Origin of the sequence: Vibrio sp. bablab_jr001 (genome assembly GCF_016464285.1) — a bacterium.
Classification (GTDB): Bacteria; Pseudomonadota; Gammaproteobacteria; order Enterobacterales; family Vibrionaceae; genus Vibrio; species Vibrio fluvialis.
Genome location: NZ_JACDWZ010000113.1, coordinates 115343 through 173013 on the forward strand (window position 1 = coordinate 115343; position 57671 = coordinate 173013).

A 57671-nucleotide genomic window follows, 5' to 3' on the forward strand; every position below is an offset into this window, starting at 1 on the left:
TGCGGTAAAACCACGTTACTCAAAGCGATTGCCGGCTTGCTACCGCTCTCCTCCGGCATCATGAGCCTTAACGGCATGACCATCGACGATGGCAAGCATTGGCTAGCGCCAGAGCAGCGTAATATCGGCATGATCTTTCAGGACTATGCGCTGTTTCCTCATCTGACGGTGGCGGAAAACATCGCCTTTGGCCTGCGTCAAATGGCGGCGGAGGAACGTCATCTGCAAGTGCAGCAAATGTTGGAACTGGTCCATTTGAGCGGTTTCGGTGACCGTTATCCGCACCAGTTGTCGGGTGGCCAGCAACAGCGTGTCGCTATCGCGCGTTCGCTGGCTTACAAACCGGATTTACTATTGCTGGATGAGCCATTTTCCAATATTGATACTCAGGTGCGTCATGACCTGATTGGCGAAATTCGTAAAATCTTCAAAAAGCAGGGGGTGACAGCGATTTTCGTCACCCACTCACGTGAAGAAGCGTTTGCCTTTGCCGACAAAATGGCGGTGATGAATCACGGGGTGATTGAGCAATACGGCACCGCCTCAGAGCTTTACTATCGTCCGTCGAGCAAATTTGTCGCTGACTTTCTGGGCGGTGGCAGTTACCTGCCTGCTACGCGTTTAGCAGAACATCAGTATCAAACGCCGCTTGGCGTTGTGGACGCGTATGCGCAGCAAAGTATTGCTCAGGGCAGTCAATGTGAGCTGTTGCTGCGTCCGCAGCAGATCAGTATTTATGCGGATGAAGAGAGCAGTGTCACGGTGCTGGAGCAGCAGTTTATGGGCGATCATTGCCGTTACGTGATCGATGCGCATGGCTCTAAGCTGCTGGCAACCTCTTCACAGGGCTTGTCGGTTGGTCAGACCGTGGCCGTCAGTATTGATACTCAAGGCGTTCTGGCCTTTGCCTAATAAGAAAAAGCCCGGTTTAACCGGGCTTTTTTATCGCACTTGCATTACAGAGACAGAAACTGTTTCATCTGGTGTAAAACGCGCTCTGCTGTCTCTTTGTCCTGCATTTCGGCAAAGATACGCAGCAAAGGCTCCGTGCCGGAGAAGCGGGCAATCACCCAGCCACCATTACGAAAATAGACTTTAGCGCCATCCTCATAGCTGACTTTTTCAACTTCAAACTCAAACTCTGGTAACTGTTTCTCTACGTAAATCTTTGCGTAGATCTCCGCTTTCTGGGTCGGCTTGAATTTGCAATCGCCCTCGGCGGTGTAGGCATAACCGTAGCGGCTGTATATTTCGCTCAGCAGCTCAGAAAGCTTTTTACCCGTCACGCTAATCATTTCCACCAGCAAGCTCGACGCGAATACGCCATCCTTGCCTTTGATGTGGCCGCGAATGGTCAGACCGCCCGAGCTTTCACCGCCAATCAGCGAATCGTCGGCTTCCATTTGGGAACTGATGTGCTTAAAGCCTACCGGAACCTCAAAGCTCTTCTCTCCATGAGCGGCGGCCACTTTGTCCAGCAGGTGGGTGGTGGCGATATTGCGCACGACAGAGCCTTTCCAGCCTTTGTATTCAAGCAGATAGTAATACAACAGCAGCAGAACTTCGTTGGGATGAATGAAGTTACCTTTCTCATCAATAATGCCCAGACGGTCAGCGTCCCCATCGGTACCAATGCCAATATCGTAGCCTTGATTTTTGACCAGATGTTGTAGGCGATAGAGCGTTGCTGCGCTGGGTGACGGCATCAAACCACCAAAATCAGGGTTCTTACCATCGTTGATCACGTCGACATCGCAGCGGCCATTGATCAACACGGTTTGCAGCGCGTTTTTTGCCACGCCAAACATCGGATCAATCAGCACGCGCAGATTGGCGCGTTTGATCGCTTCAATATCGATAAAGTCGATGATCGAATCGACGAATTCATTCATCGGGTTGATTACCTGAATTCGGCCTTGGGCGACCGCCAGATCAAAGTCCTCACTGCGCACGTCGGTGGCGCACAGTGTTGAAACTTGTTGCTCGATCTTTTGTGTGATCACTTCGTCGGCGTCGCGTCCGCCTTCAATAAACACTTTGATGCCGTTGTAGTCTGCCGGGTTATGCGATGCCGTGATGCATGCCGAGTAGGCGCAGTTCATCTCTTTGGCCTTAAACATCACCACAGGGGTGGGAACAAACTTATTGATGAAGCTGACGGTGATCTGGTTGCCCGCCAATACTTCGGCAAACCAGCGCCCCGCTTTGTCAGACAAAAAGCGGCGGTCATAGCCGATGACAAAACCGCGCTCAGCCACTTGTTCCTGATTGATAATGTTGGCTACCGCTTGAGCAACCAGGCGAACGTTGTCTTTGGTAAACTCTTCGCCGATAAAGGCGCGCCAACCACCGGTACCAAATTGAATCATGCTGTATCTCCTTATGTGGGCGCCGCCAGCGCGGCACCCTAAAGCGGATTAACCTAAAATCACGGTCACCTGATTTACGCTGCCCGCTGGTTGCGCGTGAACTGCATCCACGGGTTCGCCATTGACCAGAATGGACTGTACGCCTTTGCTCACACCATATGGATTTTGCACTTCAATATGATAAGTCGCACCGCGCCATTCGCGGGTGACGTCAAAGCCCGGCCACGAAGTTGGAATACACGGATCAATTGTTAGCGTGTCAAATCCGGTGCGTACCCCCAAAATGAAGTTGGTGGTTGCGTAGTAAGCCCAGCCGGAAGTCCCCGTCAACCAAGGATGGTTGGCACGGCCATGGTCTTTATGATCGCGGCCCATAATGAACTGCACGTAAGAGTACGGCTCGGCCACGCGGGTTTCGATGATGTCGTTCTGGTTATATGGGTTGAGCGCATCGTAGAATTCCATTGCGCGATCACCGCGGCCGAGTTTGGCTTCGGCGACCCATGCCCACGGGTTAGGATGCGAGAAAATCGCACCGTTCTCTTTTACGCCTTGGTATACGCGGGTGACAAAGCCAATGTCATCATTGGGCGTTGCAAACGACGGTGCGTTGAGGTGCAAACCGTATTTGGAGAACAGGTACTGATACACGGCATCCATCGCTTTTTCGCCGCGCTGTTGTGAGACTGCACCAGACAAAACGGCCAGCGTATTGGACTCAAGGTGAACTTTGCCTTCTTGCTGTTCAAATGTGCCGATTTTATCACCATCTTTGGTCAGGCCGCGAATGTACCAGCCGCCATTGTCATCCCACAAATGAGTTTCACATGCCTCGCGCACGCCGTTGGCCATCGCCTGATACTTGTCGATCGCCGCCGCGTCGTCGCGATGACGTGCCAGTTCCAAAAACGCTTCTAGTGCCCAGAAGTGCAGGAACGACACCATCGCAGACTCGCCGCCGCCAAGGTTGAGACAGTCGTTCCAGTCGGCGCGCAGTCCTTTACAAATGCCGGTTTGACCGACGTATTCCGCTGAGAAATCCAATGCTGCCATCATGTGTTGATACACGGTCGCATCGCCGCTGTCAGCGTAAGGGATCACTTCGTCAATAAAGCTCAGATCGCCCGTCTCTTTGACGAAGTTAAGAATCGTCGGCACGATCCACAGGTGATCATCAGAGCAGGTATCTTTGATGCCGTGGATCTTATCTTCATCCGATGGCGTCGGTACCACCGTTGGTGATTTTGACGGTTTGACATCGGCTTTTTCTGGATCGAACCAGTCAGGATCAAACAAGTGCAGACCATAACCTGCTTTAACTTGGCCGCGTAGCAGATCCACCAGACGTTTGCGGGTCATCGCCGGGTTAGTGTGCGGGACGGAGATCGCATCTTGTGCGGTATCGCGATAACCGAGGCCAGTACGGCCACCGACTTCAATGAACGAGGCAAAGCGTGACCACACCACACAGGTTTCCGCTTGGTATAGAGTCCAAGCGTTGATCATGGTGTTGAGGCCTTCATTCGGTGAACGGACCTGGAATTTCGCGCAGCGTTCGTCCCAGTGTTGTTTGATGCCCGCAAACGCCATATCGACTTGGCTGAGGTCTTGATACTTTGCACGCAGTTTTTCGCCGTTGCCTTTCCCGACACCCAGAATCACCGCAAAACGGACTTTTTCCCCTGGTTGCAGCACAAACTGTTTGTGCAGGGCGCCGCAGTGGTTGTAACAGGTTTGCGCGCTGTTCGAGCAGCGACCGTTGGCAACGGCAATCGGGTTGGCTTCGTCGCGGTACATACCGAGAAACGCATCACGCTGACCATCGTAGCTATCGGCATCAAACGTCGCGGTCAGGTAGTAGAAACCGAGGAAATCATCGGTGTTGTAGTACAGGTCGTATTCCAGCACACCATTGTTGTATTCGGTGCCCGCAGAGTAGAGCGACATCTGGTGGTTCTGGTTGTCTGAGGCGATGTGACTGAAGGAGAACTCAACATAGCTGAATGCACTGATGGTGCGTGGTTTATCCGAGGTGTTTTCAATTTCGACATCCCAAACCTGAGCATCTTCTCCTTTCGGCACGAACAATGTTTTAGTGGCCACAATACCGTTGTAATCACAACGGAATTTTGAGTATGACAAACCGTGGCGTACTTCGTACTTCGCGTCGTCGAGGTTTTTGGCAACGGGCTGCCAAGAGACTGACCAGAAATCACCAGTTTCATCATCGCGCAGATAGATGTAATGCCCTGGACGATCTTGCGTGAAGTTCGGGCGGAACTTGGTCACACGGTTGTACTCAGGAGAATGATAGAAAGAGTAACCACCCGCATTGTGCGAGATGACGGTGCAGAATTTTTCCGTACCCAGATAGTTCGTCCAAGGCGCAGGAACATCGGGACGAGTAATGACGTATTCGCGATTGTCGTTATCGAAATAGCCGTATTTCATGGTAATTTCCTTTTTAAACAGTGGCGCACTGGCGCCACTCAATGTCGATGCTAGAGAAAACGTGTTGGGTTATGCTTTCCATGGCGCCCGGTAACGGATGCCTTGTTGATCAAGCAAAGGTAGATGGCCTTTGAGACGCGCCAGATAATCGTGCCAGTCGCGTTGCGATTTCTGCGTCCAGGCGGCCTCCGCCAATGCGGTTAAGCGCGGATAAATCATGTAGTCCATGCGGTTTTGGTTGTTGACCAGTTCACACCACAGCGCGCACTGAATCCCCAAAATGCGTTTGCGCAGTGGGTCCTGTTCCGGCACTTCGGCGAGCGGCTCGTAGCAATAGGCACGTTCCAGCGGCGTCACGCCTGCCCAGTCCACGCCCGGTTCTTCCGGCGCGTAGTCCTGAGCTATATCGAGGTAAGTAAACTGGCCCGGTTGCAAAATGACATCAAAGCCCTGACGTGCGCAGTTCAGAGCAGCTTGCTCTGACAGCCAGGAATAAATCACGGTATCTTTGCTGACTTTATCGCCATGCTGGGCCTCTTCCCAACCCACCATGCGTTTGCCGAGCGATTTGAGTTTCTTCTCGGCGTAGCGCAGCAGGTGACCTTGCAACTCTTTGGCGTCGGTGTAGCCCTGTTCTGCCATCAATGCCTGACATTTCGGGCTGTTGACCCACACACCATCCGGCACTTCATCGGCGCCGATGTGAATGAAGTTACTCGGAAACAGGGCGGCGACTTCTTCCAGCACGAGATCAAGAAAGCGGTAGGTGCTGGAAAGGGCAGGCGATAACACGTTGTCGTTGTAGTACTGAATGCTGCGATATTGCGATTGGTCGCCTTCATCGAGCAACCATTCCGGTAACGCTTTGATTGCCGCACGGCTATGACCGGGGATATCAATTTCTGGAATGACGGTAATGCCGCGCTCTGCGGCGTAAGCGATCACCTCACGGATGTCATCTTGGGTGTAAAAGCCGCCGTGTTTTTCGGTCAGCAGGCTGTATTGTGGTTCCAGCACCTCATCGACGCCGCGCCAGGCACCAATGTCAGTCAATTGAGGCAGGGCTTTGATTTCAATACGCCAGCCTTCATCGTCGGTCAGATGCCAATGAAAGGTGTTGAACTTGTAATGCGCCAGTTGGTTGATGAGACGTTTAACGCGTTCCAGCGGATGAAAATGACGCGCGCAATCAAGCATCATGCCGCGATATTTAAAGCGCGGTGCGTCTTTGATTGCGATGTGTGGCACACGCAGACTGTCGCCATCCGGGCGAACCAATTGCAGTAACGTCGCACTGGCGTGAACAAAGCCCACGTGGCTGCTGGCTTCTAAACGAACGCCTTTGCGATCAACCGATACCTGATAGGCACCTTCATCCAGGGTTGGGTTGGTGCGTAGCACAATATCAGCACTGCCAATCGGGTGTGGCTGCCAATGGTAGAGACGTGTGAGTTCTTGTTTTAGCCAGGTTGCTGCAGTTTCAGCACAAGACGATTGCAATGAGATCTGGCTGGCGGCAGTGAGAATAAATTGACCATCCAGCAGTTCAGCATGATTGGGTTTGGGCAACAGACTCAGCGGGGCGGCGTTGACCTCAGGGATTTCGCTGCGTTCACGATACGGCGATGCCAGTGCGATTGGCGTGACGATGACATCGTGACGGATGACAGGTTCACGCTGGTTCAGTTGCACAAACGCAGCTTTGATGCCGTCAGTGTAGTAATGAAACGGCGCCGTTTTGATGCTGAATTCACAATAGAAATGGTCGTTAGCTTTAATCACACTTTGAGCGGGAACGAGCGAGCAGAAACTACCTACCTGATTGATCTCGCCATGGCTGATGCTGTCGGGCTGAATGTAGCGATCAATGGTAAAGTGCAGACTCCAGTCCTTTAAGTCCTGATCACTGAGGTTGTGCAGTGTCAGACCAAAACGGCAGAACTGTTTGTGTTCCGACAACACTGCGAAATCTATTCGATAGTTCATGAGCAACCCTTAATACAAATTATGCTCGGTTTTACCGGCAAACATTAATGCGCCCTCCATCGCATCCGCTTGCGGTGCGGCGATCCATTGCTGAACGGGAGGGGATAACCATGCGAGAATACGTTCTGCGATGCTGCCCATCAGGCAGATTCGCTGTGCCCCTTTGCGGTGCAGGGCGTGCAAAAACATTTCAACGTCTGCTGCTGTCTGTTTGAGCAGCGAAATCGCCAGTTCATCTCCTTGGTTCGCAAATGCGAAAATCTGCGGAGAAAACTGACCGTAGTCACGGGGTAAAGCTGATTTAGACCAAGCCACAATGGCATCAACATCGTGTTCAAAATGCTGCATGACAAACTGACTGAGTGGCGTCGCCGCATAGATCCCATCTTCAATCAGCAACACTTGTTGAATCAGGCGTAATCCCATCACTGCGCCGCTGCCCTGATCGGAGATCGGGAATTCACGTCCGCCTACCACATGCTGGTGGCCGTCTTGCAGTAAAATGCCGCATGAACCAGTGCCTGCGATCATGATCGCGCCATCGTTTCCGTTATGTGCGCCAAGACAAGCACCATAGGCATCGGTATTGAGCGTGAGAGAAGCAAACGGATGAGGCAGTTGCATAAATGCTTGCCAAGCGGATTTTTGTTCTGCGCCAGCCAGTGCCAGACCCACGTGCAGTTGGTCAAAGCAACCTTCATCCAGGCCGCCTTGTTGGGCAGCCAGCGTAATGGCACTGATGACGGATTGCAGCGCGCTTTCAATACCGAGCAGTATGTTGGCACTGCCGGTTTTAGCTTCACCAATCAGATGACCTTGTGCATCGCGAATGCGCGCGCGGCAGGAGGTACCACCGCCATCAATACCAGCGTAGTAGAGACTCATGCGCCACCTCGTGGGGTTGAGAAAAAATCAAATTGATGAACGATGGCCAGCAGATACCAGGCTCCGTGTGGAATCCATTGCTCACCCCAGCGCCAGTTTTGCAACATATCCTGATCGTGTGGTTGCGGGTTGAAGGCAATGTCCTGTTCATCCTCGAAACCTGCGGTGATGCCGTTGCACACGCCGCCTTTGGCATTGAAGAACCCTAAATGAGGCAGGTAGTCCGGATTGTTACGGCCATGGCCGTCGAGCATGCACATGTCATATGGGTTGAGGCCGATAATCCAACTGAGTGCATTGTGTGCCAGTGTCAGCATGCCGTGTTTTAGCTCGTCGTCGGTGAGGTAATCCTGAACGGCAAAGGCCATCGCGGCCAGTGAACCGAGGCGCGCATTTTCTCCTTGCCACCAGTAGCCGCTTTCGTTGTCATGAGTAATGAAAAATGCGCTACGTTTGCCGCCGTGAAGGTCTTTCACGTACTGACGTGGATAACCAAACGGATTGTGTACTTCACGCGTAATGCAGAGCTCAAACTCACAAGCCCGATGTAGAATCTCCAGCGCGTTGTGGCGTGCGCTGTGTTCGGTTTCAATCGTCAGATATTGGCACAGAGCGATCACGGGCAGGCCCGCTTCTGCGGCATGGTAATAGGGACGAGAACCGTCACGATTAGCCGACCAGAAATAGTGCTGTTGTTCATCACTGCGTTGACGCGCCAGCAGGCGAGTAGCCCACTCTCGGGCCTGATGCAGGTAGTCAGGCTGCTGAGTCGTAGTAAACAGTTCACAAGTCGCCATCAGCGCGCAGTACTCATCGATGATGTTCTCTTCACCATCATCTAGGTAGCGCTCATTGCACTCTTTCAAATGCCAGTAGCCATGCTCGGCTGCCGCCAGATAATGCTGCGGGGTAAAATCCCCTCCCACGCTTTGGCGAGCCGCTGCTGCCAATGCCGCGATCGCCATGCCTCCCCCCTGGCGAAAGCCAGCCTGGTAGGCATCGGACTTCACACCTTGCTGGGTGGCGTAGGCACAAATCTCCCGTTGCGCCGTATCTTTGCTCCATTGATCAAAGACAGTCATGTAAAAAAATCCCTCGGGATTTTGCATACGAAGCAGAAAATCAGCACCAAACAACGCTTCTTCCTTGAGGCGAGTGCGGGAAAACGGTGCAAAACCCGAGTGATTGTCTAAAAGCGCCAAGCTTTTGAACATGTTCCAGACCACCATAGGTGTTTGCTGTGGGTTCAAATAGTTGGCGTAAGAAAGGTGACTTAAATACTTACTGACGTCACCAGAAGCGTCGTACCAGCCTCCGTGCACATCGGCAGTGGTTGAGGTGCCCAGAAGCGGTACGTGCTTGTCTTGTTGATCGAAAATGCCGCCGCAGCGTTGCGACTTAAAGTAGTGCAGCACATCGGAAAATGTACGCTGCATCAGAACTCCGTTGCCAATCGTAAATGGTTGTGACTGCGCAGTTTCGACACACAGATAGAAGTCGCCTTCACGACGAATATGTGAAAAATCAATACGATGAAAATACCCCTGATGCCAGTTTGCAACCTGGCCACCACATGCAAATGCGATGCGCTCAACCGTCTGGTGAGTGCGGGCGCAGACCAATAAGGCTTCTTCCACTTGCAGATGAGCCACATGCGTTAACAAAACCGCGTGTTTAGGGCCGGAAGCTTCATAGCCGATGTGGTTGATGAGTAACTGCATTCAACGTCTCCGAGTGAATTGGCGCCCGCAGAGCGGGCGCTCAGGCTTAGTTTTCGTACAGGTAACAGCGAACAAAGTGGTTGTCAGACAACTGAGTGATGCCCGGAAGCTGCTCACGGCATTTGTCGGAAGCGTGCAAACAGCGACCGGCAAACGGACAACCGACGGAATCTGGTGTCCAGAGCGGGATTTCACCTTTATTGCCTTTCAGTTTTTCGTGAATCGACTTCTTCGGATCCGGCACCGCAGAAACCAGCAACTGAGTGTATGGATGCTGAGGATCGTGAATGATTGCTTCGGTATCGCCCCATTCAACCATGTGACCGACGTACATCACCGCCAGATCCTCCGCGATATAACGTGCAGTCGCGATGTCGTGCGTGATGTACAGCAACGACATCTGCTTCTCGAATTTCATCTCTTCCATCAGGTTAAGCACGCCGGCACGGATGGAAACATCCAGCATGGAGGTAGGCTCATCTGCCAGTACCACTTCTGCTCCGACGGCGATGTTGCGAGCCAGATTGACACGCTGACGCTGACCACCGGAAAGCTGATGCGGATACTTGGCTGCGGTCTCTTTGGGGGGGATCAGACCAACCTGTTCCAGCAGATCGTAGACGCGTTCTTGAAGCTCCTTTTTGTTGCCGGGCTTCACCTTTTTATGGATCAGTAACGGGCGAGCAATGTGGTGAAAAATGGTATGGGTCGGGTTGAGAGAACCGAACGGATCCTGCCATACCATCTGGACGCCTTCGCGGTAATGCATGAGATCGCTACGAGATTTGATCGTTTGAATATCGCGGCCTTTGTACTCGATCTCACCCGAAGTCGGCGCATACATTTTGGCGATCATTTTCGCGGTGGTGGATTTGCCCGAACCGGATTCTCCCACCACGGACAAACCGCGGCTTTTATACATCTTGAATGACACGTCGTTGATCGCACGCATCATCGGTTGTTTGAGTGCGTTACTGTTGATCGGAAAATCCTTAACCAGATTTTTGCCTTCTACCAGTAGTTCGCCGAATGGTTTACTCATATTAAACTCCAGAAATTCTGTCTCTACCGGACTTACAGTTTCACTTGGGCAATTGGCGCACCATACAGGTGGCAGTTGGATAAACGCCCCGGCTCAATCTGACGCAAGCTGGTCGGGATTTTGGTACACGCTTCGTGTACTCGATCGCATCGCGCCTGAAAGCGACAGCCCTGTGGAATTTCCAGCAAGTTGAGCGGGTTACCCGGAATCCCCGTCAGGCGAGTTTTCGGTCCGGTTAAAGGTGGAAACGAACTGCCAAGGCCTTTGGTATATGGGTGATACGGGCTTTGCAGAATTTCTTTGGACGGCGCTACTTCAATCAGTTCACCAGAGTACATGATGCCGATGCGATCTGAGAACTCGACCATCAGAGATAAGTCGTGTGTAATGAACAGAATTGAGAAACCGAACTCCTCTTTCAGGGCGTAGATCTTTTGCAGGATCTCGCGCTGTACCACCACATCCAACGCCGTGGTTGGCTCATCCATAATGATCATCTTCGGATTCAGTGCCAGTGCGATGGCGATCACCAGACGCTGGCGCATGCCGCCAGAAAACTGGTGCGGATAGTCGTTCAGGCGGCTAGGGTGAATATCCACGATTTCCAGTAAGCCTTCCGCGCGGCGTTTAGCCTGCTGACGATTCATGGTGGTGTGGCGCATGATCACGTCGCAAAATTGCTCTTCCATGGTCAGAACGGGGTTGAGTGCGTTCATTGCACTCTGGAACACCATTGACATCTGGCTCCAGCGGAATGACTGCATACGGTCATCGCTGTATTTAAGAATGTCTTCACCGTTGAAAATTACTTCCCCCCCGGTGATGAACGCGGGCGGCTTATGCAGGCGCATCAACGAAAAGGCGACGGTTGATTTACCACAACCAGATTCGCCTGCCAGGCCAAACACTTCACCTGGTGCGATATCAAAGCTGACGTTGTTGCAGGCGCGCACGTCGCCGGCGTCGGTAATGTAGTCCACACATAAGTTGCGGATCGAGATAAGTGGTGCTGTCATGATTATTTGTCTCCGCTCCAGATGGCTGTTTGTGGTGCAGGCTCTGGTTTACGCGCCTGCTTGTCCTGTGCCGCCAGTTTTTTCCAGCGCTTCATCCCTTTATGAGAGCGCAGTTGCGGGTTGGCAATTTCATCCACGGCAAAGTTCAGCAGTGCCAGACCTGTGACCAGTAATGTCAGAGAAATACATGGTGCCAACAGTTCCCACCAAGCGCCGATGAGCATGGACGATGAGGTCTGTACGTTGTAAAGCATGATGCCCCAGCTGATGGTGTTCGGGTCGCCGAGTCCCAGGAAGGAGATCGTTGCCTCCATCATGATGGCGTACATCACTGAGCCGATGAAACTTGCGCCGACAATCGAAATCAGGTTCGGCAGAATCTCAACGAAGATGATGCGCCAAGAGGATTCACCCAGCACTTCGGCAGCTTTGACAAACTCTTTCTCACGCAGAGCCAGAGTTTGGGCACGAACCACGCGCGCCCCCCAGGCCCAGGATGTGCAGCCGATGATCAGGGCGATGGTTAATGGGCCTGCTTCTCCGATGAAAGCCGCAACCACAAACAACAGAGGGTACTGAGGAATGACCAGCATGATGTTCATCGCTGCTGTTAGAAAGTCATCAACCCGCCCACCAAAGTAACCAGCGGATACCCCAAGTACGGTTGCCAGAAAACAGACCGTAATGCCGGCACCAAAACCAACTGCCAGCGAGACGCGCGCCCCGTAAGCAACTTGTGACCATACATCTCGGCCCATACGGGTGGTGCCTAGCGTGTGGTCGGCATTTTTCGACAACGCCATCGTGCGGCGATCGGTCGCGAGATTCTCTGCCACCCAACCATCAGGATTGGCTTTGGCTGCTTTCACGACAAAAGCTGGATATTCATGTGGGTTGCCCGTACGTTTATCTGGGGCATGTTTAGTAATCAGCGGGGCTGCCAGTGCAATGAACAAGAAGATGCTCAGAATAGTGACACCCACCATGGCAACACGGTTGCCGCGCAGTAGTTTCCAAAGAGCTTTCATGATTATTTACCTCCCTTGCGCAGGCGAGGGTCGAGCACGACGTACAACATGTCCGCCAGTAGGTTAAAGAACAGCATAAACAGCGTCATGATCAGAAGTTGCCCTTGCAGAACTTGGTAGTCACGAGCGGTGATTGCGTTGAATAGCACGGTGCCCAGCCCCGGGTAGTTAAAGATGATTTCAATAATGAGCTGGCCGCCGATAGCCATCCCCAGAGACATAGACAGTGCGGTGACACTTGGCAGCAGGGCATTGCGAGCAGCGTAGTTAAAGACCACACGGTTTTCGCTCAGTCCTTTGCCTTTCGCCATCGTGATGTAATCTTCTGCCAGCAGGTTGATCATGTTGTTTCGCATATTGACCAGAAAACCGCCGATTTGGACAATGGATGCACAGATCAAGGGCAGCACAGCGTGGTAGCCGACATCTTTGATAAATGCCCAACTGGTCCAGTCAGGGGTTGTCCCTGCAGTGTAGGCGTAGCCGGTTGGGAACCAACCAAGGCCTATCGCAAAGGTAAACATGGCCAGCATGGCAATGACCACTTGGGGCACCGCTTGGATGACCAGCATGCCTGGGGTGATGAAGGTGTCGTAGTTGCTCCCCCGTTTCCAGGCGGCGAAAATGCCCAGAATTGAGCCAATCGAAAACGAGATCACTACGGCCGTACCCGCTAAGAACAACGACCAACCAAACGCCCCGCCTAGCAGTTCATTCACACTCAGTGGATAAAATTTGATAGAAGTCCCCAGCTCCCAGCTGAAGATACTTTTCATATAAGTCGCGTATTGCACATACCAAGGACCATCAACGAAACCGAGCAGCTTTTGCATCGCTTCGATACGTTCTGGTGTTACTTGCGTTGTGGCGTTGGCAAACATCATGGTAACCGGGTCACCAGGCATTGCCCGCGGAATAACAAAGTTGAGCGTTGCGGCAACCAGCAACGCGGCAAAGTAGAACGACAAACGTCTTAAAAAATAACCCATAACTCACACACCTTACTCACCCAGTCTGTTCCTGAACTCCGGTTCAGGTCGCTCCTAGCGAAAATTGAGAGCGAGAAATCCCCTGACGACGAGCGCCATATTGACTACTAAGCAAGGGGATTTTAATCAGCGGCGCACAATGGGTGCGCCGCAAAGATAGAACGTTTACTTAACTGGTTTCAGATCCAGTACGTGTAGCAGACGCTCAGGGATACCAGCCCAAACACTTGGACGGCCTTTAGGATTTTCTTCGTTCCACCAACCAGTGAAGCGAGTCGTGTTGTACTGATACATCCAAGCGCCAGACATCACAGGAACCGTAACTTGGTTTTCAGCAATGATCTTCTGAATACCGTGTGCGATTTCCATCTGCTCGTTCTTGTCTGCTGTTTTGTAGAAGCTGTCCAGCAGGCCATCCAGTTTGTTGTTTTTGAAGAAGTGCATTGCGAAGCGAGGCATACCGTCGCCTTTCTGTAGTGCTGAGTTGTAAGCACTGTTCCAGTAAGTGTATGGGTCTGCACCGTGGAAGTAGTTGGTGTACGCTACGTCGTAGGTCCCTTCCAGCATCGCTTGGTTGTAGACTGCAAATTCTGGCGTACGCGCTTTCGCTTTGATGCCCACTTCTTGTAGCTGTTCTACTGCCAGTTGTACGGTGTTGTTGAAATCAGTCCAACCGTTTGGCGATTGAATCAGTAGTTCAAAAGACTTGCCTGATGGTGTTTCAACGAAACCGTCACCGTTAATGTCTTTGAAGCCTGCTTTAGCCAGCAGTGCTTTAGATCCATCGACGTCGTAGGTGTTGAAGCCTTTGTACTTGTTGTGAACCGTTTCATCAGACCAAGACTTGAACGCGTAACCCAAACCAGATGCAAAGTCGTTCACGGTACCGCCGCCATAGAAGGCGATATCGATGATAGTCTGGCGGTCAAGTGCCATTGAGAACGCACGGCGGAAATCTACGTTATCCAGTGCTTCTTTCTTCGCTGGATCTGGGTTTTTGAAGTTAACTACGAATGCCTGTGTGCCCGCCGCTGGGTACCAGTAGTGGTGATTCGGGTTCGCTGCTGCGTAAGTGCGGTCGATATCCGGAACGAATGATGATGTCCAGTCGAGCTCAGAGTTGACAATTTTACCCAGTAGTTGGTCGTTGTTGGCGATTTGAGGAACACGCAGACAGTCGACTTCCAGGTTTGCAGCATCCCAGTAATTCGGGTTGCGGCACTGAATGTAAAGTTGTGGAGTAAAGGTGTCGATTTCTGTAAATGGACCCGTACCTACTGGGTTTTCGTTAGTGAATGTGGTTGGATCTTTCACTTCTTTCCAAACATGTTCAGCAACGATTGGCACCTGAGAAATTTCATAAGGGACGTTAGAGTTGGCTTCTGTCAGGCGGAAACGAACTTTGTAGTCATCGATTTTCTCAACACTGGTTACCCATTTGTTGATACCACGTTGATCAAGCTCTGGTTTGTTCTTCAGGAGATTGAACGAGTAAAGCACATCGTTTGCAGTAAATGCCTGACCATCAGACCATTTCACGCCTTTACGAATGTCGAATGTCACACTCATCAGATCGTCAGACATTTTGTAGCTTTCTGCCAGACGCATTACCGGAGTGTTTCCATGCATTTCGTTAAAAACAACCAGCGGCTCGTAGATGAAGTCAGTGGTGGTACGTAGGTTTGTGGCTAAGTACGGGTTAAAGTTACGTACCATTGTAGGGTAGAAATCTGGCACGATGGTTAGCTCACTACGGGCAAATGCCGGAGCTGAAACGCTGGTTGCTGCAGCAATAACTGCGGCTGCAAGTGCGGTTTTCTTAATATTGGCAAGCATAGCTGTTCCTTACTATTTGCTTTTATTTCACAAATGGAGTCGAGTGCTATCGTTTGATCAACACTCACAAGGACCTACCTCATTGGGTGTTACCAGGTCGGAGGTACCCGATAACATGAGTGGCCTGTAGGCCTTTGACAGAGGTAAGGAAACACCTTGTGGAGGAATTTATCAATTTCATTTCCCGTTAAAAACGTCAAAACATCCAAGCCTGCCGTCACAAACGTCAAAATTGACTAAAAAACTTTCTGTGTGACTGAAAAGTAAGCAGTGGCGTCGGTCACATAAATTGTTCGATTACCTAATGTGTGTGAGTGTTTACTATCGTTATGCTTTTCTTTGTGTATGGATTTTTTGGGTTTATTTAGTTAGTGAGATCTTGCTCACTGTGAGGTTTTTGATGAAATTTTTCCTCAGAAATTAAATCTGGCGAATTGTTGTGATTCGTTTCGCAAAGTTGTGTTATCCGCTTCAGGAAAGGGAATAGAACGACCCATTTGGTGGCTTGATTGACGTGTTTTGTGTTCAGTTTACGTTATTGGATAAGGTTTATTTCGACGTAAAAATGAAGCGCGTCCACCGTTAGTATTGGAGAGGAAATATTTCAGTAGACCGCAACCGTCATGAGAGATCTGTCGTCAGATTTTAGGTAGTAAAAAGCCCACCAGAAGGCGGGCTTTTGCTGGATAGTCTCTTATTCAGAGGTGAGCAGCTTTTGCAGTTTGTCGCGTTGTACTTCAATGTAGGTACGTTCAGGCCCCTGCTCCTGGCAGTGGTCGAGAATGTAATCCAGCGAATTGAGTACCGTGCGCCACCGCGGTGTTTTAGGCAGTGTTTCGATACGCAGATACTTGTCGAGTGTGCGGGTCTGAAGCGTGCTTCGGTCCAGATAGACGCGCCATAACCCACTTTGTTCTGCGAACGTGAATTTGCTTTGCCCGGAGACTTTCTCCCAGTAGTTGAGGGCTGACGTCATCGCATCCACCAAGACGGCGCGCATCAAGTCCTGCTTAGATTGACTGTCTCCTGAGGCTTTGTCCGCTAGGCGGGTAAATTCTCCCCCCAGTTCTTTGAGTTGCTGCAGCTTATCCTTGTCGCCTTCAAAGGCATAGCTCGACAGGGCTTCAACGGCGGTTTCAAGGTTATGAATACGCGCAGCGTTAATGCTACCACCCACATTAAAGATATACATTGCCTGTAATCCGGCGCCTTCTGGCAGGCGGAGAACATCAGCATTGACGTGTTGCCGAATATCATCAACAAAAATATCGACGTTGCCGCAATAATGTTCCTGTTCGACCAGCAGATACTTCGGAGCGATCAACTCATCTGCGTTAGAACGCTTGATTTGCTCCTGACTGCGTTTAAACAGGCGCGAAGCGGCTTCATTGGCAAAGCGGATTTTGTGATCTTCACGAATACAAACAATGGCTTCCGGTGCCGATTCCAGCTGTTCCAACAAACGTCCTTGTGTTTCCAGCAAACTGGCCTCAACCATCGCGCGGTGCTTCAATTCTTTCTGCAACTCGGCGTTTTCAATCCGACGTTGTTCTGCTTTGCTCGCTGTCAGGTGCGCGATAATACGTGCAGCCAGTTCCTGTTTGTTGAAAGGTTTGGACAGGTAGTCGTTGGCACCCGCTTCAAAGCCTCGTACGCGATCGTCGGTTTGATTCAGAGCGGTCAGCATAATTACTGGTAATTGAGCGTGATCATACGTTTTACGCAGCTCTTCACAAACCTGATAACCGCTCATACCGGGCATCATGATGTCGAGTAATAGCAGCTCCGGTTTCTCTTCGGCCACAGCTTTCAACACTTCATTGCCATCCTGTGCGGTGCGTACACGATAGCCTTCTAAACGCAGGAAGCTGTCCAGAACACGTAAGTTAACTGGTTCATCATCCGCGACTAACAGCAGTGGGCCGTTCGGATTTTCCGGAATGCTATGATTCTCTGGCAGATCCAGTTCCGTAAATTCAGGAGCCTGGAAATGGGGTAGCTGCGTCAGTTGTGCGGCAGCAATCTCTTGTTCTGACGCGATTGGCAGGGTGAAACTAAAGGTAGTGCCAACCATAGGTTGGCTGCTGACATACAGCGAGCCATGCATCAACTCAATTAACTGACGGCTGATGGAGAGCCCCAGTCCTGCGCCCTGACGATAGCGGCTGGTGTCATGTCCGGCTTGAATCAGAGGTTCAAAAATGTGTTCCAGCTGTTCGGCCGGAATGCCTTGGCCGGTATCCACGACCTGAACGCGAATATGGTTATCGACTTGATTGGCTGAGATGACAATCTTACCTTCCGAGGTGTATTTGATGGCGTTGCCGATCAGGTTATACAACACCTGTTCCAAACGCTGGGCATCGGCAGATACCCACGCCGGATTTTCGGCGACTTGGTTAATAATGCGGATTGGCTTTTTGCCCAACAGATGATTAGACAGTTCCAGCACCAAACGCGTGGCATTGGACAGATTAACCGCAGTCCTGTTGATGTCGAGATTGCCGTAGCGCATTTTGTGGTAGTCGAGCAAGTCATCCACCAAGGTGGCCAGTCGTTGACCGCTACTGATGATAATGTCGAGCTGATACTTGTGTGCCGCATTAATAGGACCATTGGCGCCGGAAATCAGCGCCTCGGCAATACCGATCATGCCATGTAAAGGCGTTCTGAGTTCATGCGAAGTTGTGGCGAGAAACTCATCTTTCAGTTTGTTGGCCAACTGCAATTCATCGTTCTGTTTACGAATGACCTGAATATTGCTTTCCAACTCTTTATTCTGCGCTTTAATCAGTTGCATCTTCTCGCGAATAGAGCGTTGCATACGTTCAAAACTCACCGCCAACCGACCAATTTCATCACGCCGATCGGTGTTGATCATGGTTTCATCCAAGTCGCCAGCGGAGACACGCTCCGCTGCCCAGGTCAGTTTAAGGAGCGGAGATGTAATGAAGTTAGACAGATAATGTGAGGCGATCACCACCAAAATAATTGCGGTCAGCATGGCAAAGATGAACAGCTTCTCCAACTGACGGACGCGCGCAAAGGCCTCTTTTTCTGGTAGTTCAACCACCAGTGCCCAATGCAAATCTTTGAGGTTGATAGGGGCGTAGGCGGCGATGGTTTTTTCCCCAGCCTGATTAGTATAAGTGCCAACAGAACGACTGCCGTTCAGCGCCCAATCAATCACTTGAGTACTCTTATCGATCTCAGGTTGCTCGTAAGCGAGGGTACGCGAGCGATGATCCTGGCCGACCAACAGAGTGCGCATTGAAGAGGTGCTGTTGGTATCTGCAATCAGCTTGGTAATGCCATTATTGGGCAGGCGGAACATCGCATAACTGTGCAAGTAGCCTTGCTGAATGATTGGTGCACCCATCCACGCATATTGACGGCCATTTTCATCAACAAAATCAGACAGTACGACAGGGGTGTAATCTTCATTGGTTTTACGGTGTTCGCTGACCTGCTGTTCTAGTTGGCGGAAGGTTTGACCCAGATTACTGTCTTTAAATTTGCCCGTCAGCAGGTTGGTGCCGTAGTTGGCATTTTTAAAAATGGAATACACCACGTTTCCGTTGATATCGACCAACAGAATATCGTCAAAATCGGAACGCTTAAGCAGTTCCATATACGCCCAGTGGTAGCGTTTATGCAACAAGCGATAGCGTTCGCTGCCGACGTAACTGCTCGACTCTGGTAACACGGAGGTTTTGATTTGGTCGCCGGAACCCGGCACATAACGTTGCTGCGCATGCTCACGCGCCTGATCGATATCGACTCCCAAGCGCTGAAATGCGTTGACCAATCCATAGAAGCGACCGCCACTGGCATAAGCAAGTTCTGAGCGGACAAAGCCCATCACTTCAGACTCTTTAGCCGTGAGGTAGTCGATTACTTGCTGCTGTTTGGTATCCCGCACTGACAGAAGGTGCGATGTGCTTTGTTCCTGCAAGTCTTTACTGTGAGATTGAAGGAAAAAGATTGCCGTCACCGTCAGAGGGGTGATGCTGAGAACCAGGAACGCCAGCATAAGAGTATTCTGCAGGCGCTTAAACTTTTGCTTCCGATTGTACCTAAACATAGAAAAGGCGTTACTTTGGTGGCACTGACCCGTGCAGAAAGCACGAATGAGTTAAGTGAATGACAAGAAGTACCTGAAATAACGAAATTAACGAGTTTTTTTACTTTGACAAGTAAGTTGGGTTCAAAGCGTGGGCATGGACGCAATTTTCGGTCGGATAGTGGCGAAATTACCGCTAAAAACGGCAATTTCGCGTCGTGGTAATTATTTCTGTGCGTGATAAATCGTGAATTTATTGGTCTTATTTAACGTCTCGCAATTACCAAACGCTTGTTCGATGATCGGCGGATATTTGAGAAAACTGTTGGCGACAACCATCAGTTGTCCACGAGGTTTGAGATACGCCGGAGCTTTGGCCAGCAAGGTCTCTGTGGCGTTATAACTGGTGTCCAGACCTGCGTGGAATGGTGGGTTAGTGACGATAAACTGATAATCAGAGGCGGTATCTGAATAAACGTCTGACGCAAAGACGCGGCCGCTGAGGCCGTTGGCAGCGAGTGTTTCCTGGCTTGAACGAATAGCCAGCGCGCTGATGTCACACATCTCCAGCTCAATTTCCGGATTGAGAGTGGCCATGACGCACCCCAGTACTCCGGCGCCACAGCCGAAATCCAGCACTTTCCCGCGTAGGGCTGGCAGTGTGTCGAGTAGCAAACGACTGCCAATGTCAAACTCACCATGACTAAATACGCCGGGTAGGCTGCGAATAGTGAGGTTGTATTGCTGGTACTGAACTGGGTAGGACTTAAACCAATCGTTGAGGTTGAATGGTTTTACGCTTTGCGTGCATTGGCCCCAGTAAAATGAGCAACGACGTGCAGAGTCATACTTTTGAATCAATCCGTACGGTGCGAACATTTTCTCAATGCTTTTCACTCCGGAACGATTTTCACCGACCACGACGATCTCTGTATTTTCGCCCAGCTTTGCCATCAGCATCGCCAGCAAGTATTCTGCTTCCAACTTGGCTTTTGGCCAATACAGCAGCACCATGTCGGCGTCGATCTCGTCGACCAGTTCGGCTCCAAAGTAACAGTTTAGTGCCGACTTGCCTTGCAACTGGCGATAGTAACCATAGTTGGTGGTAAATACGGACACAGACGTGCAATGATTGGCCAGTTCTAATGGAAACAGGTCTTCGGCTTCTCCGGCAATCAGTACGTGTTTACCTTCAAAGTAGGCCAGCTGGCGCTGCGCGATCTGACTTGGAGCGATGTAATTGGACATAACAGACTCGACACAAAATAGGGGGGCTGATTTTCGCATAATCAGCCCGGTGCTTGAAGTGCTTTATCTGCTTTACGTTGAGGATCAGCTGTTGTCTTGGTTGTTCAAAAAGCCCTGAAACTCTTCTTCGTAAATGTTAAACAGCACGATGGTAATGGCAAAGATCAGTGGGCCATAAATCAAGCCAATCAAGCCAAACAACTGAATCCCTCCGAGCAAAGAGAAGAAAATCATCAGCGTATTCATACCGGCACTACCCTGCATCAGGAACGGACGCAGCAGGTTGTCGATGGATCCGACCACGGCAATACTCCACACGGCGAGGAAAATCGCCCAGGTGGTATCGCCGATAACAAACAGATAAATCGTAGCTGGAATCCAGATTAATGCCGTACCGACCACCGGAATGAAAGAGGCAAAGCCCATCATGGTGCCCCAAAACAGACCCGGAAACCCGGCCATCCACATCCCAAAACCACCCGCTGCACCCTGAGCGATGGCGGTTAAAAATGACCCCATCACTGCCGATTTCGACACTTGTTCGATCTCAGACAGCAGTTTGTCTTCCTGGCTGCGTGACAGCGGCAGAATATGGCGAATAGCAGAGATGATTTTGTCGTGATCGCGCAGCAGGAAGAACAGCACAAACAGCATCAACAGAAAATCCATCAGGAAGTTGGTGGCGTCACCGAGAATTTTTGCGCTGATACCAACCAGATTAGTGCCAAATGAAGTCGCAAATTGTCCGATTCTTTGTGCGATTTGTTGCGGCGTTATTTCATCAAACGGTAAGTAATGGTTGGCCAGCGACAACCCTTTGACCACCCAAGGATGGTTAAATACCGTTTGAATACCGCCGTGCGTTACCCATTGATAGACGTTTTGTGAAAATTTTGACCCTTGCTGAACAATCGCTCCGAAGACAAACAGTAGTGGAATGACGATAATGAAGGTCAGAATGATGCACGACAGCAGCGAAACCAAGTTTTTGTGTGAAGGCAGCTTGGATTCCAGTTTCTCATGGATAGGGAACATCAGAAGTGAGATGATGAACGCCATCACAATTGAGTTCACGTAAGGCTTGACCAGTAGGTAACAGGTGAACGCCGCTGCCAATAAAGCAACGATCAAAACCCAGTGACTGGAGGATATTTTCAGTTTTTCAGGCACGGTAGCGGTCCCATGTGATAATCAATTGGGTTTATAATGGCTGCATTTCAGGCAGTTAGCAATGAGGAGCAGGAAATGGGATGTTGCGATAACGATAAAGGTTGTGAAAGCAAGCTGGCGAAATGTCGCCGTCTGCCTTGGCTTGGTATTGTCATTGGCGTGCTGGTTGTGTTGGTTGTCATCAATTGGCAGTAAACGACCAGATACTACGTTTGAGATATAAAAAAGGCTGCGTGTGCAGCCTTTAGTCTTTTCGCGAGTGTTTACGCTTCCTGAGCGAGAATAGCGAAGCTGCGGTCCGCGGCTTCGAGTGTCGCATCAATTTCTTTAGAGCCGTGTGCCAGGGAAGTAAAGCTTGCTTCAAAAGCAGAAGGTGCCAGATAAACGCCGTGTTGCAGCATCAGGTGGAAGAACTTCTTGAAGCGTTCTACATCGCACTTAGCCACATCTTCGTAGCAGGTAACGCTGGCTTGATCGGTGAAGAAGAAGCCGAACATGCCACCGACTTGGTGAACCAGCAATGGAATTCCGTGTTTGTCCGCCAGCTCTTTGAAGCCGTCGGCCAGTTGTTTAGTTTTCGCTGCCAGGCGTTTTTCGTTGCCTTCTTCTTTTAGCAGAGACAGACACGCATAACCCGCTGCCATTGCAATTGGGTTACCAGATAAGGTACCCGCTTGATAAACCGGACCGGTTGGCGCAATGTATTGCATCACGTCTTTACGGCCACCGAATGCGCCGACTGGCATACCGCCGCCAATCACTTTGCCCAATGTGGTCAAATCTGGTTTGATGTTGTAATGCGCTTGAGCGCCGCCCAACGCAACGCGGAAACCTGTCATCACTTCATCAAAAATCAGCAGCGCGCCTTCTTGATCACAGATTTCACGCAGTCCTTCGTGGAAGCCTTCAACGGGTGGAATACAGTTCATGTTACCCGCAACAGGTTCGACGATGATACACGCGATTTCGCCTTTGTTGGCTGCAAATAGCGCACGAACTGAATCGAGATCGTTAAAGCGCGCCGTCAGCGTGTATTTAGCAAAGTCTGCTGGTACGCCCGGAGAACTTGGTTGGCCCAGAGTCAGAGCGCCTGAGCCAGCCTTTACTAACAGGCTATCGGCATGGCCATGGTAACAGCCTTCGAATTTGATGATTTTGTCACGGCCTGTGTAACCACGAGCCAGACGAATCGCACTCATGGTTGCTTCAGTACCTGAGTTCACCATACGCAATTGTTCCATTGATGGCACCAGTTCCGACACCAGTTCTGCCATCGCAATTTCCATTTCGGTCGGTGCACCAAAGCTCAGGCCACGATGGGCTGCGTTAATAACCGCTTCACGAATCACAGCGTGGTTGTGACCGAGAATCATCGGACCCCATGAACCCACATAATCAATGTAAGCTTTACCGTCAGCATCAAAAATCAGGGCGCCGTCTGCACGGTCAACAAACAGTGGAGAACCGCCTACGCCATTGAATGCGCGCACTGGAGAGTTTACGCCGCCTGGAATTCTGGTTTGTGCCTTTTGATAAAGATCTTCTGATTTGGTCATGGATAGTTCCTCTTGATGATTGCTCGGACCAATGTGGGCTGCATTGTACGCTTATGCGACGCGAGACGAAATATTTTCCCCAATTTTCTGCGCCCATTCACAGAGTCAATGAGCGAGTCTGGTATACAAAGGGCGTTAAATCATTCGCTTGGCTAATACTTTACACTCGGAGATGCTGAAATTCCGGCTAATACTTGAACGGATAAGTCAGGTATTGGATAATCGTGGCAACAGCATAATTAGACAGACCTGACGCTGAGCCTGAAATGACTTAAGCGCGGGCACATACACGAGTGAGAGAGGTCGTCGTGAGCGAAGTAAATGTACCATTATCCTTTTCGGATGCAGCGGCAACACGCGTAAGAGCACTGATCGCTGAAGAAGAAAATCCTGCACTGAAACTGCGCGTGTATATTACCGGCGGCGGTTGTAGTGGTTTCCAGTACGGCTTTACCTTTGACGAAAATGTCAATGACGGAGACACCACGATCGTAAACAGCGGCGTGACCCTAGTGGTTGACCCGATGAGTCTGCAATATCTGATCGGCGGTGTGGTTGATTACACTGAGGGCCTGGAAGGTTCACGCTTCTTTGTAAACAACCCGAACGCGACAACTACTTGTGGTTGCGGTGCATCATTCAGTGTCTGATATCAGACCACAGATGCCAGAGTCAGTCGTGCTTATCGGCTGACTCGCCTACGTATTGAGGCCGTTGCGTAGGGATATAATTATAAGGGATTATTTATGTCTCACCCTACGTCAGGGCGCCTGCCAATCGGCCGTTGGTTAACACAACGACCTTGGCTTTTTTCTGCATTTCTAATCATTATTCTTTCCGTTTGGCTTAGCCTCGGTGCCACCAATGCCGAAGAGCGTAGCGAGCCAAAAACGGAAGCTATCCCTCTCGCGCGAGTGCAGTATCAAACCTTTCACGCACAGCCTACTGAAAAGAAAATCGACCTCTATGGACGCACAGCGCCGAATCGCCAAGCTCGTTTGGCGGCGGAATTTAGCGGCCGAATTTTGGAACTGGCGGTCAACAAAGGTCAATCTGTTACACGTGATCAGGTGATTGCCCGGATTGAAAAAGGCGATCTGGCCGCTCAACTCGAGCAGGCCAAAGCGCAATTACGGGTTCGTGACCAAGAATATCAGGCTGCAAAGTCGCTCAAAAACCGAGGTCTACAAGGTGAAGTGGCTTACACCAATGCTGTTGCGGCGCTGGCGGAAGCGAAAGCCGCAGTCAGCCGGGTTGAGCTTGCACTGCGTCACACTCAGGTTCGTGCCCCCTTTAGCGGCGTGATTGAATTGTTGCCTATCGAGCAGGGGGATTATGTTGGCATCGGTGACCCCATTGCCACGTTAATTGAACTCAATCCTTTGGTGATCGAAGCCAACGTCAGTGAGCGCCACATTCAGAGCCTGTCGGTCGGACAAAAGGCCGTTGTACGTTTTATTGATGGCGCGCAGAGTGAAGGCACAATTCGCTATCTGGCGCGGGTTTCGGACCTTGCCACCAATACTTTTGCGATTGAAGTGGAAGTCCCCAATCCACGAGATGCCATGCCGGCAGGTGTGAGTGCTGAAGTGGAACTGAATCTGGCCGTTCAACCTGCGGTTAAAGTGACTCCTGCGATGCTGGCGCTGGATGCGGAAGGCAATCTCGGGGTTAAAACGCTGGTGGACAATATCGTGCATTTCGTGCCGATTCAATTGGTCAAAGCCGAGCAAGACGGCGTGTGGCTGACGGGCTTGGGTGACCGCGTTGATATCGTTACCCGTGGGCAAGGATTTGTGCGCGATGGTGATCGCGTAATTGCGGTTTCGCAACCTGTCAATCCATAGGAGAACGCCATGTTTACTTTGATTGACGCCGCGTTGTCCCGGGCGCGAACTATGCTGACGCTGCTGGTGTTTATTCTCGCGGCTGGCGTGTTGACTTACTTTACGATTCCCAAGGAATCGAGTCCGGATATCACTATTCCAATCATTTATGTCTCTGTCACCCATCAGGGCATCTCGCCGGATGATGCGGAACGTTTGATCGTGCGCCCTCTCGAGCAGGAATTACGCTCGATAGAAGGCATCAAGGAGATGACGGCCAATGCGGCGGAAGGTTATGCATCCATCGTGTTGGAGTTTAACGTTGGGGTAGACCTCAACAAAGCGATGGCTGACGTACGTGACGCGGTTGACCTCGCCAAACCCAAACTGCCCGCCGATAGTGACGAACCTGTGGTAAACGAAGTGACTCTGGCCTCTGAGCAACCCGTGTTGTCGGTCGTTCTGTATGGCACAGTACCAGAGCGGGGCATTGTACAAATTGCCCGAGCTTTGCGGGATAAACTCGAAAGCTATCGTCAGGTTTTGGAAGTCGATATTGCCGGCGATCGAGAGGATATCGTAGAGATCGTGGTCGATCCTCTGCTGATGGAAAGTTATGGTCTCGATCAGGGCGATATTTATAATCTGATCGCGCTCAACAACCGTGTTGTCGCCGCCGGATTTGTTGATACCGGTTACGGCCGTTTTTCGGTGAAAGTGCCTTCCGTCTTTGATTCCTTGAAAGATGTGTTGGAGTTGCCCGTCAAAGTTGAGGGCAAAAGAGTCATTACTTTTGGCGATATCGCGACGGTACGCCGCTCATTTCGCGACCCGGAAAGTTTCGCCCGTCTTGACGGGAAATCGGCGCTGGTGCTGGACGTGAAAAAACGCGCCGGAGAGAACATCATCGAAACGGTTGAACTGGTAAAAACGGTACTTCGCGAAGCGCAAAAGCGTGAAGACTGGCCGAGCAACCTGTTGGTGAAATATACCTGGGATGAGTCCAAAGACGTTCAGTTGATGCTTAATGATCTGCAGAACAACATTCTATCCGCCATCATTCTGGTGGTTATCGTCATTATCGCTATCCTGGGTGTCCGCACCGCATTTCTGGTTGGGGTTTCGATTCCCGGGTCTTTCCTGACAGGGCTTTTGGTGTTGTCGGTGTTTGGTTTGACCGTCAATATCATCGTGTTGTTTTCACTCATCATGGCCGTCGGCATGCTGGTGGATGGAGCCATCGTGGTGACGGAGTTTGCGGATCGGCGCATGCAGGAAGGCATGCCACGCAGCGAAGCATATCGTGATGCAGCCAAACGCATGGCTTGGCCCATCACTGCGTCTACGGCTACCACGCTGGCCGCGTTTGCCCCTTTGTTGTTCTGGCCGGACATTACCGGCGAGTTTATGAAATTTTTACCACTGACGTTAATTGCAACGTTGGCAGCATCGCTGGTGATGGCGATGTTGTTTGTTCCGGTATTGGGCAGCCTGATCGGTAAGCCGCAACATGTGTCTGCGCAAAATCAGGCACGCATGATCGCGCTACAAAACGGCGAGTTTGAACAGGCAACGGGGATTACCAAGCTCTACTACCTGACGCTTGCCGTAGCGATCCGTCATCCGGTTAAGATTCTGCTTGCCGCCATCCTGATGGCGGTAGGAGTGGGCGTCACCTACGCCAAAGCGGGCCTTGGCGCCGAATTTTTTCCTGAAGTGGATCCGCCGTTTTTTACCGTCAAAGTACGCTCTTACGGTGATTTATCGATTCAGGAAAAAGATACCATCATGCGTGAAATTGAGCAGGTGATGCTGGGCCATGACGAATTTGAAAGTGTTTACACCCGCACGGGGGTGGATGATGGTATCGGTCAGATTCAGATAACGCCAGTTGATTGGCAGTATCGGCGTAAAGTGAAGACCATCATTGAAGAACTCAAACAGGTCACGGATCAATTTGCTGGCGTGGAGATCGAGTACAAGTTTCCTGATGCTGGTCCGCCGAGTGAACACGACTTGGTTATTGAACTTTCAGCGCGCAGTCCTGATGAACTCAATGCCGCCGCTAAACAGGTCAGAGCTTGGGCAGATGCTAATCCGGCGTTCACCAACATCAGCGACAGCAGTAACAAGCCTGGTATTGACTGGCGAATCGATATTCGTCGTGACGATGCTTCACGTTTTGGGGCGGATGCCACGCTGGTGGGGAATACGGTTCAGTTTGTGACTAATGGCCTCAAAATTGGCGACTATCTGCCGGATGATGCCAATGAAGAGGTGGATATTCTGGTTCGTTATCCGGCACAGCAGCGTGATATCGGCCGCTTTGACCAGCTAAGGGTGAAAACGCAGGCTGGTTTGGTACCGATCACCAACTTCGCGTCCATCAAGCCGGATCACAAGCAGGACACCATCAAGCGGGTCGATGGTCGCCGGGTCATCAATGTCATGGCTGATCTGAACGAAGGTTATAACTTGGCGTTGGAGCTCCCAAAAATAGAACAAGCACTGTCAGAATTACCGCTGCCATCCAGTGTTGATTTTCGTCTGCGCGGCCAAAATGAAGAGCAGGAGCATTCAGCGGCGTTTTTACAGTCCGCTTTCGTGGTGGCTCTGGTGGTGATGGCGCTGATTCTGATCACCCAATTCAACAGTTTCTATCAAGCCTTTTTGATTCTAAGTGCGGTGTTGTTTTCCACCGTGGGGGTGTTTGCCGGGCTTCTTATTTTCCACAAGCCGTTTGGCGTGATTATGTCGGGTATTGGTGTGATTGCGTTGGCCGGGATCGTGGTCAACAACAACATCGTACTGATTGATACCTACAACCAGCTGCGCAAACGTGGCTTAAGTAAACAGGAAGCCATATTGCGTACTGGCGTGCAGCGCCTGCGTCCGGTGATGCTGACGACGATCACTACGATTCTGGGCTTGCTGCCGATGGTGCTGGAGATGAACATCGATATTATTAATCAGAAGATTGAATTTGGCGCACCGAGCACACAATGGTGGTCGCAACTGGCGACGGCTGTGGCCGGAGGTTTGGCGTTTGCTACTCTTCTGACTTTGGTCCTGACTCCGTGCATGTTGATGCTCGGTCGGGAGAAAAAATGAACCGGAGCAAGCTCCGGTTTCGATGGTGTTAGTTTTTTGCGTACAGCAGCTCACTGTAGCGGGAGAGTTTTTGTAGCCGAATTTTTGCATTAGCAATAAAGGTTTCTTTGGCTTTCCCGTTGAGTGATTTTGATTGCGGCAGTTCGACTGTACGCGGGTTTTTATGAACCCCATTAACCAGAAACTCGTAATGCAGGTGCGGACCAGTGACTCGACCAGTTCCCCCCAGCGTACCGATCACCTGTCCCTGTTTTACTCGCTGACCCGTTTTAACAGTGCGGCGCGTCAGGTGCAGATATTTGGTGATGTAGGTGTTGCTGTGACGAATGAAAACGTAGTTACCGTTAAATTGGTTGTAGCTGGATTTTTCTACCACGCCGTCACCAGCTGCCCAAATCGGCGTGCCGACAGGGGCAACATAGTCAGTGCCACGGTGCGCTTTCACCTGACCAGTTACAGGGTGTAAGCGACGCGGATTAAAGTTGGACGAAACGCGGCGGAAATCGAGCGGAGAACGCAGGAATGCTTTTTTCATCGCACGGCCGTTTTCATCGTAATAGTTGCCCGTATTGTCATCCAGAATTGCGGTAAACGTGGTGCCTTGGTTGGTGAACATAGCGGCGATGATGTTACCCCGGCCAATCACTTCACCTTCAACGACTTTCTCCTGATACAGCAGTTTGAATGTATCGCCGCTACGAATATCGAGAGCAAAATCGACGTCCCAGCCAAAAATGCCTGCCAACTCCATGATTTGGTTCGCCGACAAACCAGCACTGACGGCAGCATTCCAGAAATTAGACGTGATCTCTGCTTCCGCATAATTGTATTGGTAGAAGATGTCTTTTTTATCAAATTCGGACGTGTAACCCGATTCTGAACGGGTTACAGAGAAGGTTTCGTACGCGCTGATTTTGCGTTTGAGCTGAATCAGATCGTTATTCTCATCAAAGCCAAACTGTAATTCATCACCGGGTCTTAAGCGTGACAACTGATTGTTGATATCGTCGTTGCTGGAGGTCAGCTCATATAGCTGACGGGAAGATAGGCCGATACGCTGAAACAGAACAGCAGCACTTTCCCCTGAGTGGACAGTGTGTTTCTCCCAACGCAAAACGGCAGAAGGCAAAATGGTTGCACCGGGAGAGAGCGCTTCACTATTAATAGCAAGCGGATAATGGTGTCCGACCTGGAGCCGGTTGGAATCGTTTCTCAGTGCCTCCGGATTCGGCAGAAAAAACAGGGCGATGACGATCAACGCACTGAACAGGGCAATTAACGCCCGGTGAATCCACGGAAGACGAGCAAAAATAGAAAGCATACTCGGGTTCGTTCAATGATTAATTAACAAAAACGCTAGTTCGTTAGTCTAACTGGTTTCAAAATTCATCGCTATTCAAGTAAGATGTCGAACTATTAAATTTTTGCCAAATCTGTGGGAGTGAACAAGAATGGCGAGTATTGAAGCTGCTTTAGCTGAGATTAAGCGTGGTGTCGAGGAGCTGATTCCGGAAGAAGAACTGATTGCCAAGCTGAAAGAAGGCCGTCCTCTGCGTATCAAATTGGGTGCGGATCCAACGGCTCCGGACATTCACCTTGGCCACACGGTAATCCTGAACAAGCTACGTACTTTCCAGGACTTAGGCCATGATGTGACGTTCCTTATCGGTGACTTCACTGGTATGGTTGGCGACCCAACAGGTAAAAATACCACGCGTCCGCCGCTGACTCGCGAAGATGTACTGCGCAACGCGGAAACCTACAAGCAACAGGTGTTCAAGATTCTGGACCCTGCTAAAACCAAGATTCAGTTTAACTCAGAATGGCTGTCTGAACTGGGTGCGGAAGGTATGATTCGTTTGGCGGCGAATCAAACGGTAGCGCGTATGCTTGAGCGTGATGATTTCAAAAAACGTTATGCGAACGGTCAGCCGATTGCGATTCATGAGTTTATGTATCCACTGCTGCAAGGCTACGATTCTGTCGCGATGGAAACCGATGTTGAGCTGGGTGGTACTGACCAGAAATTCAACTTGCTGATGGGGCGTGAGCTGCAAAAATCAAACGGCCAGAAGCCACAAGTTGTGCTGATGATGCCTCTACTGGTTGGTTTGGACGGCGAGAAGAAAATGTCGAAGTCAGCCAACAACTACATTGGTGTCAGCGAAGCGCCAAGTGAAATGTTTGGTAAGATCATGTCGATCTCGGATGATCTGATGTGGAGCTATTATGAGCTGCTGTCTTTCCGTCCTCTCGAAGAACTTCAGCAATTTAAAGCAGATGTGGCGAACGGTAAAAACCCTCGTGATATCAAAATCCTGCTGGCGAAAGAGATCATTGCTCGCTTCCATTCAGAAGCGGATGCGGATGCGGCAGAGCAAGAGTTCATTAACCGTTTCCAGAAAGGTGCGATGCCGGATGAAATGCCGGAGTTTGAATTTGAAGCGGGTATCGCGATTGCTAACCTGCTGAAAGACGCAGGCCTAGTTGGTTCAACGTCGGACGCTCTGCGTATGATCAAGCAAGGTGCGGTAAAGCAAGACGGTGAAAAACTGGATGACGCGAAACGGGTTCCTGAGGTAGGCACATCGGTTTATCAAGTTGGTAAGCGTAAGTTTGCGCGAGTAACGGTAAAGTAATTGACGGTTACCACAACGATTAAATGAAAAGCGCCTCAGGGCGCTTTTTTTGTGGGGTGGTTTGGAGCGATATAGGTTTTTAAGCGCAGGATAAACCAAGTTTCAAACAGCAGCAGTGCTGCAATCGCATATTGCCAGTGGGTATTCTGTGCCATGAAATACCACACACTCCCCATCGACAGCCAAATGACGGTCAGCGACTGCCACTTTTCCGCCCGGGTAAATCCTTGTTTATGGTGTAACCGCCTGGCCAACGGCCCCAGCCTTTGGTGTTGCAGCAACCATTGCTGAAATCTCGGTGACGATACGCCAAAGCAGTACAGAGCCAGCAGCAAAAAGGGCACGGTGGGCAGAAGCGGTACGGTGGCGCCGATGGCACCCAGAATCACACAGGTGATACCGACACACTGATAACCTTTGCGTTTTATTCGGTTCATCAATAACGTGAATCCTATGATTTTCATCGCGTTATAAACAGTATCGAAGCGATTTAACCAGATGTCGAGGTGCTGAGAAAATTTACGCTGATTTGACTGTTTTTTAGGTTTTGGTTTGCTACAATCCCCCGCTGCTTTAAATGCCGCGTAATTTCGGAGACTAACATGAACAATACCGACCATCCCCCTAGTATGAAGGGAGAAAAATAACCCGCTGTTGGTATTGGCTTGTTCGCCCTGCCTGCGCGGTAGGGAACCTTTTCTCAAATTCCTCTCTATTTTTCTCCATTCCTCTAGTTGATAAGCCTTGGTATGTCACACGTAATGACGTGTGAAACGCTGTTGATGCCTGCTTATCGATGGTCGTTACCTATGCCAATCGGGAGATTCGCCATGACGGTAATGAACAACTACTACATTGAAAACAATGCCTATTTTTCTCAAGAGGAAATCGGCGCTGCGCGTAACGCATTTTTGCAATACGATGAACAAACGCAAGTACATTTGCTGACGGTTATGCCGATTGATGAAGCGGTGGCGATTTTGCACCACTGTTCGGTTGGCTATGTCCAGCATTTGCTGAACTTGCTGGATAAAGAAGATCACGATAAACGTGCTCGTCACTATGCCCACCGCTTGGGTTTCATTCACTCAGAGGTGGAGACGTCGCACAGCTATCTGAATACCAGTGTGATGGAGCATGTGAAACATCGTATCGGATGGATCATTTCGCTGGCTTTGCTGGGTATTGTGTCAGGCCTGATCATTTCGCACTATGAAGACACGTTGAGTCAGTTAGTATTGCTGGCGGTGTATATGCCTGTGATCGCGGCTGCGGGCGGTAACACTGGCAGTCAGGCAGCTACATTGGTGATCAGTGCTCTTGCGACGGGCGAGCTTAAAAAGCGGCAGTGGGTGAGTGTGCTGTGGAAAGAGAGCCGGGTGGCATTGTGTATCGCATTGGCCATTTCGCTGGTCATGATTGGCCGCATTCTGCTGTTCAGCGATCCGAATGCGGCTGGGGGATTCAGTTTGAATAGCATTGCGCTGGCGATCGCCATTGCGCTGTTTATTCAAGTGACGATCTCAACCACACTGGGCGGTATTCTGCCTATCATCGCCCGGGCTTGTAAGCTGGATCCTGCGGTGCTGGTCAGCCCGGTATTGGCATCGATCGTCGATATCTCAGGGATGTGGATCTACTTTACTGTTGTGAACCATGTGCTTGGCTTAGGCTGAGAACCTGATGATAAAATCCGGACTCAAACTGAGTAATGGGTGCTTCGACCGGAAGCTCAGTTTGGGACTCTGGCGGGAAATAGTCGGTGACATACTGAATAAACAGTGTCTCCGGCTTGCCCTGTTTGTCCAGTCCGAAACCAACCACGTTGTGTGTACCGTACAGCGAACCACTCTTACCTTTGATCTTGCCTTTCACTTCATCGCTGCGCATGCTGCGGCGATATTTGAGTGTGCCACTCTCACCAGCAACAGGAAGCAAATCGATAAGCCCTAATTCCTGATCGTGTTGCCAGACGTAGATGAGGATCTGGCGCATGCTGTCGAGACGAATTCGGTTGTTGCGTGATAAGCCAGATCCGTCGGTGAGCTGTGCGTCAGCCAGTGAAATGCCTGTACGCGCAAAAATGATCTGTTTGATCGCTTCGGTACCGTTGGTAAAGCTGCCTGGTTGAAGGAAAAAATGGTGTCCTAGCGTTTTGGTCAGCGTGTCAGCAATCAGATTGTCAGAATCTTTAAGCATGGTATCCAATAGCTGAGTCAGGCTTTCGGATTGGTGAGTGGCAATCACTTGAGCGGTTTTTCCGGGCAGAGCGCCAATTCTTACTTCACCTTTTAAAGTGATGCCCAATTGATTGAGCAATTTATACACCAGACGCTGAGCATACAAATCTGTATTCTGCACGGCGAATTTCAGCGGTAGAGGCTTTGTTCGACTGGGCAGGCAGCCTGCGAGACGATAATGGTTTTCCGGTGATGTGGTGAGCTCTAAATCGCAATGCTGGCTTTGTTGTTCGGTATCGCTCACGCTGCGAGCTTCGGAAATCACATGCACCGGGTAATGCTCAGGAACGAATACGCGGGTTCGGCCATCATCCTGAGTATAAATGGATGCCTGAATGCAGTTTCCATCAAGATTAATCGTGCTGACCGGAGCACTGTAACATACGCCCATGACGTCCCAGGGCCAACCGACCGCGCGCTCGTATCCGGTAAAGCGGCGATTATCAAGCCATAAGTCGCCCGTGATGGTCGATCCTTGCTGTTGTTTGAGTGCTCTGAGCAGTGTTTTCACATCGTCGGTTTTGAGCGTGGGATCTCCACTGAACACCAGCGCTGCGTTATTTCCGGAAACGGCTAATGTTGTTTCAAAGCGAAAATCCAGCCCTAACTCTAACTGGCTCGCTAATGCGGTGATCACTTTTAATGTGCTGGCTGGCGGAAAATACTCTCCGGTTTGCAGACGTTCACTCGGCTCTGCGTTATTGAGCGACTGGATAAGCAGCCCAGTGCGAGCGCCGTTCGGTAAAGATTGCGTGTTTAGCTGCGCCGAACCCGCTACGGAAAAGAAAACACAGTACAGGGAGAAGGAAACGACACAGAATTGTCGGGGTTGAAATAAAGACATAACGCCTGATCACTGGGGAAATGGTGACAGAGAGTATAGCGAGATAGAAAAACGCCTGCTAGTAAGCAGGCGTTTTGCGATTGACAGATGAATGTCAAATTAGAAGTCGTAACGCAGACCCAGTGCGATTTCGTCTTCAGCGTCAACTTTAGTTGCAGTGCCTTTACCAGTTGAAGTACCGATAGTATCGCCTTTGTCAATCAGGTTGAAGTTGTACGATACGTAAGCACGGAAGTTAGGCTTGAAGTAGTAAGTCGCGTCTACTGCCAGGTTGTCAGCAGAAGTTTCACTTTCAGTTTCAGCGTTGTTGTAAGTAGTAGTGAATACAGTTTGGTTCAGAGTGTAAGCTGCTGCTAGCTCGTAACCAGTGTAGTCGTACTTGTTGCGGTTTGAATCTTGTTTCTCACCGTCAGTAAACAGACCTGCGAAGTAGAAATCAGAAACGGTGTAAGACGCTGCTAGCATGTATTCGTTAGCTTTGTCTTGGTCAGCGTAGCCAGCACCTAGTTTCACGCCAGTGTCGCCGATTGCGTAGATAGCAGACAGAGAGTAACCATCTTGTTTGTTATCAGAGAAAGTTGAACCGTCATCGCTACGGTCTGCAAAACGGTAAGTTGCACGTAGAGCTAGGTCAGAGAACTGGCCTTTGTATGCAATCATGTTGTCTGCACGGTCAGCAACAGTCAGTTTGTCTGCTGCAGAGTTACCGTGGTAAGCCATGATATCGGTAAAGTCAGTGATTACACCCAGTGAGCCTTCAGTTTTACCGTAAGATACTTCACCGAAGTTGCCGCCGATTCCAGCGTATGCGTAACGACTAGTCAGGTTATCGCTATCGCTGTCGATATCGCCGCCATCGTTAGTAGTCAGTTCAGCTTCGTAGAAACCTAGACCGTACAGGCTATCGTTGATTTGAGTTTTGCCCAGAACGTTGATACGCACACGAGTTTTGTCGTCTGCTTTGCCATCTTTCAGAGACAGACGTGCTTCAGCACGGCCGCCTAGCGCCAGAGAAGTACCATCTTGGTTGTATAGTTCACCAGCGTTTACGCCAGTAGCCACTGCTGCAGCTGAGACCGCAAGAGCAATCAGAGTCTTTTTCATCTTATTAAGTCCTAGTTTACTGTCCATAAGTAATAATTCAGCCACGTTGTTTTATCTAACGTGCGGCGAATATTTAAATGTGTCTAGTTGAATACCTCTTACATATTAGTATTCACACAGAACATTCAAAGCGTTCGTGGCTCAATTTGTACCCTCAAAGTTCCTCAATCAGTTAGTAAAATGATATAAATCCAGCTTATGAACAGTGTTTTATTGTCAATAAAAAAATATCAACTTGTTGTTTTTAAATGTTTTTGTTTGGTTTTGTGAAAGGTTTTAAATGGTAAAGAAAGTTGAATTCTTTATCTTTTTTTACGTGTTTTAGCGGAAATTCTAAACAAATGAATTGTGCAGCAGATCACGCAGAATCTTACAGGTTGGGCTTAATCTCAATTTCTGGTCGCAAAACTTGAATTTGGATGATTTCATCGGCATGTTTGTTTACACTAATCTGCAAATGATTCATCGAGTACTACCTAATCCTTTTTTAGGGGTTGGGTAGTTTTGTATTGTCCAAAGATAGCTTTGGCATAGAGGTATAAAATGGAAAAAGTTCCGATGACACTTCGCGGCGAAAAGATGCTGCGTGAAGAACTGGATAGACTACTTAAGCTTCGTCCGAAGATTTCAGAAGCGATTGCGGAAGCGCGCGAATTGGGCGATCTAAAAGAAAACGCAGAGTATCATGCCGCTCGTGAAGAGCAGGGCATCTGTGAAGCGCAAATTCGCGATATCGAATTCAAGCTGTCAGTGGCTCAAGTTATTGACGTCACCAAACTGGAAAACACTGGCAAAATCATCTTTGGTTCAACCGTGACTCTGATTGACGTTGATACTGATGAAGAGAAAACGTACCAAATCGTGGGCGAAGATGAAGCAGACATCAAATCTGGCCGCATCTCTGTAAGTTCGCCAATTGCACGTGGGCTGATTGGTAAGATGGAAGGCGATGAAGTGACTATCTCGACACCCGGTGGTGAAAAGGTGTTTGAGATCGACCGCGTCGACTATCTATAAAACACGCGAAACGCAGACACTAATAATCAAAAAGGTCGCATCATGCGACCTTTTTGTAATCTTAAGTAACCGAAATTACTTGCGTGGCAGTTCGATTTTACGTTGTTCAGACGGACGGAAAAGAACCAATACTTTGCCGATTACCTGAACTTTCTCTGCTCCGGTCTCACGAACAATTGCATCTACAATCAGATGTTTAGTTTCGCGATCCTCTGATACCACTTTCACTTTAATCAGTTCGTGGTGGTCAAGCGCAATTTCGATTTCCGCTAAAACAGCTTCAGTAAGTCCGTTGCCACCCATCAGCACAACCGGTTTTAAATTGTGTGCCAGGGCTTTTAGATGCTGCTTTTGTTTGTTGCTTAGGTTCATTACGCGCCCAATTTTCTTTACTATTAGGGTTGAAAAAACACATTTTAACGCCATCTATCTTGGAAGACTATATTTTCTACCATACTTTCTCAGATAGAGGCTGCTAAGTTAGGAATCGAATGAGTAAACAGAAGCATTCGGCGAGCTCCGGCCGCTGGTTGAAAGAACATTTTGACGACAAATACGTAAACGAAGCTAAAAAGAAAGGTTATCGTTCACGTGCTATCTTCAAAATAGAAGAGATTCAAAGTAAAGATAAATTATTGCAGCCAGGCATGACAGTCGTCGACTTAGGCGCCGCGCCAGGGGGCTGGTCGCAATATGCAGTTGGAATCGTTGGTGACGAGGGGCAAGTGATTGCTTGCGATATTTTGCCTATGGATTCGATTGCTGGTGTTTCATTCCTGCAGGGCGACTTCCGTGAGGAAGCGGTATTGGATGCGCTGCTGGAACGGATCCAACCGGATATGGTTGACGTAGTAATGTCTGATATGGCGCCAAATATGGCGGGTAACCTGTCCGTGGACCAACCACGAGCTATGTATCTGGTGGAATTAGCTTTAGATATGTGTCGACAAGTTCTTGCACCTAATGGTAGTTTTGTGGTCAAAGTGTTCCAGGGCGAAGGGTTTGACCAGTATGTCAAGGATGTCCGAGACATGTTCAAAGCGGTTAAAATCCGTAAACCCGATTCTTCAAGGGCGCGTTCCCGCGAAGTCTACATCGTCGCCACCGGTTACAAAGGTTAACTATTTTGCCCATAGTGGGAAAAGTTAACACTATGGCTACAGCCTACAAACTGTAGTACCCTACCTTTAATTACAACTAGTTATCGCGAGGCTTACACCTTGAGTGACATGGCAAAAAATTTAATTCTGTGGCTTGTGATTGCGGTCGTACTGATGTCTGTATTCCAGAGCTTTGGCCCTGGTGACAGTAACGGCAGAACCATCGATTACACCACATTTGTACAGGAAGTTGGCCAAGGCCAGATTCAGGAAGCTCAATTCAATAACAGTGAAATTTCTTTCACCCGTCGTGGTGGAAGTACTCGCTACGTCACTTACATGCCAGTGTATGACCAGAAGTTGCTGGATGACCTGATTAATCAGAACGTCAAAGTTCAAGGCACACCTCCGGAAGAGCAAAGTTTACTGGGCACCATCTTTATCTCTTGGTTCCCGATGATTCTGCTTATCGGTGTATGGATTTTCTTCATGCGTCAAATGCAGGGCGGCGGCGGCAAAGGCGCAATGTCCTTTGGTAAGAGCAAAGCTCGCATGATGAGTGAAGAGCAGATCAAAACCACGTTTGGTGACGTCGCTGGTTGTGACGAAGCCAAAGAAGACGTGAAAGAACTGGTGGATTATCTGCGTGATCCGAGCCGCTTCCAGAAACTGGGCGGTAAGATTCCGACGGGTGTTCTGATGGTGGGTCCTCCAGGTACTGGTAAAACCTTGCTGGCTAAAGCGATTGCCGGTGAAGCGAAAGTCCCATTCTTCACAATCTCCGGTTCTGATTTCGTTGAAATGTTTGTTGGTGTCGGTGCCTCTCGTGTGCGTGACATGTTCGAGCAAGCGAAAAAAGCCGCACCATGTATCATCTTTATTGATGAGATCGATGCTGTTGGTCGCCAACGTGGTGCGGGTGTCGGTGGTGGTCACGATGAACGTGAACAAACCCTGAACCAGATGCTGGTTGAAATGGATGGTTTTGAAGGTAACGAAGGTATTATCGTTATCGCTGCAACCAACCGTCCGGACGTACTTGACCCTGCGCTGCTGCGTCCTGGCCGTTTCGACCGTCAGGTTGTTGTTGGACTGCCCGATGTTCGCGGTCGTGAACAAATTCTGAAAGTACACATGCGTAAAGTACCGCTGGCTGGCGATGTGGAACCTTCGCTGATTGCTCGTGGTACGCCAGGTTTCTCGGGGGCTGATCTTGCGAACCTTGTGAACGAAGCGGCTCTGTTTGCCGCTCGTGGTAACAAACGCAACGTTTCGATGGTTGAGTTTGAACTGGCCAAAGACAAAATCATGATGGGTGCTGAGCGCCGTTCAATGGTGATGTCTGAAGAGACTAAAGAATCGACGGCTTACCATGAAGCGGGTCACGCTATTGTTGGTCGCCTGGTTCCTGAGCACGACCCTGTTTATAAAGTGTCGATCATTCCACGTGGTCGCGCTCTTGGTGTGACTATGTATCTGCCAGAGCAAGACCGAGTGAGTATGTCTAAACAGCATCTCGAGTCGATGATTTCCAGCCTGTATGGTGGTCGTTTGGCGGAAGAACTGATTTACGGCGTTGAAAAAGTGTCTACGGGTGCGTCTAACGACATTGAACGTGCGACAGATATTGCGCGTAAGATGGTGACGCAATGGGGCTTCTCGGAAAAACTGGGCCCTATGTTGTATGCGGAAGAAGAAGGCGAAGTATTCTTAGGCCGCAGTGTAACGCAGACTAAGCACATGTCAGATGACACCGCGAAACTGATAGACGATGAAGTTCGTAAGATCATCGATCGCAACTACGAGCGTGCACGCAAAATTCTGATCGACAATATGGATATCATGCATTCAATGAAAGATGCACTGATGAAGTATGAGACGATTGATGCGGGTCAGATCGATGATCTGATGGCTCGCAAAGAAGATATTCGTGAACCAGCGGGTTGGGGAGATCGTGCGAATGCGGCACCTCAGGATAAAGCAGAGTCAGAAGTGAAAGCCGAAGAGCCGGCTGCTACTGCTGCTCCGTCTGATGAGCAAACCGCAGACCAAGAGTCAGCACAACCAGCTGATAAGAAAGACGCAGAGTAATCCTTCTCTTATATTAAAACCCCGACTTGTTCGGGGTTTTCTGTTTCAGGCCAAATCTATTTTCAGGGACTTATGAAAATACAAACTGCAACTAAAACTCTCGAACTTGATCGCCCACATGTAATGGGGATTCTCAACACCACGCCGGATTCTTTCTCTGACGGTGGCAGCTACACCACGCTGGACAAAGCGCTGGAAAGAGCGCAAAAGATGATCGCAGCCGGTGTCAGTATCATCGATATTGGTGGCGAATCGACGAGGCCAGGCGCGCCGGAAGTTAGTTTAGAAGAAGAACTTGAGCGAGTTATCCCAATTGTAAAAGCCATTCGTGAGCGCAATCAGGATGTGTGGATTTCAGTGGATACTAGTAAAGCGGAAGTGATGCGTCAGTCTGTAGCTGCGGGCGCTGATTTGATCAATGATATCCGTTCATTGACCGAGCCGGGTGCGCTTGAAGTTGCCGCGGCCGCGAATGTTCCTGTATGCATCATGCACATGAAAGGCCAGCCGAAGACCATGCAGCAAAATCCGCAATATGGCGATCTAATGGCTGAAGTCGAAGCGTTTCTTCTGGAGCGTATGGCTGCATGTGAGGCAGCAGGTATTGCTCGTGAGAATATTATCCTCGATCCTGGATTTGGCTTTGGTAAATCCATCGAACACAATTATCATCTGCTGGCGAACTTGGAACAGTTCCATCGTTTTGGCTTGCCTGTCTTGGCTGGTATGTCACGCAAGTCTATGATTTTTAAATTGTTAGATAAAAAACCCGCGGATTGTATGGTCGCCAGTGTGACTTGTGCATCGATTGCTGCGATGAAAGGTGCGCAGATTATTCGTGTGCATGATGTCGAAGAGACACTGGAAGCGATGACGATCATCGAAACGATGAACAAAAACAGCACATTATAAAAACTAAGGAATCATCATGTCTGATCAAAGACGTTATTTTGGTACTGACGGTGTACGTGGCAAAGTTGGCCAATATCCAATTACACCGGATTTCGTATTAAAGCTTGGCTGGGCGGCTGGACGAGTGCTGGCTAAGCAAGGCACTAAGAAAGTCATCATAGGTAAAGATACCCGTATTTCTGGCTACATGTTGGAGTCTGCGCTTGAGGCAGGCTTGGCAGCCGCTGGTTTGAAAGCCATTTTTACCGGACCAATGCCGACACCGGCGGTGGCGTATCTGACTCAAACTTTCCGCGCAGAAGCGGGAATTGTGATTTCTGCATCACATAATCCCTACTACGATAACGGCATTAAGTTCTTCTCTTCGGAAGGCACCAAACTGCCAGATGATATCGAGTTGGCGATTGAAGCAGAGTTGGACAAACAGATTGAGTGCGTTGAATCGGCAGAGCTGGGTAAAGCCTCGCGGCTGGTCGATGCTGCAGGTCGCTATATCGAATTTTGTAAGAGCACATTTCCCTCCAAGCTGAGCCTGGCTGGATTAAAAATTGTGGTCGACTGTGCGCACGGCGCCACCTACCACATTGCACCGAATGTATTTAAAGAGCTGGGTGCCGATGTCATCGCAATGGGTGTTGAGCCTGATGGTCTGAACATCAACGATAAAGTGGGCGCGACGGATGTGCGTGCGCTGCAACAACGGGTTGTTGATGAACAAGCTGACCTTGGCCTTGCCTTTGACGGTGATGGTGACCGCATTATCATGGTTGATGAACTGGGTAATAAAGTCGATGGCGATCAGATTGCCTACATTATTGCTCGCGATGCGCTACGCCGTGGCGAGCTGAAAGGCGGCGTTGTCGGTACGTTGATGACCAACCTTGGTATGGAAAATGGTCTCAAACAGCTGGGTATTCCGTTCATTCGGGCTGCGGTCGGTGACCGTTATGTCATGGAAAAACTGCAGGAAAAAGGTTGGCTGATTGGCGCTGAAAACTCAGGCCATGTTATTTTGCTGGATAAAGTCACTACAGGTGATGCCATTGTGGCGGCGCTGCAGGTGTTAGCCTCTGTGGTGGGGAGCGAAATGACGTTGAGTGAGCTGGCCAAAGGCATGGTCCTTTATCCGCAAGTGCTGGAAAATGTGCGTTTCAGTGGCGACAACAATCCTCTGGAAGCGGAAGCGGTGATTGCATCAGTTAAAGAAGTGGAAGCTGAGTTGGGTGATAAAGGACGTGTTCTGCTGCGTAAATCAGGCACCGAGCCTTTGATTCGCGTGATGGTTGAAGGTGAAGATGCTGCGCTAGTGAAAGCGTCTGCGTTGAAAATTGCTGAAGCGGTAAAAGTGAACTGCTAAACGCAGGCCACCACTTGCCCGATACACTAGGTTATTGAAAAATGGTCGGCAAATCGGGCAAGTTTTTGATTACGCTTTCTTTGAACCTTTTTTGACCGTTTGATTCATAAACTCGACTTTTTTCGAAAATTCCGCTTGTCAGTCAAACTTGCATTCGTTAGTATTGCCTCCGCCTTCGAAGAGGAGGTCGCTAGCCTTGTTCAAGTCGAATGATTGAACGGCGCTGGCTCAACAATTTGGAACATAGGTGGAAGTAATGTTTACAGTTCTACTTGTGATTTACCTGTTGGCAGCGGTTGGTATCATTGGCCTGGTGTTGATTCAACAAGGTAAAGGCGCAGATATGGGAGCCTCTTTCGGTGCTGGTGCTTCAAACACAGTGTTTGGCGCGAGCGGCTCAGGTAACTTCCTAACCCGAATGACTGCAATTTTTGCAACCGTATTTTTTATCATCAGCTTGGTGCTAGGCAATATGTCAACGCATAAGACTGAATCACAATGGGTTGACCCATCGCAAGGTCAGGTGATTCAACAGAAAGCTGCTGAGACAGTGAGTGAAGCTCCAGCTAAATCAAGCGACGAAATTCCTCACTAACTTATCGAAAGCGATAAGTCAGGTTATGCCGAGATGGTGAAATTGGTAGACACACTAGCATGAGGTGCTAGCGCCCTAGGTGTGAGGGTTCGAGTCCCTCTCTCGGCACCATATTTACAAACTTGTAAATCACCTTGTAGAGCGTATAATTGCTTACAAGTCGGACGCGGGGTGGAGCAGCTTGGTAGCTCGTCGGGCTCATAACCCGAAGGTCGTTGGTTCAAATCCGGCCCCCGCAACCATCTAACCTCTAGGGTTACGGATGCAAGTTTGGCAGTGTTAACCTCACTGCAGTTGAGAAGAAATTCTCAATTTATCAGGGTCCAGCAACAAAAAACCCCGACTTTCGGGGTTTTTTGTTATCTGAATTTTTCATCCGAAAATTCAGGTGCTTGCTTGGAATTTAAATTGGGCTCTATGCCCTTTTTTTGTTTCTGGAGTGGTTTAAATGACTGGTTTAGAAAGACAACTTACTGAAATGCTTGACGCTCCAGTAGCTGCATCAGGTTATGAGTTAGTTGGATTAGAATTTGTCCGTGCAGGACAGCACTCAACGCTACGTATCTATATCGATCACGAAAACGGAATTACCGTGGATGACTGTGCAGAAGTAAGTCATCAAGTGAGTGCAGTGTTGGATGTTGAAGATCCAATTACAGTGGCTTACAACCTTGAAGTTTCTTCACCTGGTTTAGAAAGACCACTTTTTAAAGCTGCACACTATGAACAATTTAAAGGTCACGAGGTCAGCATCGTGTTGAAAATGGCTGTGGGTAACCGCCGCAAGTGGAAAGGTGAAATCCTTGGCGCAGACGGTGAAACCATCAATGTCATGGTTGAAGGGCAGGAAGAACATTTCGCTCTCAGCAACATTTCAAAAGCTAACCTGATCCCTAAATTTTAAGTCTTAGAGGCTATAACAATGAGTAAAGAAATTTTAGCGGTTGTTGAGGCGGTTTCTAACGAGAAAGCGGTACCTCGTGAGCGTATTTTTGAAGCGCTGGAAACTGCGCTGGCTACATCAACAAAGAAGAAATATGAAATCGAAATCGATGTTCGTGTTGCTATTGACCGTAAAACTGGTGAGTTCGATACGTTCCGTCGCTGGCTGGTTGTTGATGAAGTAGAAAACCCAACTAAAGAAATCTCTTTAGAAGCGGCGGTTTACGATGATGAATCAGTCAAACTGGGTGACTACATCGAAGATGAAATCGAATCCGTAACGTTTGACCGTATCACGACTCAAACGGCGAAGCAGGTTATCGTACAGAAAGTGCGTGAAGCTGAACGTGCACAAATCGTTGAACAGTTCATCGACAATGAAGGCGAACTGATCACTGGTGTGGTGAAGAAAGTAAACCGTGACACCGTGATTCTGGATCTGGGTAACAACGCAGAAGCGGTCATCCTACGTGAAGACCAACTGCCACGTGAAAACTTCCGCCCAGGCGACCGCGTACGTGGTCTGCTGTACAAAGTGGCGCCAGAAGCGCGTGGTTTCCAACTGTTCGTTACTCGTTCTAAGCCAGAAATGCTGGCAGAACTATTCCGTGTTGAAGTGCCAGAAATCGGTGAAGAGCTGATTGAACTGAAAGGCGCTGCGCGCGATCCGGGTTCTCGTGCGAAAATTGCCGTGAAAACCAACGACAAACGTATTGACCCTGTGGGTGCGTGTGTTGGTATGCGTGGTGCGCGCGTTCAGGCGGTTTCAGGCGAGCTGGGCGGCGAGCGTATCGATATCGTGCTTTGGGATGATAACCCAGCGCAATTCGTGATTAATGCAATGGCTCCAGCGGATGTAGCGTCGATCATCGTTGATGAAGATGCACACGCCATGGACATCGCTGTTGAAGCAGACAATCTGGCACAGGCAATCGGCCGTAACGGTCAGAACGTACGCCTGGCATCTCAACTGACTGGTTGGGAACTGAACGTTATGACAGTGGCAGATCTGCAGAAGAAACACCAAGAAGAGTCAATGGCTTCTATCGAAAACTTCATGAAGTACCTAGATATCGAACAGGACTTTGCGGAGCTTCTGGTTGAAGAAGGTTTCTCGACTCTGGAAGAAATCGCTTACGTTCCAGTGAATGAGCTACTGGAAGTAGACGGCCTGGATGAAGATCTGGTTGAAGAACTACGTAACCGTGCCAAAGATGCGCTGACTACCATCGCATTGGCACAAGAAGAATCGTTTGACGGCCTGGAGCCTGCAGAAGATCTGCTGGCACTGGAAGGCCTAGAGCGCGAAATGGCGTTCAAACTGGCTGCGAAAGGTGTTGCGACACTGGAAGATCTGGCAGACCAGGGTATCGACGATCTTGAAGGTATTGAAGGCCTAACCGAAGAGCGTGCGGGCGAATTAATTATGGCGGCTCGCAACATTTGTTGGTTCGGCGAAGACGCATAATTTTCAGCAAGGGGAGGAAGCGGCATGACACAACTTACAGTTAAAGCACTGAGTGAAGAAATTGGTACTCCAGTTGACCGCTTATTAGAGCAACTTGCTGATGCTGGTATGAAAAAATCAGGTTCAGACAGCGTAACCGAGGACGAGAAGCAGAAGCTTCTCTCCCATCTGCGCAAAGAACATGGCGAAGCATCAACGGCTGAGCCAACTCGTTTAACACTCCAGCGTAAGACCCGCAGTACACTGAGCGTAAATGCCGGTGGCGGTAAAAGTAAGAATGTTCAGGTTGAAGTGCGCAAAAAACGTACGTATGTTAAGCGCAGTACAATCGAAGATGAAGCGACACGTGAAGCTGAAGAAGCAGCAAACCGTGAAGCGGAAGAACAAGCGAAACGCGAAGCTGAAGAAGCACTGAAACGTGAAGCTGCTGATGCAGCGAAACGTGAAGCGGAAGAAAAAGCAAAACGTGACGCGGAAGAGAAAGCTAAACGCGACGCTGACGATAAAGTGAAGCGTGAAGCTCAAGAAGCAAAACGTGAGCGTTCTGCAGAAGATAAATCGAAGCAAGAAGCAGCGCGAAAAGAGGCCGATGAGCTAAAACGTCGCCAGGAAGAAGAAGCGAAACGTAAGGCGGAAGAGGAAAGTCGCCGTCAGCTTGAAAAAGCGCGTGAATTGGCCGAATTAAACAAAGAGCGTTGGTCTGCTGAAGAAGAGAAAAAGGGTGATATGCAAGAAGATACAGATTACCACGTAACGACTTCACGCTACGCTCGTGAAGCCGAAGATGAAGCAGACCGTCGTGAAGAAGGTTCAAGCCGTCGTTCTACCAAAGCGAACAAGAGAAAAATGTCTTCTCGCGATGATAAACAAGAACGTGATTCTTCTCGTACTCGTGGTGGTAAAGCCGGTCGTAAAGGTCGTATCAGCAAGCCTACGTCAATGCAACATGGTTTCGACAAGAGTGCTGTCGTTGCAAAATCTGATGTAGTGATCGGCGAGACTATCGTCGTGTCTGAACTGGCTCAGAAGATGTCAGTGAAAGCGACTGAAGTCATCAAAGTGATGATGAAACTGGGTGCCATGGCAACCATCAACCAAGTGATTGATCAGGAAACTGCTCAACTGGTTGCGGAAGAAATGGGCCACAAAGTTATCATTCGTAAAGAAAACGAGCTGGAAGAAGCCGTTCTGTCTGACCGTGATGACGAATTTGAGTCTGTGCCACGTGCTCCGGTAGTAACCATCATGGGCCACGTTGACCACGGTAAAACGTCAACACTGGACTACATTCGTCGTACGCACGTTGCGTCAGGCGAAGCGGGTGGTATTACTCAGCACATCGGTGCTTACCACGTTGAAACACCAAACGGTATGATTACCTTCCTGGATACTCCTGGACACGCGGCATTTACTGCAATGCGTGCTCGTGGTGCTCAGGCAACGGATATCGTTGTGCTTGTGGTTGCAGCGGACGATGGCGTAATGCCACAGACAGTTGAAGCGATTCAGCACGCGAAAGCGGCCGGCGTACCTTTGATTGTTGCGGTAAACAAGATCGATAAAGAAGCGGCAAACCCAGATAACGTGAAAAACGAACTGGCTGCCTACGATGTTATGCCTGAGGAGTGGGGCGGTGAGAACATGTTCGTTCACATCTCTGCAAAACAGGGTACCAACATCGATGCACTGCTAGAAGCGATTCTGCTGCAAGCTGAAGTTTTGGAACTGCACGCAGTGAAAGACGGTATGGCTTCTGGTGTGGTTATCGAATCACGTCTGGATAAAGGTCGTGGTCCGGTTGCAACGGTTCTGGTTCAGTCCGGTACTTTGCACAAAGGCGACATCGTACTGTGTGGTCAAGAATACGGCCGTGTACGTGCAATGCGCGACGAACTGGGTAACGAAGTGGAAGAAGCAGGTCCTTCTATCCCTGTAGAAATCCTGGGTCTGTCAGGCGTTCCTGCTGCAGGTGACGAAGCAACTGTTGTTCGTGACGAGCGTAAAGCACGTGAAGTAGCGAACTACCGTCAAGGTAAATTCCGCGAAGTGAAGCTGGCTCGTCAGCAGAAATCGAAACTGGAAAACATGTTCTCGAACATGGCTGCTGGTGACGTTGCTGAACTGAACATCGTTCTGAAAGCGGACGTACAAGGTTCGGTTGAAGCGATCGCTGACTCACTACTGAAACTGTCTACTGAAGAAGTGAAAGTGAACATCGTGGGTTCTGGCGTCGGTGGTATTACTGAGACAGATGCCGTACTGGCAGCTGCATCAAATGCTATCGTAGTCGGCTTTAACGTTCGTGCAGATGCGTCTGCTCGTCGTACCCTTGACGCAGAAAACATCGACCTTCGCTACTACTCGATCATTTACCAATTGATCGACGAAGTGAAACAAGCGATGAGCGGTATGCTGGCTCCAGAATTCAAGCAGGAAATCATTGGTCTTGCTGAAGTTCGTGACGTGTTCAAGTCACCGAAACTGGGTGCAATCGCAGGTTGTATGGTGACTGAAGGTACCATTAAACGTCATAGCCCAATTCGCGTACTGCGTGATAACGTTGTTATCTACGAAGGCGAACTGGAATCTCTGCGTCGCTTTAAAGACGACGTAGCAGAAGTTAAGAATGGTTACGAGTGTGGTATCGGCGTTAAGAACTACAACGACGTTCGCGTAGGCGACCAGATCGAAGTGTTCGAAACCGTTGAGATTCAACGCACCATCGACTAACCAACTAAAATTGCATTATCGGCAAGTTTAGGTTGTTGAATACACCATGGGGGGCTGGGTAAACCATCCCCCCATTCTTTCTATCAGTGAGAAAAGAATATGCCAAAAGAATTTAGCCGTACTCAACGTGTGGCACAGCAATTACAAAAAGAATTAGCGATGATTCTACAACGCGAAGTGCGCGATTCCCGTCTGGGTATGGTGACCATTTCTGACGTTGAAGTGTCTCGCGATCTGGCTTACGCCAAAGTTTTCGTCACTTTCCTGTGCGTGGGTGAGCAAACACCTGAATCGTGCCTGAATGCGCTGCGTGAGCACGAAGTGCACATCCGTATGATGCTGGGTAAACGCATTCGTCTGCGTCTGACGCCGGAAATTCGCTTCCACTACGACAACACCCTGGTGGAAGGTATGCGCATGTCAAACCTGGTGACCGAAGTGGTGAGTCAGGACAAGCGCAAGCAAAAAGATGCGGGTCGTGAGGACGAAGAGTAATGGCGCGTCGTCGTAAAGGCCGTGCGATCAACGGTGTTCTGTTACTGGATAAGTCAACGGGCATTTCGTCGAACGACATTTTACAGAAAGTGAAACGCCTGTTTTTCGCCGAGAAAGCCGGACACACAGGTGCTCTGGATCCTCTGGCAACTGGTATGCTGCCGATTTGTCTCGGTGAAGCGACCAAGTTCTCCCAGTTCCTGCTCGACTCCGACAAACGCTACCGCGTGATTGCCAAGTTAGGTGAGCGCACCGACACCTCAGACTCTGACGGTGAAGTGGTGGAAACACGCCCGGTGCATGTCGAGCGCGAAACATTGCTGGCCAAGATTGAATCATTCCGTGGCGAAACCGATCAGGTGCCATCGATGTTTTCTGCGCTGAAATATCAAGGACGTCCGTTGTACGAATACGCACGCCAAGGTATTGAAGTGCCGCGTGAAGCGCGCAAGATTACAGTGTACGACATTGTCCTGCATCGCTTTGAAGGCGATGAAGTGGAGATGGAAGTGCATTGCTCAAAAGGCACATACATTCGTACTATCGTTGACGATTTAGGCGAAATGCTGGGCTGTGGTGCTCACGTCACGATGCTGCGCCGCACTGGTGTGGCAAAGTACCCGTACGAAAATATGGTCACGCTGGAGCAACTCAACGAAATGGTTGAGCAAGCACAACGCGAAGATCGCTCACCTTACGAGATTTTAGATGCGTTGCTGCTACCAATGGATACCGCAGTGCAGGATTTGCCAGAGGTGAATCTGGTACCTGAACTGGTGCACATGGTACAACACGGTCAAGCGGTGCAAGTCTTTGGCGCGCCAAGTGATTGCTTCGTCCGTTTGACTGGCGGAGAGGAGAAACTCTTCCTGGGCGTGGGTGAAATGAACGACGATGGCAAAATTGCGCCGAAACGTCTGGTGGTTTACCCGAAAGACGCCGAGTAACCGTCTTTTTTGATCTTGTGCGAAGGGGAATAATTCCCTATAATTCGCGCTCCTCGTGTCGGCTGAATCAGAGATTGGCTGGCACAAATATAAACTTAACTCTTTAGGAGAGAATTATGTCTCTGAATGCAGAAACTAAAGCAGCAATCGTTGCTGAATACGCACGTGGCGAAGGCGACACTGGTTCACCAGAAGTACAAGTAGCTCTACTGACTGCTTCTATCAACCACCTACAAGGTCACTTCAAAGCGCACAAAGGCGATCACCACAGCCGTCGTGGTCTGCTACGCATGGTTTCTAGCCGTCGTAAACTTCTTGATTACCTGAAAGGCAAAGACCTGTCTCGTTACCAAGATCTAATCAAACGTCTAGGCCTACGTCGCTAATCAGTGGCTGCATAGTACAGTTTGTCTAAAAAGGGGCTATATGCCCCTTTTTTGTTATCTAAATTTGGCACATCTTTCGCAATGTAGTTTATACTACCCGCCGTCTGACTTGATGAAGTCAGCATTATCTAAACTCAAGGCATTACAGTCACCGTAAGTCGGCCAACAGGTCGCGGCTATTAAAAGCAGATTGGGCAATCAGTCCGTTTTTACTAGTCGCGATTGGTGATGTTTTGAGTCTTCAATTGATTCATCCAGGTATGCCCTGGAAAAGGAAAAACTCAATGTTTGAAAAACCAGTAGTAAAAACATTCCAGTACGGTAACCACACCGTGACACTGGAAACTGGCGTTATGGCTCGTCAGGCAACGGCAGCTGTAATGGTAACCATGGACGATACAGCTGTATTCGTGAGCGTGGTTGGTAAGAAAGAAGCCGTTGAAGGCCAAGATTTCTTCCCTCTGACAGTAAACTACCAAGAGCGTACCTACGCTGCAGGTAAAATCCCTGGAGGCTTCTTTAAGCGTGAAGGCCGTCCTTCTGAAGGCGAAACGCTGACTGCACGTCTGATCGACCGTCCAATCCGCCCGCTGTTCCCAGATGCATTTAAAAACGAAGTTCAAGTGATTGCGACCGTTGTGTCTGTTAACCCAGACGTGCAACCTGACATCGTGACCATGATTGGTACTTCTGCTGCGCTAGCGATCTCTGGTATTCCGTTCAATGGTCCTATCGGTGCTGCGCGTGTTGGTCACATCAACGGTCAATTGGTTCTGAACCCAAGCAACGCTGAGCTTGCAACATCGAAGCTTGACCTTGTGGTTGCTGGTACTGAATCTGCCGTTCTGATGGTTGAATCTGAAGCAGAAGTTCTGTCTGAGGAAGAGATGCTGTCTGCGGTTGTATTTGGTCACGATCAACAACAAACCGTGATCAAAGCGATCAACGAATTCGCAGCAGAAGTTGCGACTCCTGCATGGGATTGGGAAGCGCCAGCAGAAAACACTGAGCTGAAAGCGAAGATTGCTGAGCTGGCTGAAAGCCAACTGGTTGAAGCGTACCAAATCACTGAGAAAATGGCGCGTTATGACCGCATCCACGAAATCAGTGCTGAAGTCAGCGCGAAGCTGCTGGCTGAAGACGAAGAACTGAATCCAAAAGAAATCCACACTATCTTCCACGACCTGGAAAAAACTGTGGTACGTCGCAGCATCATCGCTGGCAACCCACGTATCGATGGCCGTGAAAAAGACATGGTTCGTGCACTGGACGTACGTACTGGCGTTCTGCCACGTACTCACGGTAGTGCTCTGTTTACTCGTGGTGAAACTCAGGCTCTGGTTACGGCGACTCTGGGTACTCAACGTGACGCGCAAATCATCGACGAACTGACTGGCGAGAAGAAAGATCACTTCCTGCTGCACTACAACTTCCCTCCATACTGTGTGGGCGAGACGGGTTTTGTGGGTTCTCCTAAGCGTCGTGAAATTGGTCACGGTCGTCTGGCAAAACGCGGTATTGCTGCGGTTATGCCTTCTATCGATGAATTCCCATATACAGTGCGTGTAGTATCTGAAATCACTGAATCAAACGGCTCGTCTTCAATGGCGTCTGTATGTGGCTCTTCACTGGCTCTGATGGACGCGGGTGTGCCAATCAAAGCATCGGTTGCGGGTATCGCAATGGGTCTGGTGAAAGAAGAAGATGACTTCGTCGTTCTGTCTGACATTCTGGGTGACGAAGACCACCTGGGCGACATGGACTTTAAAGTAGCGGGTACTTCAAACGGTGTGACTGCACTGCAGATGGACATCAAGATTGAAGGTATTACGAAAGAGATCATGCAGATCGCTCTGAACCAGGCGAAAGGTGCACGTCTGCACATTCTGTCTGTAATGGATCAAGCTATCTCTGGTGCTCGTGACGATATCTCTCAATTCGCTCCACGTATCCACACCATGAAGATCAGCGCAGACAAGATCAAAGACGTGATCGGTAAAGGTGGCGCAGTGATTCGTCAGCTGACTGAAGAAACAGGTACCACCATTGAAATCGAAGATGACGGCACGATCAAGATCGCGGCAACTTCAGGTGAGCAAGCGCAAGATGCGATTCGTCGTATCGAGCAGATCACTGCAGAAGTTGAAGTGGGTAAGATCTACACGGGTAAAGTGGCACGTCTGGCTGACTTCGGCGCATTCGTCACTGTACTGCCTGGCAAAGATGGTCTGGTACACATTTCTCAAATCGCTGACAAGCGTATCGAGAAAGTGTCTGACGTACTGTCTGAAGGCCAAGAAGTACAAGTTAAAGTTCTGGAAATCGACCGTCAAGGCCGTGTACGTCTGAGTATGAAAGAAGCGGTTGAAAAACCAGCTGAAGAAGCGACGGCTGCACTGGATGCACCAGAAGCTGAATAAGCGTCACTGTCTGGGTTAAAGCGCGATCTGTTTTCGCTTTTTAACGCCAAAGCATGTTATAAAGGGAGCGTCATTCGCTCCCTTTTTTAATGCGGGATAAACAGGAGTATCGATTTGTGAAATGGTTTCGAACCGCAACGGTCAGCGTAGCGCTGATGATTCTGGCAGGTTGTGCCACTAAGTCTTCGACGCAAAATACCCAATGGGTATATCCACCGATGGCGATTCCATTGCAAGCCAGTGTTCAGCAGGAAGTGCAGATTGCCCGCTTAACTCAACTGTTGCAACGTACGGATTTGAGCGACGAAGTGCGCGCGAAAATGTTATTCGAACGCGGCAATTACTACGACAGTGTCGGCCTCAGAGATTTGGCTCGTCTGGATTTTACTCAGTCACTTTCTCTCAATCCGGCACAACCGGATATCTTTAATCTGCTCGGCGTGTACTACACCGAAGCAGGCGAGTTTGATGCCGCTTATGAATCGTTTGATTCCACGCTGGAACTCGATCCGGAAAACTTCTATGCCGCCCGTAACCGCGCAATTGCCCTTTACTACGGAGAGCGTCCGGAGCTGGCTCTGGAAGAAATTACCAAACATTATCAGCAGGATCCGAGTGACCCGTTTCGCGCGCTCTGGCTGTATATCATTCAAAGCGAGCAGTATCCTGAACAAGCTCGTCAGGATTTGATGGCACGCTATCAACAACATGATGAGCAATGGGGCTGGGTACTGGTAGCTCTGATGCTGAATGAAGTCTCTGAGGAGCAGGCTTTCAAAGCTGTGCTGGGCGGTACTCGTGATAACAGCGCACTGGCACAGCACTTGACCGAAGCGTATTTCTATCTTGGCAAACGCTATCAGATGCAAGGTGACTATGCTCACGCAGTCTCACTCTATAAGCTGGCGATTTCCTTCAACGTGTATGAGTACGTCGAGCATCGCTACTCGTTCATTGAACTTGGCCGCATCTACCAACACTTACGCGATGTTCAATTGGCCAAGGCAAAGCCTGAAGCTGAATAAGTTGTCATCTTCATGTGACATTCCATCACTAAGATAAAAAGGCTGCTGATAAGGCGGCTTTTTTATTGCCTGTTGTTTTAAGTTTAGGCAAAATAGTTAGTCTATCTAACCAAGTGGCAAGATTCATGAGTTTAGGCATTCAACTGGAAAAACTGGAACGTTTCACGGCAAAAGTGTGGCGAAAGTACAGTAAAGAAGACCCAATCGCGCAGCTCAGTTTTAATGAGTATGACTACTTAAAAGTAATTCAGGGAGCACAGGAAGCGATTCGGCTGACAGATCTTGCCGCGGAACTGGAAGTGACTAAACCTTCTGCTTCTAATATGGTCAAGCGCCTAGAGCGGAAAGGCTTAGTTAGAAGGACTCGTTGCAGCGAAGATGCCCGCTCACATCGTTTTGAGCTGACCGAGCTGGCGGAAGAGCACCTTGAATCAGAAGCTAAGGTGTATCAAATCCTGGCCAACCGGGTGTCACAACATCTCAGTGATGAGGAGTCGGCAGTTCTTGGTATGTTATTGAGTAAAGCATTGCGTTAATTTTTTATATTTTTAGTTAGTCAGGCTAATTATATTAATGAGTGGTTGAATATGAATACGTCTATCTATCGTCAGTTTCTGCGTTACGCGATTCCGACCGTTGCAGCCATGTTGGTGAACGGCCTTTATCAGGTCGTGGATGGCATCTTTATCGGCCACTATGTGGGCGCGGAAGGTTTAGCTGGAATCAACGTGGCTTGGCCAGTGATTGGTACGATTCTGGGGATGGGAATGCTGGTCGGGGTGGGCACCGGAGCATTGGCCTCGATTAAACAAGGCGAAAAAGATCTCCACAGTGCCAAACGCATTCTTGCGACGGGGTTGCTGACGCTGGTGATGTTGGCGCCGATCGTTGCTACGATATTGTGGTTCTTCGCTGATGACTTTTTGCGTTGGCAAGGCGCTCAAGGGCGCACGTTTGAATTGGGCATGCAGTATCTGCAAATCCTGATCATCGGTTGTGTCTTCACTCTGGGGTCGATTGCAATGCCATTTTTGCTGCGCAATGACGACAGTCCGAATTTAGCCACATTGCTGATGGTGGTGGGCGCGCTGTGCAATATCGTGCTCGATTACGTGCTGATTGCTTGGTTGCAATGGGAGTTAACCGGAGCGGCGATTGCGACCGCGATTTCGCAGCTGATCGTCACCAGTCTTGGTTTTAGCTACTTCTTCTCAAAGCGTGCCAAACTGCGTTTAACGCGCGCTTGTCTGAGTATGGAGTGGCGCTATCTGCCGAAGATCTTTGCCATCGGAGTTTCCAGCTTTTTTATGTATGCCTACGGTTCAACCATGGTGGCGCTGCACAACAGCCTGATTATTCAGTATGGTAATGCCGTGATGGTCGGCGCGTATGCCATTTTGGGATATATTGTCACCGTGTACTATCTCACCGTGGAAGGTATTGCCAACGGGATGCAGCCGCTGGCGAGCTTTAACCATGGCGCGCGTCAGTACGACAACATTCGCCGCTTGCTGAAAGTCGCCATGAGCATTGCAGTGCTGGGCGGGGTGGTGTTTGTGCTGATGATAAATCTGTTCCCCGAACAGGTTATCGGCATTTTTAACTCAAACGATCCTCGTTTGATGGAAGGCGCGGTGTTTGCGCTCAAACTGCATATGTTTGCCCTGTTTCTGGATGGTTTTCTGGTGGTCAGTGCCGCTTACTATCAGGCAACCAATCATGGCGGCAAGGCGATGTTTGTCACCGTGGGCAACATGATGGTTCAGTTACCGTTTCTGTATATTTTGCCGAAGCTGTACGGTATTACCGGAGTGTGGATTGCGTTTCCGCTGTCGAATATCGCGCTCAGCTGCGTGGTCGGTGTGATGCTGTGGCGTGATGTCTCACGCTTAGGAAAAACGTCTGTACCTGCTTATGCTTAGTGAATTGACGTGCAAAGAAACCAAAAGGCTGAAGTAGAACTTCAGCCTTTTTAGTCAGATATTTTTAATTTCTAAACCCGCCAGTTGATGCCAGTAGCCGTTGCATTGGTGATGCTCCAGCGGTTGGGGCTTCTGGCCCTGTTCATTGGCTTTAAAACGCTCGAGATGGCCGAAGGTTTCCACCCCCAATGGACTGAGCCGCACCACATCCACCAGACTGCTCATCGCAGGCAGATCGTTGATGAGGTTATAGCAGTACCCCGATTGAGTCTGAATGCCGTTGAGATTAAATACCGATTGACCTTCCTGACTGTGAACCTGAATGCCGGTGGGATATTTAATACAGCAGGTTTCACACTCATCTTTGGCTCGGTTCTCGGCGCGCGCGGTAAAGCAACGCGCAGAGTAGGCCAGAGGCAGGTAACCGTGACTGAACACTTCGGTTTCAAATTTTCCACGGATGCCTAGCTGTTCACACTGTTCGAGAACGTTCGCCAGCCAGTCGCGAGAGAGTTCCACAGGCATACACCAGCGCGTCATCCCTTGTTTGAGAAACAGTTTCAGCGCATGGGCGTTGTAAGTATTGATCGCCGGGCCGACCACAAACGGAATGCCTTTTTCACTGGCCATTTGAATCGCGGCCATGTCATTAGCTTCCACGGCGAAATCGCCGTTATCAATGTACTTCTTCATCACATTGATTTCGCTTGGTGCTTCGAGCAGAGCCATGGTTGAGAGCACGACCTGCTTACCGGTTGCACTCAGCGCTTTGGCGATCTCCAGCCAGTGTTGCGGTTTCATTTCGCGACGCTTCGAACAGACGGTTTCACCCAGATAAATGATGTCCGCATCGCTGACACAAGCTTGTTGATAAAAGTGCTCAACGTCCTGTTTAGGCCAGAAGTAGAGCAGGGGACCAAGGGCGTATTTCATTGCATTCTCCACTTCGATTATTGCCACTGGCGATGATATGCGCCCAGTGTGGTCTGCGTGCCTTCCGAAACATTGGCCAGCGCAGCGTTCCACGCGGCTTCCACCTGATAAGCTCCCGGGTTAGCCAGATAGCGGTCGATGGCGGCACGCCAGGTTCGGGTCACTTGTTCGACATAAGCCGGGCTGCGCTGACGTCCTTCGATTTTCACTGACGCGACATTTGCAGCAAACAGCTCTGGTAATAGTGAAAGAGTATTGAGACTGGTGGGTTCTTCCAATGCATGGTAGCGCTTTTGTTCGCCGTCGAGCTCGGCTACAAAGCGGCCTTTGCACAGCGTAGGGTAGCCCGCATTCTCTCCGGCTGAATATTTGTCGATCAGGATTTCATTCAGGCGCGATTCAAGACCGGACGCGGTTTCCTGCCAGCGCACGTATTTGGCTGGTGAGCACGCACCGACGGTATTCGGTGATTCGCCGGTCATGTACGACGACAGATAGCAGCGACCTTCCGACATAATGCACAGGCTGCCAAAGGCAAACACCTCTAATTCAACATCTTGCGGAATGTTGCGCGAGAGCTGTTTGACCTGGTGAATCGACAGTACGCGGGGCAGAACAACACGCTTCACGTTGAAATTCTGCTTGTAGAACTCTACCGCTTTGACGTTGGTGGCAGAGGCCTGCACGGAGAGGTGCAGTTCCATGTCGGGGTAACGCTGGGCAGCGTAATCAAGAATGGCCACATCGGCGACGATCAGGGCATCAACACCCAAATCTGCAGCCTGATCCACCGCGTTTGTCCAGCGTTCAAAACCGTTCGGGTGCGCAAAGGTATTCAGCGCAACGTGGATTTTTTTACCTTGGTCATGCACGTACTGAACCGCTTTATCCAGCTTTTTACCGCTGAAGTTAAGGCCGGCGAAGTGACGCGCGTTGGTGTCATCTTTAAAACCGATGTAGACCGCGTCGGCGCCACAATCAATGGCCGTTTTGAGAGCAGGCAAGTTACCTGCGGGACAGAGAAGTTCCATTGCTCGGGTACTGTTTTCTAAGGAAAAGTGCCCGCATTTTATGAAGAATTATGAATACCGGATTTGATGTAAGGCAGGTTTCACTCAATAAAGGCGAAATTACTCACTTAGAGTGATTTACGGTGGCGTCGATGCTGCGAAAACAGCTCTTCCACTTCGTGCTTTGGCTGAGGCCGGTAGAAATGGAAGCCCTGAATGGAATGGCAGTTCAGGTTGGAAAGCAGTGTCGCTTGTTGTTGGGTTTCAACCCCTTCTGCCACGACAGTCAGATTGAGTGATTTACCCAAATTGATGATGTTTTCAATCACCGTGACCTGCTTGGGCAGTGTGTCGATGTCGGTGATAAATGCGCGGTCTATTTTCAGCTCATCAATCGGGAATCGGGCCAGATAAGCGAGCGATGAATAGCCTGTACCGAAGTCGTCAATTGACAGCGAGAACCCCAGTTTTTTGATGGCATTGAGCATTTGCAGCGTATGATCACTGTCGCTCATCATTGCGCTCTCAGTAAGCTCAAAGGTGATGCAGTTTGGATCCAAAGCGGTGGTACGCAACAGCTTCTCAAGGTAATCAATCAGTTGTGGGTTGCCAAACTGCTCGGGCGAAATATTGATCGCCACGCGGCCTGGCAGAATACCTTGCTGTTTCCAGCGTTTGACGGTCGCAAACACATCGCGCATCACCACGCGGCCAAGATGTTCAATCAAGCCTGCTTTTTCCGCGACCGGAATGAAGGCCCCCGGGCTGATATAGCCTTCAACCGGGTGTTTCCAGCGCACCAGAGCTTCGGCGCCGTTGATACTGAAATCACGCGCGTTCACTTTCGGTTGGTACCACACTTCGAGGCCATTTTGTTGCAGTGCTTTTTGCAGTTCAATTTCCAGCCACAAGCGCATGCGCGCTTCTTTATTCATTTGGTCATTGAACTTGATCAGACGGTTACGTCCGCGGTCTTTGGCTTCATACATCGCGGTGTCGGCGTTTTGCAGCAACACGCGTGCATCATTGCCGTCGCCCGGGTAGCGGACGCTGCCAATAGAACAGGCGAGACGTTTACTGAAGTGATGCAGATCGAACGGTTGGTTGATGAGCGAAATAATGCGCTCCGCCAGCATTTCCGCCGAACGGTTATGTTCGGGCTCTGGCAGGATCAAACCGAATTCATCGCCGCCGAGG

The 57671-nt window shown here is 49.8% G+C and carries 45 protein-coding genes and 2 tRNA genes (2 of these 47 running past the window's edge); 25 read left to right on the plus strand and 22 right to left on the minus strand.

What is annotated here, in order from left to right:
• Positions 1 to 912 carry the 3' portion of an ABC transporter ATP-binding protein gene (locus JIG40_RS22180; RefSeq protein ID WP_020332013.1) on the plus strand. The gene continues 120 nt to the left of window position 1, outside the view, so only the last 912 of its 1032 coding nucleotides appear in the window; its start codon lies beyond the left edge, outside the window; it ends in the stop codon at positions 910 to 912.
• Between the two features lie 44 nt (positions 913 to 956).
• On the opposite strand, the gene JIG40_RS22185 is transcribed toward JIG40_RS22180, so the two are convergent.
• From JIG40_RS22185 to JIG40_RS22245, 13 genes are all read right to left on the minus strand, one after another.
• Positions 957 to 2369 (minus strand): phosphoglucomutase/phosphomannomutase family protein, encoded by a 1413-nt coding sequence (locus tag JIG40_RS22185; protein ID WP_158151738.1) that lies wholly within the window; start codon positions 2367 to 2369, stop codon positions 957 to 959.
• A 48-nt stretch (positions 2370 to 2417) separates the two neighbouring features.
• Positions 2418 to 4820 carry a N,N'-diacetylchitobiose phosphorylase gene (locus JIG40_RS22190; protein ID WP_199466104.1) on the minus strand — a complete coding sequence of 801 codons (2403 nt, stop codon included), beginning with the start codon at positions 4818 to 4820 and terminating at the stop codon, positions 2418 to 2420.
• A gap of 69 nt (positions 4821 to 4889) precedes the next feature.
• Positions 4890 to 6806 (minus strand): family 20 glycosylhydrolase, encoded by a 1917-nt coding sequence (locus JIG40_RS22195; protein ID WP_199466105.1) that lies wholly within the window; start codon positions 6804 to 6806, stop codon positions 4890 to 4892.
• Between the two features lie 9 nt (positions 6807 to 6815).
• Positions 6816 to 7691: an N-acetylglucosamine kinase gene (locus JIG40_RS22200; protein WP_154184028.1), complete on the minus strand. Its 876-nt coding sequence runs from the start codon at positions 7689 to 7691 to the stop codon at positions 6816 to 6818.
• Complete coding sequence (locus tag JIG40_RS22205; protein WP_199466106.1) at positions 7688 to 9412, minus strand: glycoside hydrolase family 9 protein; 1725 nt, start codon at positions 9410 to 9412, stop codon at positions 7688 to 7690. The genes JIG40_RS22200 and JIG40_RS22205 overlap by 4 nt, the downstream gene beginning before the upstream one ends.
• A 46-nt stretch (positions 9413 to 9458) precedes the next feature.
• Positions 9459 to 10454, minus strand: coding sequence for an ABC transporter ATP-binding protein (locus JIG40_RS22210; RefSeq protein WP_020332020.1), 996 nt, complete (start codon positions 10452 to 10454; stop codon positions 9459 to 9461).
• Positions 10455 to 10486: 32 nt separating this feature from the next.
• Positions 10487 to 11470, minus strand: a complete 984-nt coding sequence (locus tag JIG40_RS22215) for an ABC transporter ATP-binding protein (protein WP_020332021.1) — start codon at positions 11468 to 11470, stop codon at positions 10487 to 10489.
• A gap of 2 nt (positions 11471 to 11472) precedes the next feature.
• Positions 11473 to 12498: an ABC transporter permease gene (locus JIG40_RS22220; protein ID WP_020332022.1), complete on the minus strand. Its 1026-nt coding sequence runs from the start codon at positions 12496 to 12498 to the stop codon at positions 11473 to 11475.
• Between the two features lie 2 nt (positions 12499 to 12500).
• A complete protein-coding gene (locus JIG40_RS22225; protein ID WP_020332023.1) occupies positions 12501 to 13487 on the minus strand; it encodes an ABC transporter permease in 987 nt (328 codons plus the stop codon).
• Positions 13488 to 13652: 165 nt separating this feature from the next.
• A complete protein-coding gene (locus JIG40_RS22230) occupies positions 13653 to 15323 on the minus strand; it encodes an ABC transporter substrate-binding protein (RefSeq protein ID WP_020332024.1) in 1671 nt (556 codons plus the stop codon).
• 694 nt (positions 15324 to 16017) lie between these two features.
• Positions 16018 to 19407, minus strand: coding sequence for a response regulator (locus JIG40_RS22235; RefSeq protein WP_199466107.1), 3390 nt, complete (start codon positions 19405 to 19407; stop codon positions 16018 to 16020).
• Positions 19408 to 19611: 204 nt separating this feature from the next.
• Positions 19612 to 20634, minus strand: coding sequence for a 16S rRNA (guanine(1207)-N(2))-methyltransferase RsmC (gene rsmC, locus JIG40_RS22240; RefSeq protein WP_024373683.1), 1023 nt, complete (start codon positions 20632 to 20634; stop codon positions 19612 to 19614).
• Positions 20635 to 20718: 84 nt separating this feature from the next.
• Positions 20719 to 21804 (minus strand): AI-2E family transporter, encoded by a 1086-nt coding sequence (locus JIG40_RS22245; protein ID WP_199466108.1) that lies wholly within the window; start codon positions 21802 to 21804, stop codon positions 20719 to 20721.
• A 36-nt stretch (positions 21805 to 21840) separates the two neighbouring features.
• Between JIG40_RS22245 and JIG40_RS22250 the strand changes: the two genes are divergently transcribed.
• The gene (locus JIG40_RS22250) at positions 21841 to 21999 is read left to right on the plus strand and encodes a hypothetical protein (RefSeq protein ID WP_199466132.1); all 159 of its coding nucleotides are present in this window, start codon (positions 21841 to 21843) and stop codon (positions 21997 to 21999) included.
• Positions 22000 to 22067: 68 nt separating this feature from the next.
• Here the strand turns inward: JIG40_RS22250 and hemL are convergent, their stop codons facing one another.
• Positions 22068 to 23360 carry a glutamate-1-semialdehyde 2,1-aminomutase gene (gene hemL, locus JIG40_RS22255; RefSeq protein ID WP_020332029.1) on the minus strand — a complete coding sequence of 431 codons (1293 nt, stop codon included), beginning with the start codon at positions 23358 to 23360 and terminating at the stop codon, positions 22068 to 22070.
• Positions 23361 to 23668: 308 nt separating this feature from the next.
• Between hemL and erpA the strand changes: the two genes are divergently transcribed.
• From erpA to JIG40_RS22270, 3 genes are all read left to right on the plus strand, one after another.
• Positions 23669 to 24010, plus strand: a complete 342-nt coding sequence (erpA, locus tag JIG40_RS22260) for an iron-sulfur cluster insertion protein ErpA (RefSeq protein ID WP_020332030.1) — start codon at positions 23669 to 23671, stop codon at positions 24008 to 24010.
• 96 nt (positions 24011 to 24106) lie between these two features.
• Positions 24107 to 25207, plus strand: a complete 1101-nt coding sequence (locus tag JIG40_RS22265) for an efflux RND transporter periplasmic adaptor subunit (RefSeq protein ID WP_199466109.1) — start codon at positions 24107 to 24109, stop codon at positions 25205 to 25207.
• 9 nt (positions 25208 to 25216) lie between these two features.
• A complete protein-coding gene (locus JIG40_RS22270) occupies positions 25217 to 28297 on the plus strand; it encodes an efflux RND transporter permease subunit (RefSeq protein ID WP_199466110.1) in 3081 nt (1026 codons plus the stop codon).
• Between the two features lie 28 nt (positions 28298 to 28325).
• On the opposite strand, the gene JIG40_RS22275 is transcribed toward JIG40_RS22270, so the two are convergent.
• Positions 28326 to 29618: a peptidoglycan DD-metalloendopeptidase family protein gene (locus tag JIG40_RS22275; RefSeq protein ID WP_020332033.1), complete on the minus strand. Its 1293-nt coding sequence runs from the start codon at positions 29616 to 29618 to the stop codon at positions 28326 to 28328.
• Positions 29619 to 29748: 130 nt separating this feature from the next.
• On the opposite strand from JIG40_RS22275, the gene tyrS reads away from it, so the two are divergent.
• Positions 29749 to 30936, plus strand: coding sequence for a tyrosine--tRNA ligase (tyrS, locus tag JIG40_RS22280; RefSeq protein ID WP_158142602.1), 1188 nt, complete (start codon positions 29749 to 29751; stop codon positions 30934 to 30936).
• Between the two features lie 35 nt (positions 30937 to 30971).
• On the opposite strand, the gene JIG40_RS22935 is transcribed toward tyrS, so the two are convergent.
• Positions 30972 to 31640 carry a YbaN family protein gene (locus tag JIG40_RS22935; protein ID WP_244662712.1) on the minus strand — a complete coding sequence of 223 codons (669 nt, stop codon included), beginning with the start codon at positions 31638 to 31640 and terminating at the stop codon, positions 30972 to 30974.
• A gap of 126 nt (positions 31641 to 31766) precedes the next feature.
• Between JIG40_RS22935 and JIG40_RS22290 the strand changes: the two genes are divergently transcribed.
• Positions 31767 to 32612 (plus strand): magnesium transporter, encoded by an 846-nt coding sequence (locus tag JIG40_RS22290; RefSeq protein ID WP_032082213.1) that lies wholly within the window; start codon positions 31767 to 31769, stop codon positions 32610 to 32612.
• On the opposite strand, the gene dacB is transcribed toward JIG40_RS22290, so the two are convergent.
• The gene (dacB, locus tag JIG40_RS22295) at positions 32578 to 34020 is read right to left on the minus strand and encodes a serine-type D-Ala-D-Ala carboxypeptidase (RefSeq protein WP_199466111.1); all 1443 of its coding nucleotides are present in this window, start codon (positions 34018 to 34020) and stop codon (positions 32578 to 32580) included. The two genes, JIG40_RS22290 and dacB, sit on opposite strands and share 35 nt — an antisense overlap.
• Before the next feature lie 99 nt (positions 34021 to 34119).
• Positions 34120 to 35124: a porin gene (locus tag JIG40_RS22300; protein ID WP_061056168.1), complete on the minus strand. Its 1005-nt coding sequence runs from the start codon at positions 35122 to 35124 to the stop codon at positions 34120 to 34122.
• Between the two features lie 543 nt (positions 35125 to 35667).
• Between JIG40_RS22300 and greA the strand changes: the two genes are divergently transcribed.
• The gene (gene greA / locus JIG40_RS22305; protein WP_020332039.1) at positions 35668 to 36141 is read left to right on the plus strand and encodes a transcription elongation factor GreA; all 474 of its coding nucleotides are present in this window, start codon (positions 35668 to 35670) and stop codon (positions 36139 to 36141) included.
• 75 nt (positions 36142 to 36216) lie between these two features.
• Here greA and yhbY read toward each other — a convergent pair whose 3' ends face one another.
• Positions 36217 to 36513, minus strand: a complete 297-nt coding sequence (gene yhbY / locus JIG40_RS22310) for a ribosome assembly RNA-binding protein YhbY (RefSeq protein WP_004728967.1) — start codon at positions 36511 to 36513, stop codon at positions 36217 to 36219.
• A 119-nt stretch (positions 36514 to 36632) separates the two neighbouring features.
• Between yhbY and rlmE the strand changes: the two genes are divergently transcribed.
• From rlmE to JIG40_RS22395, 17 genes are all read left to right on the plus strand, one after another.
• Positions 36633 to 37262: a 23S rRNA (uridine(2552)-2'-O)-methyltransferase RlmE gene (gene rlmE / locus JIG40_RS22315; RefSeq protein ID WP_020430511.1), complete on the plus strand. Its 630-nt coding sequence runs from the start codon at positions 36633 to 36635 to the stop codon at positions 37260 to 37262.
• Between the two features lie 99 nt (positions 37263 to 37361).
• Complete coding sequence (ftsH, locus tag JIG40_RS22320; protein ID WP_024373690.1) at positions 37362 to 39332, plus strand: ATP-dependent zinc metalloprotease FtsH; 1971 nt, start codon at positions 37362 to 37364, stop codon at positions 39330 to 39332.
• A 72-nt stretch (positions 39333 to 39404) separates the two neighbouring features.
• Complete coding sequence (folP, locus tag JIG40_RS22325; RefSeq protein ID WP_158130014.1) at positions 39405 to 40244, plus strand: dihydropteroate synthase; 840 nt, start codon at positions 39405 to 39407, stop codon at positions 40242 to 40244.
• A gap of 16 nt (positions 40245 to 40260) precedes the next feature.
• The gene (gene glmM / locus JIG40_RS22330; RefSeq protein WP_199466112.1) at positions 40261 to 41601 is read left to right on the plus strand and encodes a phosphoglucosamine mutase; all 1341 of its coding nucleotides are present in this window, start codon (positions 40261 to 40263) and stop codon (positions 41599 to 41601) included.
• 256 nt (positions 41602 to 41857) lie between these two features.
• Positions 41858 to 42196 carry a preprotein translocase subunit SecG gene (gene secG / locus JIG40_RS22335; protein ID WP_024374244.1) on the plus strand — a complete coding sequence of 113 codons (339 nt, stop codon included), beginning with the start codon at positions 41858 to 41860 and terminating at the stop codon, positions 42194 to 42196.
• Positions 42197 to 42223: 27 nt separating this feature from the next.
• Positions 42224 to 42307: transfer RNA gene (locus JIG40_RS22340), tRNA-Leu, on the plus strand.
• A gap of 54 nt (positions 42308 to 42361) precedes the next feature.
• Positions 42362 to 42438: transfer RNA gene (locus tag JIG40_RS22345), tRNA-Met, on the plus strand.
• A 206-nt stretch (positions 42439 to 42644) separates the two neighbouring features.
• A complete protein-coding gene (gene rimP / locus JIG40_RS22350; protein WP_020332045.1) occupies positions 42645 to 43100 on the plus strand; it encodes a ribosome maturation factor RimP in 456 nt (151 codons plus the stop codon).
• Positions 43101 to 43118: 18 nt separating this feature from the next.
• A complete protein-coding gene (gene nusA, locus JIG40_RS22355) occupies positions 43119 to 44606 on the plus strand; it encodes a transcription termination factor NusA (protein ID WP_020332046.1) in 1488 nt (495 codons plus the stop codon).
• Positions 44607 to 44630: 24 nt separating this feature from the next.
• Positions 44631 to 47336, plus strand: a complete 2706-nt coding sequence (infB, locus tag JIG40_RS22360; protein WP_020332047.1) for a translation initiation factor IF-2 — start codon at positions 44631 to 44633, stop codon at positions 47334 to 47336.
• 99 nt (positions 47337 to 47435) lie between these two features.
• Entirely contained in the window at positions 47436 to 47831 is a 396-nt protein-coding gene (gene rbfA, locus JIG40_RS22365; protein ID WP_020332048.1) for a 30S ribosome-binding factor RbfA, read from the plus strand.
• Positions 47831 to 48778, plus strand: a complete 948-nt coding sequence (gene truB / locus JIG40_RS22370; protein ID WP_020332049.1) for a tRNA pseudouridine(55) synthase TruB — start codon at positions 47831 to 47833, stop codon at positions 48776 to 48778. The genes rbfA and truB overlap by 1 nt, the downstream gene beginning before the upstream one ends.
• 116 nt (positions 48779 to 48894) lie before the next feature.
• The gene (gene rpsO, locus JIG40_RS22375) at positions 48895 to 49164 is read left to right on the plus strand and encodes a 30S ribosomal protein S15 (protein WP_020332050.1); all 270 of its coding nucleotides are present in this window, start codon (positions 48895 to 48897) and stop codon (positions 49162 to 49164) included.
• A 284-nt stretch (positions 49165 to 49448) separates the two neighbouring features.
• Complete coding sequence (gene pnp / locus JIG40_RS22380) at positions 49449 to 51584, plus strand: polyribonucleotide nucleotidyltransferase (protein WP_020332051.1); 2136 nt, start codon at positions 49449 to 49451, stop codon at positions 51582 to 51584.
• 116 nt (positions 51585 to 51700) lie between these two features.
• Positions 51701 to 52609 (plus strand): lipoprotein NlpI, encoded by a 909-nt coding sequence (nlpI, locus tag JIG40_RS22385; protein WP_020332052.1) that lies wholly within the window; start codon positions 51701 to 51703, stop codon positions 52607 to 52609.
• A gap of 125 nt (positions 52610 to 52734) precedes the next feature.
• Positions 52735 to 53145, plus strand: a complete 411-nt coding sequence (locus JIG40_RS22390) for a MarR family transcriptional regulator (RefSeq protein ID WP_020332054.1) — start codon at positions 52735 to 52737, stop codon at positions 53143 to 53145.
• Between the two features lie 51 nt (positions 53146 to 53196).
• Positions 53197 to 54531, plus strand: a complete 1335-nt coding sequence (locus JIG40_RS22395) for an MATE family efflux transporter (RefSeq protein WP_171933889.1) — start codon at positions 53197 to 53199, stop codon at positions 54529 to 54531.
• A gap of 54 nt (positions 54532 to 54585) precedes the next feature.
• Here JIG40_RS22395 and JIG40_RS22400 read toward each other — a convergent pair whose 3' ends face one another.
• The 3 genes from JIG40_RS22400 to JIG40_RS22410 all read right to left on the minus strand — a co-directional run.
• Positions 54586 to 55464: a U32 family peptidase gene (locus JIG40_RS22400; protein WP_044363958.1), complete on the minus strand. Its 879-nt coding sequence runs from the start codon at positions 55462 to 55464 to the stop codon at positions 54586 to 54588.
• A 17-nt stretch (positions 55465 to 55481) separates the two neighbouring features.
• Positions 55482 to 56495 carry a peptidase U32 family protein gene (locus tag JIG40_RS22405; RefSeq protein ID WP_024374248.1) on the minus strand — a complete coding sequence of 338 codons (1014 nt, stop codon included), beginning with the start codon at positions 56493 to 56495 and terminating at the stop codon, positions 55482 to 55484.
• Positions 56496 to 56602: 107 nt separating this feature from the next.
• A protein-coding gene (locus JIG40_RS22410; protein WP_024374249.1) for an EAL domain-containing protein crosses the window boundary here: on the minus strand, positions 56603 to 57671 show its 3' portion. 977 nt of this gene lie beyond the right edge of the window; the window shows 1069 of its 2046 coding nt (coding positions 978-2046); the start codon falls outside the window, past its right edge — the gene reads right to left on this strand; it ends in the stop codon at positions 56603 to 56605.

Coding starts and splice junctions, on each gene's coding strand:
- JIG40_RS22185 (WP_158151738.1), bottom strand. CDS start 2,369: ATGATTCAATTTGGTACCGGTGGTTGGCGCGCCTTTATCGGCGAAGAG.
- JIG40_RS22190 (WP_199466104.1), bottom strand. CDS start 4,820: ATGAAATACGGCTATTTCGATAACGACAATCGCGAATACGTCATTACT.
- JIG40_RS22195 (WP_199466105.1), bottom strand. CDS start 6,806: ATGAACTATCGAATAGATTTCGCAGTGTTGTCGGAACACAAACAGTTC.
- JIG40_RS22200 (WP_154184028.1), bottom strand. CDS start 7,691: ATGAGTCTCTACTACGCTGGTATTGATGGCGGTGGTACCTCCTGCCGC.
- JIG40_RS22205 (WP_199466106.1), bottom strand. CDS start 9,412: ATGCAGTTACTCATCAACCACATCGGCTATGAAGCTTCCGGCCCTAAA.
- JIG40_RS22210 (WP_020332020.1), bottom strand. CDS start 10,454: ATGAGTAAACCATTCGGCGAACTACTGGTAGAAGGCAAAAATCTGGTT.
- JIG40_RS22215 (WP_020332021.1), bottom strand. CDS start 11,470: ATGACAGCACCACTTATCTCGATCCGCAACTTATGTGTGGACTACATT.
- JIG40_RS22220 (WP_020332022.1), bottom strand. CDS start 12,498: ATGAAAGCTCTTTGGAAACTACTGCGCGGCAACCGTGTTGCCATGGTG.
- JIG40_RS22225 (WP_020332023.1), bottom strand. CDS start 13,487: ATGGGTTATTTTTTAAGACGTTTGTCGTTCTACTTTGCCGCGTTGCTG.
- JIG40_RS22230 (WP_020332024.1), bottom strand. CDS start 15,323: ATGCTTGCCAATATTAAGAAAACCGCACTTGCAGCCGCAGTTATTGCT.
- JIG40_RS22235 (WP_199466107.1), bottom strand. CDS start 19,407: ATGTTTAGGTACAATCGGAAGCAAAAGTTTAAGCGCCTGCAGAATACT.
- rsmC (WP_024373683.1), bottom strand. CDS start 20,634: ATGTCCAATTACATCGCTCCAAGTCAGATCGCGCAGCGCCAGCTGGCC.
- JIG40_RS22250 (WP_199466132.1), top strand. CDS start 21,841: ATGGCTGCATTTCAGGCAGTTAGCAATGAGGAGCAGGAAATGGGATGT.
- hemL (WP_020332029.1), bottom strand. CDS start 23,360: ATGACCAAATCAGAAGATCTTTATCAAAAGGCACAAACCAGAATTCCA.
- JIG40_RS22265 (WP_199466109.1), top strand. CDS start 24,107: ATGTCTCACCCTACGTCAGGGCGCCTGCCAATCGGCCGTTGGTTAACA.
- JIG40_RS22270 (WP_199466110.1), top strand. CDS start 25,217: ATGTTTACTTTGATTGACGCCGCGTTGTCCCGGGCGCGAACTATGCTG.
- JIG40_RS22275 (WP_020332033.1), bottom strand. CDS start 29,618: ATGCTTTCTATTTTTGCTCGTCTTCCGTGGATTCACCGGGCGTTAATT.
- tyrS (WP_158142602.1), top strand. CDS start 29,749: ATGGCGAGTATTGAAGCTGCTTTAGCTGAGATTAAGCGTGGTGTCGAG.
- JIG40_RS22290 (WP_032082213.1), top strand. CDS start 31,767: ATGACGGTAATGAACAACTACTACATTGAAAACAATGCCTATTTTTCT.
- dacB (WP_199466111.1), bottom strand. CDS start 34,020: ATGTCTTTATTTCAACCCCGACAATTCTGTGTCGTTTCCTTCTCCCTG.
- JIG40_RS22300 (WP_061056168.1), bottom strand. CDS start 35,124: ATGAAAAAGACTCTGATTGCTCTTGCGGTCTCAGCTGCAGCAGTGGCT.
- greA (WP_020332039.1), top strand. CDS start 35,668: ATGGAAAAAGTTCCGATGACACTTCGCGGCGAAAAGATGCTGCGTGAA.
- yhbY (WP_004728967.1), bottom strand. CDS start 36,513: ATGAACCTAAGCAACAAACAAAAGCAGCATCTAAAAGCCCTGGCACAC.
- rlmE (WP_020430511.1), top strand. CDS start 36,633: ATGAGTAAACAGAAGCATTCGGCGAGCTCCGGCCGCTGGTTGAAAGAA.
- folP (WP_158130014.1), top strand. CDS start 39,405: ATGAAAATACAAACTGCAACTAAAACTCTCGAACTTGATCGCCCACAT.
- glmM (WP_199466112.1), top strand. CDS start 40,261: ATGTCTGATCAAAGACGTTATTTTGGTACTGACGGTGTACGTGGCAAA.
- secG (WP_024374244.1), top strand. CDS start 41,858: ATGTTTACAGTTCTACTTGTGATTTACCTGTTGGCAGCGGTTGGTATC.
- rimP (WP_020332045.1), top strand. CDS start 42,645: ATGACTGGTTTAGAAAGACAACTTACTGAAATGCTTGACGCTCCAGTA.
- nusA (WP_020332046.1), top strand. CDS start 43,119: ATGAGTAAAGAAATTTTAGCGGTTGTTGAGGCGGTTTCTAACGAGAAA.
- infB (WP_020332047.1), top strand. CDS start 44,631: ATGACACAACTTACAGTTAAAGCACTGAGTGAAGAAATTGGTACTCCA.
- rbfA (WP_020332048.1), top strand. CDS start 47,436: ATGCCAAAAGAATTTAGCCGTACTCAACGTGTGGCACAGCAATTACAA.
- truB (WP_020332049.1), top strand. CDS start 47,831: ATGGCGCGTCGTCGTAAAGGCCGTGCGATCAACGGTGTTCTGTTACTG.
- rpsO (WP_020332050.1), top strand. CDS start 48,895: ATGTCTCTGAATGCAGAAACTAAAGCAGCAATCGTTGCTGAATACGCA.
- pnp (WP_020332051.1), top strand. CDS start 49,449: ATGTTTGAAAAACCAGTAGTAAAAACATTCCAGTACGGTAACCACACC.
- JIG40_RS22390 (WP_020332054.1), top strand. CDS start 52,735: ATGAGTTTAGGCATTCAACTGGAAAAACTGGAACGTTTCACGGCAAAA.
- JIG40_RS22395 (WP_171933889.1), top strand. CDS start 53,197: ATGAATACGTCTATCTATCGTCAGTTTCTGCGTTACGCGATTCCGACC.
- JIG40_RS22400 (WP_044363958.1), bottom strand. CDS start 55,464: ATGAAATACGCCCTTGGTCCCCTGCTCTACTTCTGGCCTAAACAGGAC.
- JIG40_RS22405 (WP_024374248.1), bottom strand. CDS start 56,495: ATGGAACTTCTCTGTCCCGCAGGTAACTTGCCTGCTCTCAAAACGGCC.